The 55,443-nt window shown below is 53.7% G+C and carries 59 protein-coding genes and 4 pseudogenes (1 of these 63 only partly in view); 45 read left to right on the forward strand and 18 right to left on the reverse strand.

Annotated elements, in window-relative coordinates:
- A pseudogene (locus IM284_RS02870) lies at positions 1-222 on the reverse strand (hypothetical protein); the annotation flags it as partial.
- Between the two features lie 202 nt (positions 223-424).
- Here IM284_RS02870 and IM284_RS02875 point away from each other — a divergent pair.
- The 4 genes and pseudogenes from IM284_RS02875 to IM284_RS02890 form a co-directional block, all read left to right on the forward strand.
- Positions 425-856 (forward strand): annotated as a pseudogene (locus IM284_RS02875) (site-specific DNA-methyltransferase); the annotation flags it as partial.
- A 491-nt stretch (positions 857-1,347) separates the two neighbouring features.
- On the forward strand, positions 1,348-1,650 hold the full coding sequence (locus tag IM284_RS02880) for a hypothetical protein (protein WP_193055712.1): 303 nt from the start codon (positions 1,348-1,350) through the stop codon (positions 1,648-1,650).
- Positions 1,650-2,186 carry a lysozyme gene (locus IM284_RS02885; protein ID WP_193055713.1) on the forward strand — a complete coding sequence of 179 codons (537 nt, stop codon included), beginning with the start codon at positions 1,650-1,652 and terminating at the stop codon, positions 2,184-2,186. The genes IM284_RS02880 and IM284_RS02885 overlap by 1 nt, the downstream gene beginning before the upstream one ends.
- Positions 2,183-2,704: a hypothetical protein gene (locus IM284_RS02890; RefSeq protein ID WP_193055714.1), complete on the forward strand. Its 522-nt coding sequence runs from the start codon at positions 2,183-2,185 to the stop codon at positions 2,702-2,704. Before IM284_RS02885 ends, IM284_RS02890 begins: the two co-directional genes overlap by 4 nt.
- Positions 2,705-2,731: 27 nt before the next feature.
- Here IM284_RS02890 and IM284_RS02895 read toward each other — a convergent pair whose 3' ends face one another.
- Positions 2,732-2,944: a KTSC domain-containing protein gene (locus IM284_RS02895; protein WP_182071129.1), complete on the reverse strand. Its 213-nt coding sequence runs from the start codon at positions 2,942-2,944 to the stop codon at positions 2,732-2,734.
- A 187-nt stretch (positions 2,945-3,131) separates the two neighbouring features.
- Here IM284_RS02895 and IM284_RS02900 point away from each other — a divergent pair, with 187 nt between their 5' ends.
- From IM284_RS02900 to IM284_RS03020, 25 genes are all read left to right on the forward strand, one after another.
- Positions 3,132-3,335 carry a hypothetical protein gene (locus IM284_RS02900; protein ID WP_193055715.1) on the forward strand — a complete coding sequence of 68 codons (204 nt, stop codon included), beginning with the start codon at positions 3,132-3,134 and terminating at the stop codon, positions 3,333-3,335.
- A 412-nt stretch (positions 3,336-3,747) separates the two neighbouring features.
- Entirely contained in the window at positions 3,748-4,236 is a 489-nt protein-coding gene (locus IM284_RS02905; RefSeq protein WP_020884621.1) for a DUF1441 family protein, read from the forward strand.
- Entirely contained in the window at positions 4,236-6,338 is a 2,103-nt protein-coding gene (locus IM284_RS02910) for a phage terminase large subunit family protein (RefSeq protein WP_193055716.1), read from the forward strand. Before IM284_RS02905 ends, IM284_RS02910 begins: the two co-directional genes overlap by 1 nt.
- Entirely contained in the window at positions 6,335-6,550 is a 216-nt protein-coding gene (locus IM284_RS02915) for a hypothetical protein (protein WP_193055717.1), read from the forward strand. Before IM284_RS02910 ends, IM284_RS02915 begins: the two co-directional genes overlap by 4 nt.
- A complete protein-coding gene (locus tag IM284_RS02920; RefSeq protein WP_193055718.1) occupies positions 6,547-8,046 on the forward strand; it encodes a phage portal protein in 1,500 nt (499 codons plus the stop codon). Before IM284_RS02915 ends, IM284_RS02920 begins: the two co-directional genes overlap by 4 nt.
- A complete protein-coding gene (locus tag IM284_RS02925) occupies positions 7,973-10,006 on the forward strand; it encodes a ClpP-like prohead protease/major capsid protein fusion protein (RefSeq protein WP_193055719.1) in 2,034 nt (677 codons plus the stop codon). The genes IM284_RS02920 and IM284_RS02925 overlap by 74 nt, the downstream gene beginning before the upstream one ends.
- Positions 10,007-10,088: 82 nt before the next feature.
- Positions 10,089-10,415 carry a DUF2190 family protein gene (locus tag IM284_RS02930; RefSeq protein WP_193055720.1) on the forward strand — a complete coding sequence of 109 codons (327 nt, stop codon included), beginning with the start codon at positions 10,089-10,091 and terminating at the stop codon, positions 10,413-10,415.
- Positions 10,416-10,440: 25 nt separating this feature from the next.
- Positions 10,441-10,683, forward strand: a complete 243-nt coding sequence (locus IM284_RS02935) for a DNA breaking-rejoining protein (RefSeq protein WP_029485040.1) — start codon at positions 10,441-10,443, stop codon at positions 10,681-10,683.
- A gap of 9 nt (positions 10,684-10,692) precedes the next feature.
- Positions 10,693-11,271, forward strand: a complete 579-nt coding sequence (locus IM284_RS02940; protein WP_032623278.1) for a phage tail protein — start codon at positions 10,693-10,695, stop codon at positions 11,269-11,271.
- Positions 11,268-11,669, forward strand: coding sequence for a phage minor tail U family protein (locus IM284_RS02945; protein WP_193055721.1), 402 nt, complete (start codon positions 11,268-11,270; stop codon positions 11,667-11,669). The genes IM284_RS02940 and IM284_RS02945 overlap by 4 nt, the downstream gene beginning before the upstream one ends.
- Positions 11,670-11,678: 9 nt before the next feature.
- Positions 11,679-12,422 carry a phage tail protein gene (locus IM284_RS02950; protein WP_193055722.1) on the forward strand — a complete coding sequence of 248 codons (744 nt, stop codon included), beginning with the start codon at positions 11,679-11,681 and terminating at the stop codon, positions 12,420-12,422.
- 10 nt (positions 12,423-12,432) lie between these two features.
- On the forward strand, positions 12,433-12,864 hold the full coding sequence (gene gpG / locus IM284_RS02955) for a phage tail assembly chaperone G (protein WP_193055723.1): 432 nt from the start codon (positions 12,433-12,435) through the stop codon (positions 12,862-12,864).
- Between the two features lie 50 nt (positions 12,865-12,914).
- Positions 12,915-13,187 carry a phage tail assembly protein T gene (locus tag IM284_RS02960; protein ID WP_255505771.1) on the forward strand — a complete coding sequence of 91 codons (273 nt, stop codon included), beginning with the start codon at positions 12,915-12,917 and terminating at the stop codon, positions 13,185-13,187.
- Complete coding sequence (locus tag IM284_RS02965; RefSeq protein ID WP_193055724.1) at positions 13,171-16,314, forward strand: phage tail tape measure protein; 3,144 nt, start codon at positions 13,171-13,173, stop codon at positions 16,312-16,314. The genes IM284_RS02960 and IM284_RS02965 overlap by 17 nt, the downstream gene beginning before the upstream one ends.
- Positions 16,315-16,317: 3 nt before the next feature.
- Positions 16,318-16,665, forward strand: coding sequence for a phage tail protein (locus tag IM284_RS02970; protein ID WP_023343873.1), 348 nt, complete (start codon positions 16,318-16,320; stop codon positions 16,663-16,665).
- Positions 16,662-17,417 carry a phage minor tail protein L gene (locus IM284_RS02975; RefSeq protein WP_193055725.1) on the forward strand — a complete coding sequence of 252 codons (756 nt, stop codon included), beginning with the start codon at positions 16,662-16,664 and terminating at the stop codon, positions 17,415-17,417. Before IM284_RS02970 ends, IM284_RS02975 begins: the two co-directional genes overlap by 4 nt.
- 1 nt (position 17,418) lies before the next feature.
- The gene (locus IM284_RS02980; protein WP_087822379.1) at positions 17,419-18,135 is read left to right on the forward strand and encodes a C40 family peptidase; all 717 of its coding nucleotides are present in this window, start codon (positions 17,419-17,421) and stop codon (positions 18,133-18,135) included.
- Between the two features lie 83 nt (positions 18,136-18,218).
- Positions 18,219-18,548, forward strand: coding sequence for a YecR family lipoprotein (gene yecR, locus IM284_RS02985; RefSeq protein ID WP_225828840.1), 330 nt, complete (start codon positions 18,219-18,221; stop codon positions 18,546-18,548).
- A gap of 42 nt (positions 18,549-18,590) precedes the next feature.
- Positions 18,591-19,190, forward strand: a complete 600-nt coding sequence (locus IM284_RS02990) for a tail assembly protein (RefSeq protein ID WP_045909687.1) — start codon at positions 18,591-18,593, stop codon at positions 19,188-19,190.
- A 52-nt stretch (positions 19,191-19,242) separates the two neighbouring features.
- Complete coding sequence (locus IM284_RS02995; RefSeq protein ID WP_087822380.1) at positions 19,243-22,461, forward strand: host specificity protein J; 3,219 nt, start codon at positions 19,243-19,245, stop codon at positions 22,459-22,461.
- Complete coding sequence (locus tag IM284_RS03000) at positions 22,461-23,408, forward strand: DUF6453 family protein (RefSeq protein ID WP_087822381.1); 948 nt, start codon at positions 22,461-22,463, stop codon at positions 23,406-23,408. Before IM284_RS02995 ends, IM284_RS03000 begins: the two co-directional genes overlap by 1 nt.
- 63 nt (positions 23,409-23,471) lie before the next feature.
- The gene (locus tag IM284_RS03005; protein WP_087822382.1) at positions 23,472-24,881 is read left to right on the forward strand and encodes a tail fiber domain-containing protein; all 1,410 of its coding nucleotides are present in this window, start codon (positions 23,472-23,474) and stop codon (positions 24,879-24,881) included.
- A gap of 228 nt (positions 24,882-25,109) precedes the next feature.
- Positions 25,110-25,529 carry a translesion error-prone DNA polymerase V autoproteolytic subunit gene (locus IM284_RS03010; protein ID WP_087822383.1) on the forward strand — a complete coding sequence of 140 codons (420 nt, stop codon included), beginning with the start codon at positions 25,110-25,112 and terminating at the stop codon, positions 25,527-25,529.
- Between the two features lie 2 nt (positions 25,530-25,531).
- Positions 25,532-26,800 carry a Y-family DNA polymerase gene (locus IM284_RS03015; protein ID WP_087822384.1) on the forward strand — a complete coding sequence of 423 codons (1,269 nt, stop codon included), beginning with the start codon at positions 25,532-25,534 and terminating at the stop codon, positions 26,798-26,800.
- A gap of 202 nt (positions 26,801-27,002) precedes the next feature.
- On the forward strand, positions 27,003-27,335 hold the full coding sequence (locus tag IM284_RS03020) for a FlxA-like family protein (protein ID WP_040017211.1): 333 nt from the start codon (positions 27,003-27,005) through the stop codon (positions 27,333-27,335).
- Between the two features lie 47 nt (positions 27,336-27,382).
- Here the strand turns inward: IM284_RS03020 and IM284_RS03025 are convergent.
- Positions 27,383-27,583, reverse strand: a pseudogene (locus IM284_RS03025) (SOS response-associated peptidase family protein); the annotation flags it as partial.
- A 222-nt stretch (positions 27,584-27,805) separates the two neighbouring features.
- Between IM284_RS03025 and IM284_RS03030 the strand changes: the two are divergent.
- From IM284_RS03030 to IM284_RS03040, 3 genes and pseudogenes are all read left to right on the forward strand, one after another.
- A pseudogene (locus tag IM284_RS03030) lies at positions 27,806-27,976 on the forward strand (NADP-dependent isocitrate dehydrogenase); the annotation flags it as partial.
- A gap of 77 nt (positions 27,977-28,053) precedes the next feature.
- A complete protein-coding gene (locus IM284_RS03035; protein ID WP_028012754.1) occupies positions 28,054-28,401 on the forward strand; it encodes a DUF1304 domain-containing protein in 348 nt (115 codons plus the stop codon).
- A 69-nt stretch (positions 28,402-28,470) separates the two neighbouring features.
- Positions 28,471-28,716, forward strand: coding sequence for a DUF2543 family protein (locus tag IM284_RS03040; protein ID WP_028012755.1), 246 nt, complete (start codon positions 28,471-28,473; stop codon positions 28,714-28,716).
- A 1-nt stretch (position 28,717) separates the two neighbouring features.
- Here IM284_RS03040 and IM284_RS03045 read toward each other — a convergent pair whose 3' ends face one another.
- Entirely contained in the window at positions 28,718-30,217 is a 1,500-nt protein-coding gene (locus IM284_RS03045) for an EAL domain-containing protein (protein WP_047368313.1), read from the reverse strand.
- A 172-nt stretch (positions 30,218-30,389) separates the two neighbouring features.
- On the opposite strand from IM284_RS03045, the gene IM284_RS03050 reads away from it, so the two are divergent.
- The gene (locus tag IM284_RS03050) at positions 30,390-31,874 is read left to right on the forward strand and encodes a sensor domain-containing diguanylate cyclase (protein WP_223824743.1); all 1,485 of its coding nucleotides are present in this window, start codon (positions 30,390-30,392) and stop codon (positions 31,872-31,874) included.
- Positions 31,875-32,152: 278 nt separating this feature from the next.
- The gene (locus IM284_RS03055; RefSeq protein ID WP_028012758.1) at positions 32,153-32,401 is read left to right on the forward strand and encodes a GlsB/YeaQ/YmgE family stress response membrane protein; all 249 of its coding nucleotides are present in this window, start codon (positions 32,153-32,155) and stop codon (positions 32,399-32,401) included.
- Between the two features lie 126 nt (positions 32,402-32,527).
- On the opposite strand, the gene IM284_RS03060 is transcribed toward IM284_RS03055, so the two are convergent.
- Both IM284_RS03060 and IM284_RS03065 read right to left on the reverse strand, forming a co-directional pair.
- Positions 32,528-32,626, reverse strand: coding sequence for a YoaK family small membrane protein (locus IM284_RS03060; protein ID WP_014883431.1), 99 nt, complete (start codon positions 32,624-32,626; stop codon positions 32,528-32,530).
- A gap of 44 nt (positions 32,627-32,670) precedes the next feature.
- The gene (locus IM284_RS03065) at positions 32,671-33,690 is read right to left on the reverse strand and encodes a sensor domain-containing diguanylate cyclase (RefSeq protein ID WP_047368748.1); all 1,020 of its coding nucleotides are present in this window, start codon (positions 33,688-33,690) and stop codon (positions 32,671-32,673) included.
- Positions 33,691-33,998: 308 nt separating this feature from the next.
- Between IM284_RS03065 and IM284_RS03070 the strand changes: the two genes are divergently transcribed.
- Entirely contained in the window at positions 33,999-34,253 is a 255-nt protein-coding gene (locus IM284_RS03070) for a DUF333 domain-containing protein (RefSeq protein ID WP_047368314.1), read from the forward strand.
- An 80-nt stretch (positions 34,254-34,333) separates the two neighbouring features.
- Entirely contained in the window at positions 34,334-34,639 is a 306-nt protein-coding gene (locus IM284_RS03075; RefSeq protein ID WP_028012761.1) for a hypothetical protein, read from the forward strand.
- Here the strand turns inward: IM284_RS03075 and IM284_RS03080 are convergent, their stop codons facing one another.
- Positions 34,640-34,984 carry a DUF488 domain-containing protein gene (locus tag IM284_RS03080; protein WP_047368315.1) on the reverse strand — a complete coding sequence of 115 codons (345 nt, stop codon included), beginning with the start codon at positions 34,982-34,984 and terminating at the stop codon, positions 34,640-34,642.
- Positions 34,985-35,085: 101 nt separating this feature from the next.
- On the opposite strand from IM284_RS03080, the gene IM284_RS03085 reads away from it, so the two are divergent.
- Positions 35,086-35,793, forward strand: a complete 708-nt coding sequence (locus tag IM284_RS03085; RefSeq protein WP_028012763.1) for a CTP synthase — start codon at positions 35,086-35,088, stop codon at positions 35,791-35,793.
- A gap of 31 nt (positions 35,794-35,824) precedes the next feature.
- On the opposite strand, the gene IM284_RS03090 is transcribed toward IM284_RS03085, so the two are convergent.
- Positions 35,825-37,012, reverse strand: coding sequence for a CynX/NimT family MFS transporter (locus IM284_RS03090; protein ID WP_028012764.1), 1,188 nt, complete (start codon positions 37,010-37,012; stop codon positions 35,825-35,827).
- A gap of 99 nt (positions 37,013-37,111) precedes the next feature.
- On the opposite strand from IM284_RS03090, the gene IM284_RS03095 reads away from it, so the two are divergent.
- On the forward strand, positions 37,112-37,903 hold the full coding sequence (locus IM284_RS03095; protein WP_047368316.1) for a helix-turn-helix transcriptional regulator: 792 nt from the start codon (positions 37,112-37,114) through the stop codon (positions 37,901-37,903).
- On the opposite strand, the gene IM284_RS03100 is transcribed toward IM284_RS03095, so the two are convergent.
- Positions 37,887-38,333 carry a DUF441 domain-containing protein gene (locus IM284_RS03100; RefSeq protein WP_008500737.1) on the reverse strand — a complete coding sequence of 149 codons (447 nt, stop codon included), beginning with the start codon at positions 38,331-38,333 and terminating at the stop codon, positions 37,887-37,889. The genes IM284_RS03095 and IM284_RS03100 overlap by 17 nt on opposite strands.
- A 145-nt stretch (positions 38,334-38,478) precedes the next feature.
- On the opposite strand from IM284_RS03100, the gene yoaI reads away from it, so the two are divergent.
- Entirely contained in the window at positions 38,479-38,583 is a 105-nt protein-coding gene (gene yoaI / locus IM284_RS03105; protein WP_088205013.1) for a small membrane protein YoaI, read from the forward strand.
- Positions 38,584-38,588: 5 nt separating this feature from the next.
- Here the strand turns inward: yoaI and IM284_RS03110 are convergent, their stop codons facing one another.
- The 3 genes from IM284_RS03110 to yeaG form a co-directional block, all read right to left on the reverse strand.
- Positions 38,589-39,095, reverse strand: a complete 507-nt coding sequence (locus IM284_RS03110) for a YbaK/prolyl-tRNA synthetase associated domain-containing protein (protein WP_028012766.1) — start codon at positions 39,093-39,095, stop codon at positions 38,589-38,591.
- A 99-nt stretch (positions 39,096-39,194) separates the two neighbouring features.
- On the reverse strand, positions 39,195-40,478 hold the full coding sequence (locus tag IM284_RS03115) for a YeaH/YhbH family protein (RefSeq protein ID WP_028012767.1): 1,284 nt from the start codon (positions 40,476-40,478) through the stop codon (positions 39,195-39,197).
- Positions 40,479-40,552: 74 nt separating this feature from the next.
- Complete coding sequence (gene yeaG, locus IM284_RS03120; protein ID WP_014883443.1) at positions 40,553-42,487, reverse strand: protein kinase YeaG; 1,935 nt, start codon at positions 42,485-42,487, stop codon at positions 40,553-40,555.
- 430 nt (positions 42,488-42,917) lie between these two features.
- Here yeaG and IM284_RS03125 point away from each other — a divergent pair, with 430 nt between their 5' ends.
- Positions 42,918-43,664 (forward strand): MipA/OmpV family protein, encoded by a 747-nt coding sequence (locus IM284_RS03125; protein WP_041910477.1) that lies wholly within the window; start codon positions 42,918-42,920, stop codon positions 43,662-43,664.
- Positions 43,665-43,742: 78 nt separating this feature from the next.
- Here the strand turns inward: IM284_RS03125 and IM284_RS03130 are convergent, their stop codons facing one another.
- Together IM284_RS03130 and gapA are read right to left on the reverse strand one after the other, a co-directional pair.
- On the reverse strand, positions 43,743-44,627 hold the full coding sequence (locus IM284_RS03130; RefSeq protein ID WP_045261609.1) for a D-hexose-6-phosphate mutarotase: 885 nt from the start codon (positions 44,625-44,627) through the stop codon (positions 43,743-43,745).
- A gap of 75 nt (positions 44,628-44,702) precedes the next feature.
- On the reverse strand, positions 44,703-45,698 hold the full coding sequence (gene gapA / locus IM284_RS03135; RefSeq protein WP_006809136.1) for a glyceraldehyde-3-phosphate dehydrogenase: 996 nt from the start codon (positions 45,696-45,698) through the stop codon (positions 44,703-44,705).
- 341 nt (positions 45,699-46,039) lie between these two features.
- Between gapA and msrB the strand changes: the two genes are divergently transcribed.
- Together msrB and IM284_RS03145 are read left to right on the forward strand one after the other, a co-directional pair.
- On the forward strand, positions 46,040-46,453 hold the full coding sequence (gene msrB / locus IM284_RS03140; protein ID WP_028012770.1) for a peptide-methionine (R)-S-oxide reductase MsrB: 414 nt from the start codon (positions 46,040-46,042) through the stop codon (positions 46,451-46,453).
- A gap of 41 nt (positions 46,454-46,494) precedes the next feature.
- Complete coding sequence (locus IM284_RS03145; RefSeq protein ID WP_028012771.1) at positions 46,495-46,773, forward strand: YeaC family protein; 279 nt, start codon at positions 46,495-46,497, stop codon at positions 46,771-46,773.
- A gap of 58 nt (positions 46,774-46,831) precedes the next feature.
- Here IM284_RS03145 and IM284_RS03150 read toward each other — a convergent pair whose 3' ends face one another.
- From IM284_RS03150 to sppA, 4 genes are all read right to left on the reverse strand, one after another.
- Positions 46,832-48,088: a glycoside hydrolase family 18 protein gene (locus tag IM284_RS03150; RefSeq protein WP_047368336.1), complete on the reverse strand. Its 1,257-nt coding sequence runs from the start codon at positions 48,086-48,088 to the stop codon at positions 46,832-46,834.
- A gap of 172 nt (positions 48,089-48,260) precedes the next feature.
- Entirely contained in the window at positions 48,261-48,902 is a 642-nt protein-coding gene (pncA, locus tag IM284_RS03155; protein ID WP_028012773.1) for a bifunctional nicotinamidase/pyrazinamidase, read from the reverse strand.
- Between the two features lie 9 nt (positions 48,903-48,911).
- Complete coding sequence (gene ansA / locus IM284_RS03160) at positions 48,912-49,928, reverse strand: asparaginase (RefSeq protein WP_028012774.1); 1,017 nt, start codon at positions 49,926-49,928, stop codon at positions 48,912-48,914.
- 63 nt (positions 49,929-49,991) lie between these two features.
- Positions 49,992-51,848 carry a signal peptide peptidase SppA gene (sppA, locus tag IM284_RS03165; RefSeq protein WP_028012775.1) on the reverse strand — a complete coding sequence of 619 codons (1,857 nt, stop codon included), beginning with the start codon at positions 51,846-51,848 and terminating at the stop codon, positions 49,992-49,994.
- Between the two features lie 167 nt (positions 51,849-52,015).
- Between sppA and IM284_RS03170 the strand changes: the two genes are divergently transcribed.
- The 3 genes from IM284_RS03170 to IM284_RS03180 form a co-directional block, all read left to right on the forward strand.
- The gene (locus tag IM284_RS03170; protein ID WP_045261605.1) at positions 52,016-52,567 is read left to right on the forward strand and encodes an NAD(P)H nitroreductase; all 552 of its coding nucleotides are present in this window, start codon (positions 52,016-52,018) and stop codon (positions 52,565-52,567) included.
- Between the two features lie 116 nt (positions 52,568-52,683).
- Positions 52,684-53,727 carry a selenide, water dikinase SelD gene (selD, locus tag IM284_RS03175; protein ID WP_028012777.1) on the forward strand — a complete coding sequence of 348 codons (1,044 nt, stop codon included), beginning with the start codon at positions 52,684-52,686 and terminating at the stop codon, positions 53,725-53,727.
- A gap of 4 nt (positions 53,728-53,731) precedes the next feature.
- Positions 53,732-55,443: the 5' portion of a DNA topoisomerase III gene (locus IM284_RS03180; protein WP_047368337.1), read on the forward strand. The gene runs 196 nt beyond the window's last position; 1,712 of the gene's 1,908 nt are visible here — the first part of the coding sequence; the start codon lies at positions 53,732-53,734; the stop codon falls past the right edge of the window.

The following is a 55,443-nucleotide window of genomic DNA, read 5'->3' on the forward strand; positions in this document are numbered from 1 at the left end:
TTTATTAGAAGGAGATAAAGAATTAATGTTTTTAGTTAATACTTCTAATTTCCATTCAGAATATTTTATTAACCCAATAGCCAGCAGCCAGCTAACCAATCCTACATATAGGCTATAGTTCATCAACCATACAGTTTCCTTGACGAAACCTATAAAAAAAAGCGTAGCGCAAACCGGAGCAATGGAGCTTGCGGTGAGCAGTAATCGCGCTAACTTGTTCATAGCACCACCTCTCTAACTGTATTTATATACAGTACTTTACTCCGAGAAGTTCAAAATTTCTACGGTTGATGATAGATCTCTAAAGCTAACACTAACTTATTGAAAATAGTATTAACGCGTACGCATTTTTCTCATTAATGTGATAAGAGTTGTCATGCAGCTGTTGCTTACATTAGTCATGAGAGCATAATCCAAATCTTTGAAGAAGCAGCAGAAATTGTTCACTCAGGTAGAAATTGAGAAACTCCGCGCTTCTTAACTCAAAGCACCACACCACCAGTTGGTGGCTCTGTGGCATTCGTTGAATCGCAAATATTCAGAGCTGCTCGAAGAGTACAAATCACTTCGGCGGCATTTCTCTGTGACAGCTACCGTGCCATATACGGACGTATGGACCCATAAACCAGTCCAGTTCTATCCAGGTAAACACCCGTGCGAAAAACCCGCTGATATGTTGCGGCAAATCATCAACGCCAGCAGCAGGCCCGGCGATGTAGTAGCAGACTTCTTTATGGGCTCGGGATCAACAGTTAAAGCAGCCTTTGAACTGGGCCGCCAGGCTATCGGTGTTGAACTCGAAGAGGACAGGTTTAATCAGACGATGGAGGAAATACGGGCGTTAGCAGGGGAGTAAACGTGAGGTTGCCCAAGCTTTTGTTCCCCTTATTCTAAGAGGACTAAGGGCAATGATGCATTGATCATATGAATGGATTCATCGTAACGTATTCCTGTGGTGAATCCTTTCTAAGCGAAAGGGCGTTCCAGCCAACTGCTATCTGCAGGTATGCGCGCGACTTTGCTGGCTGGAATAAAGTCACCGGGAGGCACCCGGCACCATGACAACAACAATACGGTTTCAAATTCCTTGAGAGCCTGCCCTAAAAAGCAGGCCTTTTTTTATGTGTTTGCGAACTGCTGCTACGCTTGCAATGTGTGTTGAAGGTAACTGCCTGATGGTTCTCCTGAACCATTGTGAATCAGCCCGATACTGTCTCACTCTGGTCAGTTAGCAAAACTCACGACTACCTACCTTACTTACAAATAGTCAACTCATTAGCCCGCCTTCAAAAGCGGGCTTTTTTTATTTCCTTCACACAGCACCCGCACACAGCGAGGTGAGAGACGATGAAAATGAATGATTCAGGGAACATCTTCACGCAGTTCTTCGCGTGGGTAGCGGCTCTGGCGTCAGCCATTGGATTTACCACTCAGGATCTGGTGTTCATGTTCTTTGGCGCAGCCGGTTTGCTTATCTCGCTTGCCTCCTACGTTAACGGGCGGGTGGACGCACACCGCAGGCGTAGAGAAGACGAGAAGCGAACAAAAATGGTCAATGACTACCTGAAAGGAGTCGGTGATAAACCACTTCACGAACGTCCAGCTGCGGCAAGCGTGGTTGTCGAGGCCTTACGAAAGGAAGGAGATTAATGGGATCCAGAGCAAAATTGAGTGCTGCTGTTCTGGGGTTGGTTCTGGCTGGTGCGCCAGCATCCGTCATTCTCGATCAGTTTCTGGATGAGAAAGAGGGGAACAGCCTCACTGCATACAAAGACGGTGGTGGCATCTGGACGATTTGCAGCGGTGCCACGATGGTTGATGGTAAACCGGTGGTGCAGGGTATGAAGTTGACGCATGAGAAATGTGACCAGGTAAACGCCATCGAACGGGATAAGGCGCTTGCGTGGGTTGACCGCAATATTACGGTACCGCTTACCGAACCGCAGAAAGCCGGGATCGCATCTTTCTGCCCGTACAACATCGGGCCGGGTAAATGCTTCCCGTCCACGTTCTATAAGCGCATCAATGCTGGTGACCGGAAAGGAGCCTGTGAAGCTATCCGCTGGTGGGTTAAAGACGGTGGCCGTGATTGCCGACTAACTAAAGGCCAGAAGAATGGCTGCTATGGTCAGGTTGAACGACGGGACCAGGAAAGCGCGCTGGCGTGCTGGGGGCTGGATCAGTGAAATTTAATCTTGGTCTTATCGCTATAGGCGTTATTGCTGGTCTCTCAATAGCGCTTGTTAAGAGTTGCGCAGATGCAACAAGCCTACAGAGTGATAACGATGTTCTGCGAAGTGACAACGCTTTGCAGGGGCTGGTAATCACCACCCAGGCATTCAACTTCAATCGATTCAATCAGGTTGCAGAACATGCCAATAGGCTTAACTCCCTGATAGACACCAGCACCGAAGAAACCATAATCGAATACCGGGAGATTCTCCGCCGTGAAAAGACCTGTGATCTGCCTGTTCCTGCTGACATTGCTGGTGGGCTGCTCGAGTACGCGTACCGTTTACGTGCCAGCGCCATGCACTCCGATACCGGCAGATCTTATGAAACCAATGATCGTGCCGCTGCCTCCAGCTCAATGACTTTCTGCCAGGCTGTTTTATGGATCAAGCCACTACTTTCCACTATCGAGAAAGCGAATAACCAACTTGCAGGAATTCGCGATATCGAACAACTGCGCCCAACCAAATAAAAAGCGGGGACGAATCCCCGCTTGTGTTTATCCTACTTTACGGTAGGGAAATGAATGCTTAATGCGTGCAGCAAAATACTGACCTTTTGACCCGGCGTTAATCAAAGCCTGATGCACTGCCGAAGGTACGCCTGAGTATTGATAGACTCCACCATTATGAAAGGCGATTTCAAGCACGCTGGAGGATGGATCATAGCCTACTGACTGGAGGTTTGAAGACGAAACAGGTTGACGAATCAATGTAGTTTCCTCGATTGAATGGGAAGAGTCCCGAGGAAATCGTAGATCTGTCCTTACATTACATCTTTGTCGATGATCATGTTATTCATCAAGCAGTGCGACAAATTATAGCTGTTGATGCATTTTAGCTTTACTAAATGGCTTTCAGAATTATCCTAATAGCTCTTTAATAAAAGGAGTTAGGTTAATGAAAATCCTCTGGGCTATTTGTATTGTTTTTGGGGTTATTGGTTTTGTTCAAGGTATTGTTGAGGTTTTCGGCGCTGTGAGCGCGCCTCAGCAAGCAGCAGGAGCAGCAATGGGCGTTGCTTGGGCGGTAATTCCTTACTGCATAGTCCGGGCCATTCAGCAGATGCGACCGCAGGAAGTTGTGATTAAAAAAGAAGATTGATTGCCATTATCCATATCAAATTCAGCCTCGCGTAAGCGGGGCTTTTTTTACGAAGCGAATCTCGCCGTAAGGAGATGGCATTCAGGTCACGAAAGATTGCTCCCCTATGCGTTACCCCATCGCGGAACAGATCTCTTTCATCGATAGCGAGGTGCCTATTAATGATGGCAGAGAAGGCGAGAAGCCTTGGTCGACTAAAAGCCTAAATTCATTAAAACAAGCGCCTTTTGGGAAGTGATAATCATTTTCATATTGGGTCCTCCTGGCTGGGGGGCCTGCCACGGGGCGGCTGGCTCGCGGGAAACGGCTAGTTTTTCGGATCCAGGGTCATCATCATCATATGCGCAGGTCTTTGATTTAATTAGAGGCCATTTTCTCAAGATGTCGAATCGTTTAAAAAGTGTTCACCATCATGGACCAGGAAATTGCCACTTTAAAACTCAATATCAACCAGCTGGCAGGGATAACCGGCGTACACCGTCAGACGGTTGCCGCGAGACTGAAAAATGTTGAACCAGCTCCAGGCAGCAACAGCAAGTTAAAGCTCTATCTGGTGACCGACATTCTGACCGAACTGATGATCCCTACCGTTTCGGCCAACATCGATGATATGCCCCCCTCTGACAGGCTGTCCCACTGGAAAGCAGAGAACGAGAGGCTGAAGTTCGAACAGGATACGGGGCAGTTAATACCCGCAGATGAAGTGGCGCGAGAATTCTCATTGATGGCGAAAGCTGTCGTCATGGTACTTGAAACCCTCCCGGATGTGCTCGAGCGCGACTGTGCTTTAACGCCTGCTGCGGTAGTTCGTGTGCAAAGCGTTATCGATGATCTTCGCGACCAGATGGCGGAGAGGGTGCAGGACGCTGAAAAAGAGGAGGAAGAGCCTGAGGAGGACTGATGGCAAAGCGGGCATCCGCCAGGGACATCCGCCGCGATGTTTCCGGTATTTTACGAGCCCCGCGTCGTATGCCGGTGGCCGATGCGGTCAGTACTCATATGCGCGTGCCGATGGGGGCGGGAAACTCAGTTCCGTGGGATCCGGATCTGGCACCCTATGTGATTGAGCCGATGAACTGCCTGGCATCGCGTGAATACGATGCGGTGGTGTTTGTGGGCCCGGCGCGAACGGGTAAAACCATCGGGCTGATTGACGGCTGGATTGTTTATAACATTGTCTGCGATCCGGCAGATATGCTTGTGATTCAGGTATCTGAGGAAAAAGCGCGCGAGCATTCCAAAAAACGCCTCGACCGCACTTTTCGCTGTAGCCCTGAAGTTAAAACCCGACTAAGCCCAAGACGTAACGATAACAACGTCTACGACCGTACATTCCGCGCCGGTAACTATCTGAAGCTGGGCTGGCCATCCGTCAATATCATGTCGTCCTCGGACTATAAGAGTGTGGCGCTGACGGATTATGACCGCTTTCCGGAAGATATCGACGGGGAGGGGGATGCTTTTTCACTGGCATCTAAACGTACCACGACATTCATGTCCTCCGGGATGACGCTGGTTGAGAGCTCGCCCGGGAGAGATATCAGAGACACAAAATGGCGGCGCTCCACGCCCCATGAAGCCCCTCCGACCACCGGAATTTTATCGCTCTATAACCGTGGTGACCGCCGTCGTCTTTACTGGCCATGCCCACATTGCGGCGAATTTTTCCAGCCGGAAATGGACAATATGACCGGATACCGCGACAGCAGCGATCCTGTGCTTGCCAGCGAAGCGGCGTTTCTTCAGTGCCCTGCCTGTAAAGGCAGGATAACGCCGGACATGAAGCGTGCGCTGAACATGAAATGTGTCTGGCTCCGGGACGGGCAAACCATCGACAGTAAAGGCCAGGTTAGCGGTGATGGCCGTCGTTCCCGTATTGCCTCCTTCTGGATGGAAGGTCCGGCAGCTGCTTACCAGACCTGGGCGCAGCTTATTTATAAGTTCCTGACCGCCGAGCAGGAATATGAATCCACGCGCAGCGAAGAGACCCTCAAGACGGTGATCAACACCGATTTCGGCAGGCCCTATTTGCCGCGGGCCAGCATGGAGCAGCGTAAAAGTGAATTGCTTGAGCAGCGTGCCGAAGAAGTCCCAAAACGTTCGGTACCGGACGGCGTGCAGTTTCTCACTGCGACCGTGGACGTGCAGGCCGGGCGCAACCGGCGCTTTGTTGTGCAGATTACGGGTTATGGAAGTATGGGTGAGCGCTGGATAGTTGACCGTTACAACATCCGGCATTCGCTGCGCTGCGACGGCAACGGGGAAAGTTTACAGGTGGATCCGGCGAGCTACCCGGAGGACTGGGATCTTTTACTCACCGATGTCTTTGATAAAACGTGGCCACTCGCAACTGACCCGTCAAAGGGCATGCGGCTGATGTCGATGGCCGTGGACTCAGGGGGTGAAGATGGCGTGACGGATAATGCCTACAAATTCTGGCGCAGATGTCGTCGTGAAGGGCTGGGTAAACGTATCTACCTCTTCAAGGGGGACAGCGTCAGGCGCAGCAAACTTATCCAGCGAACGTTTCCCGACAACACGGGCAGATCAACGCGTCGCGCACAGGCGACGGGTGATGTGCCTCTTTATCTTCTCCAGACCGATGCCCTTAAAGACCGGGTGAATAATGCGCTGTGGCGTGATTCACCCGGCCCTGGCTATGTGCATTTCCCCGCCTGGCTGGGCAGCTGGTTCTATGACGAACTGACGTATGAGGAACGCTCGAATGAAGGTAAATGGAGTAAGCCCGGCCGGGGCGCAAACGAAGCATTTGACCTACTCGTTTATGCCGACGCGCTCGCCATCCTTAGTGGTTACGAAAAAATCAAATGGCCGTCAGCTCCTGAGTGGGCACGGCGGGAAACGTGGATCGAGGACACGCAGACGGAAGCTGGCGAAATGCCATCCCCGCCGCCTGCGCCGAAATCTAAATCAAAACCAAAACGTGAGAAGCCTGTAACCGAGCAGGCTAATCCGTGGTCTTCGTCAGGAGGTTGGGTGTGAATCCAGCAGATATTCAAAACATGATCGACCGCTACGCTGCAGCCGAGCTGTCTGTTCTGGAGGGGAAATCAATCACTTTCTACGGGCAGCAGATGACGCTCGAAAACCTGTCGGAAATCAGAAAAGGCCGTCAGGAATGGGAGCGACGACTGGCAACGCTCAATAACAAACGCCGCGGGCGACCCGGCTACAGGCTGGCGAGGTTTGGATGAGTTTTTTAGATGATGCGATTGGCCTGTTTTCACCAGGCTGGAAAGCCTCACGCCTGCGTGCCCGCGCGGTTATTAAGGCGTATGAGGCGGTAAAGCAAACGCGTACCCACAAAGCCCAGAAGGAAAATCGTTCAGCCGATCAGCTCAGCCAGATGGGGGCGGTTTCACTGAGGCAGCAGGCGCGCTGGCTGGACAACAACCACGATCTGGTGATTGGCGTTTTCGACAAGCTGGAAGAAAGGGTGGTGGGTGCGAAGGGCATCATAGTTGAACCGCATCCGATGCTGACTAACGGGAAGATAGCTAAAAAGCTGGCCACTGATATCCGCAGAAAGTGGGGCGAATGGTCCGTAAGACCCGATGTTACAACCCAGTTTACCCGCCCCATGCTGGAGCGGCTGATGCTGCGAACGTGGCTCCGGGACGGTGAGGTATTTGCTCAGCTGGTTCGCGGTACCGGAAATGGTCTTCAGCCGGTTGCTGGCGTGCCGTTCTGGCTGGAAGCGCTGGAGCCGGACTTCGTGCCGATGAACAGCGATGCCGCCACCCAGCTCAATCAGGGCGTTTTTGTCGATAACTGGGGGCGGCCGAAAAAATATCAGGTCTATAAAAGCCTGCCAGTATCCGGGCGTCAGTTCGATACCAAAGAGATAGATGCAGAAAACATGCTTCATCTCAAATTCACACGACGCCTGCACCAGACCCGCGGAACGTCTCTTTTGTCAGGTGTTCTGATGCGCCTGAGCGCGCTGAAAGAGTACGAGGACTCGGAGCTTACCGCTGCCAGAATTGCTGCCGCACTCGGCATGTATATCAAAAAAGGCGACGGACAGAGCTTCGAGTCTGATTCCAGCAGCGATGACCGCGAGCTGATGATTCAGCCCGGTATGCTCTATGACGAGCTGCAGGCCGGGGAAGAAATAGGGATGATTAAATCCGATCGCCCGAACCCTAACCTCGAGTCGTTTCGTAACGGACAGCTGCGTGCCGTGTCCGCCGGCAGTCGCCTCAGCTTTTCCAGCACATCCAGAAACTACAACGGAACGTACAGTGCCCAGCGGCAGGAGCTTGTCGAGTCAACCGACGGATATCTGATTCTTCAGGACTGGTTCATCGGTTCAGTGACCCGGCCCATGTACCGGGCCTGGCTGAAGATGGCTATTGCTGCCGGAGAAATCAAGCTGCCGAGAGGCATCGATATGGACTCGCTTTATAACGCGGTTTATTCGGGGCCCGTTATGCCGTGGATTGATCCCGTTAAAGAAGCGAATGCCTGGAAAACGCAGATCCGCGGCGGTGCTGCTACTGAATCCGACTGGATACGTGCCAGCGGTCGCAACCCGGATGATGTTAAGTCACGCCGTAAAGCGGAGGTTGACGAGAACCGTGAACAGGGCCTGGTGTTTGACACCGACCCCGCCAATGATAAAGGAGGCACCAGTGCCGAAGTCAAAGAACCGGGCGCGCCACCGTCCGAAAGCCAGCGCAAAAAGTAATTCGTGGTTCCGCATGCAGGCCAGCAATAACAGCGAAGCCGACATTTTTATTTATGACGAAATCGGGTACTGGGGCGTAACGGCGAAACAGTTCGTCAATGATCTCCGGGCACTTGGGGACGTCACCCACATCAACCTTTATATCAACTCCCCCGGTGGTGATGTCTTCGACGGTATTGCTATTTATAACGCGCTAAAGCATCACGGCGCGGCGATTACCGTGCATATCGACGGTCTGGCGGCCTCCATGGCCTCGGTGATTGCGATGGTAGGCAATCCGGTCATCATGCCTGAAAACACGATGATGATGATCCATAAGCCCTGGGGGTTTGCTGGTGGTGACGCGAGCGATATGCGCGACTATGCGGATCTTCTCGACAAGGTTGAATCCGTTCTTATCCCGGCTTATGCGCAGAAAACCGGAAAATCCACCGAAGAAATTGCGGCAATGCTGGAGGACGAAACCTGGATGAACGGCAGCGAGTGCCTTGAACTGGGTTTTGCCGACCAGGTGACACCATCCCTTCAGGCTATGGCCTGTATTCATTCAAAACGTATTGAGGAATTTGAAAAAATGCCAAAAAGCATTCGCAACATGATCACCCCGCCGCGCAACACTACCCAGCGTGACCCGGTTATTACCCAGCCTCAGGCACCGCAGGCAAAAACAGACCCGGCGCCGGATGAAAATGTGATCCGCGCGCAGGTGTTAGCTGAGCAGAAAGCCCGTGTTAACGCTATCGGCGATCTCTTTGCCATGTTCGGCAATAAGCACATGGAACTGCAGAATCAGTGTGTGGCCGACCCTGATTGTTCCGTCGATAAGGCGAAAGATTTGCTGCTGGCAGAACTCGGTAAAACGGCCACGCCGTCCAATAAAACCACCCAGCCGCATATTCATGCGGGCAATGGTAACTTCGTCGCGGATGGTATTCGCCAGGCACTGATGGCGCGTGCGGGGTTCGAAGGTCAGGAGCGGGATAACGTTTATAACGGTATGACGCTGCGCGAGTATGCGCGTATGGCCCTGACTGAAAAAGGTATCGGCGTGGCCAGCTACAACCCGATGCAGATGGTTGGCCTGGCACTGACCCACAGCACCTCTGACTTTGGCAACATTCTGCTTGATGTTGCGAACAAAGCGCTGATTCAGGGCTGGGACGAGGCGCAGGAAACCTTCGAGCAGTGGACCAAAAAAGGCCAGCTGTCGGACTTCAAAACGGCGCATCGTGTCGGTATGGGTGGTTTCCCTTCGCTGCGAAAAGTTCGCGAAGGGGCTGAGTACAAGTACATTACTACCAGTGATAAAGGCGAAACAATCGCGCTTGCCACGTATGGTGAAATCTTCTCAGTAACCCGCCAGGCGATCATCAACGACGATCTGAACCAGCTTACCGACGTACCGATGAAGATGGGGCGCGCGGCGAAAGCAACGATTGGCGATCTGGTTTACGCCATTTTGACTAAAAACCCGAAACTCTCAGACGGAAAGGCGCTGTTCCATGCCGATCACAAGAACCTGAGCGCGGGCGCAATTTCTGTGGCCAGCCTGGACGAATCGCGCAAGCTGATGCGTCTGCAGAAGGAGGGGGAGCGAACCCTGAATATCCGTCCGGCCTACATGCTGGTGCCCGTCGCCCTGGAAACTCTGGCAAATCAGACCATCAAGTCGGCCAGTGTTAAAGGTGCAGACATCAATGCCGGGATCGTTAACCCTATCCAGAACTTTGCAGAAGTCATTGCCGAACCACGCCTGGATGAAGCTGATGCGAAAGCCTGGTATCTGGCTGCCGCGAAGGGCACCGACACCATCGAGGTCGCTTATCTCAACGGCGTCGACACGCCATACATCGATCAGCAGGAAGGCTTCACCACTGATGGTATCGCCACGAAAGTGCGTATTGATGCAGGTGTGGCGCCGCTGGACTATCGCGGCATGACCAAATCCTCTGGTCAGTAAAAAACAGTCCTGACAAACAGACGCCCGTAAGGGCTTTTTTTATACCTGAAACCAGCCCCGCAAGGGGCTGAATGGAGAAGTTATGGCTAAGAACTATGCGCAGGACGGGAAAACGATCCCTCTGGTAAGCGGCGGTGCAACCGATGTTCACAGCGGCGACCCGGTTGTTGTTGGAAAACTTATCGCGGTGGCAATTACCGATATCCCGGCTGGCGATACCGGGGACGGTTTTACCGAGGGTGTTTTCCTTCTGCCAAAAGTATCCGCAGATGCGGTTACTGCCGGGGCGCAGGTGTATCTGAAGGACGGCAAAATCACGATCGAAGAAACGGACGCCGTTGCCGCGGGCATTGCCTGGGAAGATGCAGGGGCAAACACCACCGTTGTTGAAGTTAAGATCAATGCCTAACCCCTTTGACCGGATGGCGGCGCGCATGGACGCGGCCACCATAAAAAAGATGGGAAAGACAGCGATCATCAATGGCAGCAGCTATGACGTTGTTCCAGCCGATCAACTCGAGGAAATGGGACCATTGTCGGGAACAGGTACTTCGCTGGTGGTTTTCTCTGAGCTTTACCAGCCACGCCGAAACGACAGTGTCGACTACGACGGTAAGAACCTGACAGTTACCCGCTATGACATGTTCAACGGAAAACCCCGCATCCATCTCGAATGAGGAGGCGCTATGTCTGTGAAAGGACTGGAAAGGGCTATTCAGAACCTGAACAGCCTCAGCCGGTTAATCGTTCCTGAGGCAACCGCAAAAGCACTAAACCGGGTGGCCAGCAGAACGATAAGCCAGGGGAGCAAAGCTGTAGCGAAAGAAGCAACAGTTGATGATAACCGGAAAAAGGGGCTTCCGGTTCGTCTGGTCCGCCAGCGTTCCCGTCTGCGCAAGGCCCGTCACGATCGCCCGGTCGCGTCGATAAAAATCAACCGCGGTAATCTTCCTGCGATAAAGCTCGGCACGGCGCGCGTCCGGCTCTCGCGTAAAAAAGGGGCCAGAAACGGAGCGGGCAGCGTCCTTAAAATCGGGCCCTATACCTTTCGTAATGCTTTTATCCAACAGCTCTCGAACGGGCGCTGGCAGGTCATGCGGCGCGTAGGTCAGGCCCGTTATCCGATTGATGTGGTCAAAGTTCCTCTTGAGACACCGCTCACCGTGGCCTTCACCGCTATTTCAAAGCGCCTTATTGAAAGCGATATGCCCAAAGAACTTTCCGCAGCCCTGAAAAACCAACTGAGGATCCACCTGAAGCGATGAACAGACACAGCGCAATTCGTGCAGCCATTCTGGCAAAACTGAAAGCCGAGATCACCGACACGGTCACCTGGTTTGACGGGCGCCCTGTTTTTCTTGAAGAGCAGGATCTCCCTGCCGTGGCTGTATACCTTTCTGACGCGGAGTACACCGGCGATTCGCTTGACGAAGATTCGTGGCAGGCGGTTGTTCACATCGAGGTATTTCTTAAAGCCTCCAGCCCCGACAGCGCGCTTGATTCCTGGATGGAAGAGAAAGTGTATCCGGCAATGTCCTTCATCCCGGATCTGACCGAACTGGTCGAGACGTTCACCCCGCAGAGTTATGACTATCAGCGGGATGATGAAATGGCCACCTGGGGTTCAGTCGATTTCACGTACTTAATCACCTATTCAATTTAAGAGGTACTTATGCCTACTCCAAACCCGCTGGCCCCCGTGAAAGGTGCCGGTACCACCCTCTGGCTTTACACCGGAACGGGCAACGCTTTCGCTAACCCACTCTCGGATATCGACTGGAACCGCCTGGCGAAAATTAAAGAGCTGACGCCGGGCGAAATGACCGCCGAATCGTATGACGACACTTACCTTGACGACGAGGATGCCGACTGGAACGCCACCGCCCAGGGGGCAAAATCTGCTGGCGATACCTCGTTCACCCTCGCCTGGAAACCGGGCGAAGAAGGGCAAAAAGACCTGGTCGCATGGTTTATTGATGGCTCAGTGCGCTATTACAAAATCAAATACCCGAACGGTACCGTCGACGTTTTCCGCGGCTGGTGCAGCAGCCTGGGTAAAGCCATTCCGGCAAAAGAGGTCATTACCCGTACAGCGAAAATCACCAATACCGGCAAGCCGGAGCTGGCTGAAGAAAGCGGGACCCCGAATATCCCCGTGACCGGCGTTACGCTCGATAAAGCCACGGCAAGCGTGGCCGTCGGCGCAACCACAACGCTTAATGTGACGGTTAACCCTGCCAGCGCGTCAGATACCTCGTTCCGCGTGGCAACCTCTGACGGGGCAAAAGCAACGGTCACCGTTAGCGGCAATGCGATCACCGTCACCGGCGTGGCGGCGGGCACCGCTGACATTATTGTTATGACCAGTGACGGTAATTTCGTTGCGGTCTGCAAAGTCACCGTAACAGCAGCGTAAGGAAGGCCGCATGTTTCTGAAAAAAGAGAAGTTCACCTGGCAAAAAGAGTCCCTGACCATCTTTGAGCTGTCGGCGCTGCAGCGTATTGAGCTCCTTACGTTTATGGCCGCAGAGGAAAAGGCCGTCAGCGCTGAGAGCGACGGCATCAGCGATCAGGAAATGACGGCCAGGCTGATTGGCTCAAATATTCGCTGCGGTGCGCGGGTGATCGCAATGTCTTTGTGGCATAACGATCCGGCTGGCACTGATGTGGAAACGTTATATCAGCAGGTCCTGAATGGCTGGCCGCCGGAGGCGATCGGTAAAGCCGAAATGGAGATAAAGCTGCTCTCCGGCATGCTCGTTCCGGTTGAGGATGACAATCCTGCCGATCCGGATGCCTCCGCGGAGGCCGAGAGCGCAGAACCCGTTACGGCGGAAAAGCCCTTGCCAGCGAGCTGACGTTTGTCCTGAATCTGGCGCGCGAGTTTGGGCGACCCGACTGGCGCGCCATGCTGGCTGGAATGACTTCCAGTGAGCTGGGCGACTGGCACCAGTTCTATCGGGAGCATTATTTTCAGGACGCGCAGCTCGATGCACATTTCTCAGAGCTGCTTTATTCCATCTCCACTCTTTTCTTCCGCGACCCGGAACTTACCCCCGCACATTTCAGCCTGCTTTCTCCTTCCGGTATCGTCATCAGCGATGATGAGCCGGATGATGATGCGCTGATGACCGCCGCTGAGGGGATCACAGGAGGTATCCGATATGGCCCAGCAAATTAGCGACCTGGTTATTAAGCTGGATGTTGACCGCGCAACCTTCAGCGAGCAGGTCGCCCGAATCAAAGGGCAACTGACAGGAATGGCGGATGAGTCTGATAAAGTTCAGGCGCGAATGCAGCGTGCTGCGGACCGTCAGAGCGCTGCACTAAAGAGTGTGGGCGACGCTGGCGCGGCGGCGGCCGAAGACATGAAAGCCCGTCAGTCGGCCGCAACGGAAGGGCTGACCAAAGACTGGCAGAGTGTTTCCAGGTCCGTTGATGAAACTCACCGCCGCGTGACCGAGCTTAATCAGCGCATGCGTGAGAATGACGGGCAGGCCGCAGCGCTTGCCCGTCGACAGGATGAACTGGCGGCATCATTTTTCCGCCAGATTGACGGCGTTCGCCAGCTCAATGGTGAGACACAGTCGCTTGCGAACGTGCAGGCGCGCTTTCGCGCAGCGAGGGCACAGGGCAACATCACCCAGCAGGATTATCTCGCCCTTATTTCCCGCACCACGGCCCGGCAAAAAGAACTACAGATCGTGGAGGAAAAATCGGCCGCAGCGCGCACGCGATTCCTCAGCCAGCTGAAGCAACAGGTTGCAGAGCAAAAGCTCTCCGGTACCGAGCTGCTGCGCATGAAGGCGGCGCAGGTCGGTGCCAGCGATGCGGCTGAGGTCTATATCCGCAAGCTTGAAGCTGCCAAAGTGGCCACGCACGGTCTGGGGCTGCAAAGTGCTGCTGCCCGGCAGGAGCTGGGGGTACTTATCGGCGAGGTCATGCGCGGTAACTTCGGTGCGCTGCGCGGCTCCGGGATCACGCTGGCGAACCGGGCAGGATGGATAGACCAGCTGCTGTCGCTGCGCGGACTGGGGATCGCCGGCCTGGTTGGTGGGATTGCCGCGGCGGTATTCGGGCTGGGTAAGGCCTGGTATGACGGCAGCAAAGAGTCTGAGGAATTTAACAGGCAGCTGATCCTGACCGGGAACTACGCGGGGAAAACGTCAGGGCAGCTTCAGGCGCTGGCGCGCTCGCTGGCCGGTAATGGCATCACGCAGCATGCCGCTGCAGGCGTGCTGGCGCAGGTCGTTGGAAGCGGCGTGTTCAGCGGGAATGACGTCAGCATGGTCAGCAATGTTGCCGCCAGGCTGCAGCAGGCTACCGGGCAGGCCGTCGACGAAACCATAAATCAGTTTAAACGCCTGAAGGATGATCCGGTTAACGCGGTCGCGACGCTCAACGATTCCCTTCACTTTCTGACGGCCACCCAGTATGAACAGATAGCTTCTGCTCAGGCGCTGGGGGATTCGCAGAAAGCTGCCGAGCTGGCAATGCGGGCATATTCCGACGCGGTCATTCAGCGCGCCGGTGCGGTCGAGGATAATCTCGGAACCCTCGAAAAAGCCTGGAACTGGGTGAAGAATGCCGCCTCCGGTGCATGGGATGCGATGCTTGGCATAGGGCGTAATCCTGACACCGCGATGAAGCGCCAGGACTCTTTTGCTGAATGGCAGGCAGCAGAGAAAGAGTACCGCGCGCTGTCCAGCAATCTTAAGGTCGACCCGGATTATGCCGGTAACAACGTTCTGCAAAAAGCGGATGCGGACAGGCTGAGAAACGCGCGCCAGCAGGTGGAGCTGAAAAAGCAGGCTTACGATCTTGCCGATCAGCAATACGCCCAGGAAGGTCTGGCAGCCGCGCGGGAAAAAATGCGGACGGACCAGCAGGCTCAGGCAATCCGGAACCAGCAGCAGTTTAACCAGCTGGTGGAGTCCGGCGCGACGGCGGCAGAAAAGCGGGCTTCAGCAGAGAAAAAGCTCAGTCAGCTTATTGAGAAAAACCGCCAGGATGCGAAAGACGGTGTCGCCACGCTGTGGACTGAAAAGGACATTGCCGCGGCCCGCGCCGGGATTGAAAAGCAGTGGAAAGATCCAAAAACGCCGAAAGGCAAAAGCTACTCAACGCCCGCCGGCGACAAGGCCGAGGAAAAGGCCCAGGCCGAACTCCGCACCCTTCAGGCCCAGCTTAAAACGCTTGAGCAGCACACCAGCGTGAACGACGTCATAAGTAAACAGCGTCAGGATCTCTGGCAGACTGAAAATCAGTTCACCGTTCTGCAGGAGGCCGCGGGGCGTCGTCAGCTTACGGCGCAGGAAAAATCCCTGCTGGCGCACAAGGAAGAAACGCTCGAGTACAAGCGGCAGCTGGCCGACCTGGGCGATAAGGTTGCCAGCCAGCAAAAGCTCAACCAGCTGGCCGATCAGGCCGTGAAGTTTGAGCAGCAGCAAAAAGCCGCCAGGGCGGGCCTGCAGGCTCAGTCTGAGGGGGTATCCACCCGGGAAGCCGGGCGACAAACTACGCTGCAGCGTCTCAGCGAAAGCTATTCGTACAACCCTCAGGCGCAGCAAAAGGTTCTGGAAGAGCAAAGGGCGACGTTCGAGGCTGAAGATGCCCTGCGTGCAAACTGGCTGGCCGGTGCGAAACAGGGCTGGGCCGAATATCAGGATTCAGCGACAAACGTTTTCAGCTCTGTTCAGCAGATTTCGCAGGCTACGTTCAGCGGGCTGGCGGGCCAGCTTACCAGCCTGACGACAACCGGGAAGGCGAGCTTCAGGGACTTCACCAGCTCGATCCTTAAAATGATTGTTTCCGTTATCAACCAGCTTCTGGTGGCTTACGCAATCCAGAGTGCAATGGGCTGGATAAGTAGCGGAACTAATACGGCCTCTGCAGGCCAGTCATTTTCGGTACCGTCTTTCCGCCCTACGGGCTTTGACGCAGGCGGCTTTACCGGGCACGGCGGCAAGTATGAGCCAGCCGGTATCGTTCACCGCGGGGAGTTCGTCTTCACCAAAGAGTCAACCAGCCGCATCGGCGTGGCCAATCTTTATCGGCTGATGCGCGGGTATGCCTCCGGTGGTCTGGTCGGCGGGGGGAGCGCAGCAGCTTCTGGTATCGGTGGGATTAGCGTTTACGCACCCGTTTCAGTGACTACAGCGCAGTCTAACAATACGAAGCAGCAACAGAGTGGCGATGGTGCACTTGCTCAGGCTTATCAGAAAGTGGTTGATCGTTCGGTCCGCGAAGGCATCGCGCGCGAAACAAGGCCTGGAGGAATCATCTGGAATGCCACTAAACAGAGGTAAATGATGGCCATAGAGCATTTTGCATGGAAGATTCAGGCAGCAAGCCAGCCCACTCTGAGCAGCAAAGATACAGTCAGAACGGCGCAGTTCGGTGATGGGTACAAGCAGGTAAGTGGTTCTGGCCTGAACGATGAAGTTCTAAATTATGCCTTTTCTTTTACTGGCGATCCGGTAATAGCCAGAGAGATTCATTCATTTCTGCGGAGGCATAAAACAAAGTCTTTCACATTCACTCCACCTGGTGGTGATTTAGCCCTCTGGCGTGTTGAGGCTGACAGCCTTCAGCGAGTCACCCTGAATAAAAAAGTGGAAACCGTAACCGCAACGTTTGAACAGGCATTTGCACCATGAGCCTTAATGCTGATTATCAAAAACTCGAGCCGGGCAATGAAGTCCGGCTTTTTTCTGTCGATGGTACGGCCTTCGGCATGTCAGATGTGCTTTTCTTCCATGCGCATAATATCGCGCATACACCAGAAGAGATTGATGCTGCTGGTGGGGATGAAAGCAAACTGCCTGCGAAATCCATCTGGTGGCAGGAGCAGGAATATAAAGCGTGGCCCTGCCAGATTGAGGGGATTGAGGTTTCCACCAGTGGGAGCAGCGCGCAGCCTAAATTATCGGTTGCTAACCTCGACAGCTCTATAACTGCGCTCTGTCTTGCCTATGATGACCTGCTGCAGGCGAAGGTCACGATCCATGATACGTTGGCCAGCTACCTTGATGCCCGAAATTTTCCAGGCGGGAACCCCACTGCAGACCCTACGCAGGAAAAGGTGAAAGTATTTTACATCGATGCCAAAAGCGCAGAGACAAACGAGGCCGTGGAATTCTCACTTTCAAGTCCGATGGACCTGCAGGGACTGATGATTCCGACGCGTCAGCTGCATTCGCTCTGTACCTGGTGCATCCGGAACAAGTATCGCACCGGCGACGGCTGCGACTATGCCGGGACCAACTATTTCGACAAAAACAATAACCCGGTCAGCGATCCGTCCCTGGATGAATGCAGCGGCACTCTGACGGCCTGTAAGCTCCGGCATGGAGACGGCAACGAACTGCCGTTCGGTGGGTTCCCTGGGACGTCTTTGATCAGGAGCTGATATGCGTCAGAAAACCATCGATGCGATTATGGCTCATGCTGCAGCTGAGTATCCTCGCGAGTGTTGCGGCGTGGTGGCGCAGAAAAGCCGTGTTGAACGTTATTTCCCGTGCCGTAATCTTGCAGCGGCGCCAGAGGACAATTTTGTCCTTTGTCCGGAAGATTACGCATCAGCTGAAGACTGGGGAACTGTGATCGCCATCGTTCACAGTCACCCTGATGCCACGACGCAACCAAGCGAACTGGATAAAGCGCAATGCGATGCAACGCTTTTACCCTGGCACATCGTGAGCTGGCCGGAGGGGGATTTACGTACCATCCAGCCGCGCGGAGAGCTGCCGCTGCTGGAGCGTCCGTTTGTGCTTGGACACTATGACTGCTGGGGGCTGGTCATGAGTTATTTCAGGCAAACGCATGGTATTGAGCTCAACGACTATCGGGTGGACTATCCCTGGTGGGAAAACAATTATCCGGACAACTTCTATCAGGATTGCTGGTACGAGTGCGGTTTCAGAGAGTTCGACGGCCCGCCGAGGCCAGGCGATATGGTGATCATGCAGGTCCAGGCCGATAAGTGGAATCACGCGGGAATTTTGCTGGAGGGCAATATGCTGTTGCATCACCTGTACGGACACATAAGCCAGCGTGTGCCGTACGGCGGCTACTGGCAGGAACGAACAGTTAAGTTATTGCGCTATAAAGATTTATTTGTATATTAAATTATGTCATCAAAAAATAATTCTTATATTGCAGCCAGATTGAATGGTGTTAAGATATTTCCGATTGTAATTAAGGGAAATAAATGATGAAGAAAATAGTCCTGATAGTTTTAACTACCATGATTTTATCTGGTTGCGCGGTTCGAAAGGAGATGGTCCCTATGGGGGGAAGCAAGGCCGATGGTACTGTGAGAATGGGTTATACAGTCGGTCAATTTGAAAAGCCTGTTGTTGACCTTAATCAAGCCGCATCTTTAGCCGCCCAAAAATGTAAAACCTGGGGATATGAAGGTGCAGAACCTTTTGGCGGACAAACTAGCCAGTGTGGACAGATGGATGGTTTTGGGAGTTGTATTATGTCCAACGTATCTGTCGAATATCAGTGTACCGGCGGTAAAGCTGCACAAAATTGATATTTAAACCGCTTCGGCGGTTTTTTTATGTGTGGAAATTGTATGAAAGAGGTTATGAGTCGAATTGAACTTGGCGGAGTTCTTGGTAAAACATTTGGAAAAGTTCACCATCGCCTGATTTCCCGTGTGAGCGAGGCTGGTGTTGCACTCGCGAAGACCATTCCTGGATTTGAGCAGTTTATGATTTCAAGCCAGCGTCGCGGGCTCACATATTCTGTGTTTAAGGGTAAAAGAAACATTGGTGAGGATGATCTTGGTTTTCCGGTAACCGGTGACGTTATCCGTATTGTTCCAGTAATTATTGGCAGTAAAAAAGCGGGGATATTGCAAACAATCCTTGGTGCAGTGCTGGTCGTTGTCGGGGTGGCTGTTGGCTATTTTTCAGCAGGTACGTTATCTGCAGCCGGGTATGGTGTCGCACAATTTGGTGCGGCAATGATGGTCGGCGGGGTTGTGCAAATGCTTTCTCCTCAGCCAACCGGACTGGCCAGTAAACAAAGCGCAGATAACCGCGCCTCATACGCATTCGGTGGAGTAACAAACACTGCTGCTCAGGGCTACCCGGTACCGCTTCTTTATGGCCGTCGGCGAATCGGCGGAGCGATTATCTCAGCCGGAATTTATGTCGAAGATCAGCAGTAGATAACAAACTTTTTTTCAGGCCACCTTCGGGTGGCTTTTTTATGGGCGCAATATGGCTACAGAAAAAGTTTTAAAGGGCCGCAAGGGCGGCAGCTCCAGTTCCCGAACCCCTACTGAGCAGCCAGATGATCTGCAATCTGTAGCGAAGGCTAAAATCCTCGTTGCGCTTGGGGAAGGGGAATTTGCAGGGCAGCTAACCGGCAAAGATATCTACCTGGACGGAACGGCGCTTGAGAACGCCGACGGCTCCCAAAACTTCAGCGGTGTGACGTGGGAGTTTCGTGCGGGGTCGCAGGCGCAAAATTACATTCAGGGCATTCCCGGTACCGAAAATGAAATCAGCGTGGGTACAGAAGTATCAAGCGCTACAGCATGGACACGCACGTTCACCAATACGCAGCTATCAGCGGTTCGTCTGCGTCTGAAATGGCCCTCACTTTTCAAGCAGGAGGACGACGGGGATTTGGTCGGCTATTCGATCAACTATGCGATTGACCTGCAGACTGACGGCGGAACATGGCTGACGGTACTCAATACCAGCGTGACCGGGAAAACAACCTCTGGTTACGAGCGTAGCCACCGAATTGATTTACCTCAGGCTGGCAGTACCTGGACCATAAGACTGCGTAAAATTACCGCCGATGCCAACAGCGCGAAGATCGGCGATACGATGACCCTGCAGAGCTTCACTGAGGTGATTGACGCCAAGTTACGTTATCCAAACACAGCGCTACTCTACATCGAATTCGACTCCAGCCAGTTTAACGGCTCTATCCCTCAGATCTCCTGCGAGCCCCGCGGCCGCGTAATCCGCGTGCCAGATACTTACGACCCAGAAACCCGTACCTACAGCGGCACATGGACCGGTGTGTTTAAATGGGCATGGACGGACAATCCCGCGTGGATTTTTTACGATCTGGTTGTTTCTGATCGGTTCGGCCTCGGCCACCGCTTAACAGCTGCTAACATCGATAAATGGACGCTTTATCAGGTTGCCCAGTATTGTGATCAGATGGTACCTGACGGCAAAGGGGGTAACGGTACCGAACCGCGTTATACCTGCAACGTGTACATTCAGGACCGGAATGATGCTTACACAGTCCTCCGCGATTTTGCTGCCATCTTCCGTGGCATGACCTACTGGGGCGGGGATCAGATTGTGGCCCTGGCAGACATGCCGCGCGATGTAGATTACAGCTATACGCGCGCTAACGTTATTGAAGGGCGTTTTACCTATTCGAGCAGTACCACGAAAACCCGCTATACCACGGCGCTGGTGTCATGGTCCGATCCGGGCAACGCCTACGCCGATGCTATGGAGCCCGTATTTGAGCAGGCGCTGGTTGCGCGGTACGGTTTTAACCAACTGGAAATGACCGCCATCGGCTGCACCAGACAGTCAGAGGCGAACCGAAAGGGGCGCTGGGGCATTCTCACCAACAACAAGGATCGTGTTGTTTCGTTTGATGTCGGTCTGGACGGAAACATACCACAGCCGGGGTACATCATTGCCGTGGCAGACGAGCTGCTGTCCGGAAAGGTTATGGGCGGCCGCATCAGTGCCGTAAACGGTCGCGTTATCAAACTTGACCGCGTTGCTGATGCAGAAGCTGGTGATCGCCTGATTCTCAACCTTCCCTCAGGAGCGTCACAGAGCAGGACCATTCAGGCTGTGAACGGCCAATCAGTCACAGTCACTACTGCATACAGTGAGACCCCACAGACCGAAGCTGTTTGGGTGGTTGAATCTGACGAGCTTTACGCGCAGCAGTATCGTGTTGTCAGCGTTTCTGATAACGATAATGGCACTTTCTCGATTACCGCCGCATGGCACGACCCGGATAAATATGACCGTATTGATACCGGAGCCATCATTGACCAGCGGCCGGTGAGTGTGATCCCGCCGGGTAACCAGTCGCCGCCTTCGAACATCGTGATCAGCTCGTTTTCCGTGGTGCAGCAAAATATCAGCGTTGAGACCATGCGCGTGAGCTGGGACCAGGCGCAGAACGCTATCGCCTATGAAGCGCAATGGCGCCGCAATGACGGGAACTGGGTTAACGTGCCGCGCAGCTCCACCACGTCATTCGACGTCCCGGGGATTTACGCCGGACGCTATCTGGTGCGCGTGCGTGCTATCAATGCCGCTGAAATTTCCTCAGGATGGGGATATTCGGAAGAGAAGACACTGACGGGCAAAGTAGGAAACCCACCTAAGCCAGTAGGATTCACGGCCACGGGTATTAACTGGGGCATTCGTCTTAACTGGGGCTTCCCGGCAAACACTGGCGATACGCTAAAAACGGAAATTCAGTATACCGCCAACAGTGACTTTTCGGATCCACTCCTGCTCTCAGACGTGCCTTATCCATCTGCGGAATACACCCAGCTCGGCCTTAAAGCCGGGCAGGAATTCTGGTACCGCGCGCAGCTGGTCGACAGAACAGGTAACGAGTCCGGATATACCGACTGGGTAAGGGGTATGTCAAACGATAACGCCGATGATTATCTGGGGGATATCGCAGACGATTTTCTTACCTCTGCTGATGGGGAGCGCCTCACTGGAGACATCGATACCAACATTGAGGGAATTCTGCAGAACGCCCTCGCGAACCACGGAACAGTTGAGCATCAGTGGGCACAATACGGGGAAGTGCGTGCCGATATTCTGGTTGTAAAAACGACTATTGCTGAAGTTGATAAGGCAATGGCTGAAATGTCCACCCAGGTGCAGGCGCAGTTTAACGATGTGACGGCAGCTCTTGAAGACAAGCTGACTGCAGTCGTTGACGCCACCGGCGCATCAGCCATTTATACGCTGAAAACGGGGGTCAGGATTAATGGCGTAATGTACAACGCAGGGATGTCGATTGCCGTTCTGGCGGAGGCAGGGAAACCGGTAATAACCAGGGTTGGCTTTAACGCTAATCAGTTCGTTCTGATGAGCGGCAGCGGTGACAGTCAGTATTCACCCTTCGCGGTGGTTAATGGTCAGGTCTTTATCAGCTCAGGTTTTATTCAGGATGGCACGATCACGAATGCCAAGATTGGCAATGTCATTCAGTCGAATAATTACGGTGCGGGCACAGCAGGCTGGACTATCAACAAGAATGGTTCTGCTGAATTCAATAATGTGACGGTTCGTGGCGGGGTTTATGCCCAAAATGGTCAGTTTGGATTTACCAACTCAACTGGAGGCGTCACGATCAATAACAACGGTGTCACTGTCAGTTTGTCGAACGGCGGACGCATTGTTCTGGGGGAATTTTGATGGCCAGGGGGCTTTATATTGATTTGAATGACGGGCGTCCCGCAATGACCATCACTGCCGGAATGAAATGTCCGTCGTATGGCGGGGAGGCGGTAGAGGCATGGGGCCAGCAGACCATGACTGTTCAGGGCTTTGTTGCCGGGGCGACCCCATTTTTCATTCCATCAAACTCGGTTGTGAATGTGACTCGCTCGCCGAATCTGATCACAACGATTATGGTTCTTGACGGGATAACCAATAACGGCAACGGAACCCTGACTCAGAGAGTCTGGTCATCAGATGGTTGGGGAAAAGATAAAACATTTCCCGGCACAGTTTGGCAGATTTTACCGGCAGGGCAGAGTGGAAACCGTGGTTTGCTCATTGAGGACTCGACAGACTTTATTGCGATCACTGATGTCAGCCGCGTTGCTTCCTGTGTTTTCAGTGGGACGGTCAATGTAAATGGTACTTACACGCTTCCGGCCAAAGGGCTCGTTTTTGCTCGCTGGAATGACAGCGCAGCTACGCTTGAATGTGATGGCAATAATATTTACTCCCGGCAGGATTATACGGGCTATGACGATATTGCCCGTTCTGTAAATGTCGATATTGCAATTTTTGCGGTTCAGGCACCTGTACCGGGGAGAGGATTAAATTTCATCAACGCCGCTGGTCAGTGCACCTTCTCCACCACTCGCCGTCCATTTATATTCCGCAATCAGTTTTATTCACCGGGCAATAGCTGGGTCGATATTGGCAACAGCATGATTGCGCTTGGCTGCTATGGTTTCAACTCGTCAACAGCCAGCGGGTGGTGCAACATGCGCTCCAAGGGACTGGTGATGAGTGGGAACTCGGTAAAATGTGGGAATGGCCGTGTCCGTTCCCGTTGGACCGACAAGTATTCTGTGACCGGCGAGAGATTTACGGGAATGAGTATTCCCATTATCCCCGCAATGTATTGATACAACCCCACCCAAAAGCCCCGCTTTGGCGGGGCTTTTATTATCTGAATTAAGGAGTCCTATATGTCGGCAGGAACAATAACTCTGACAAATGGTTCCGCTATTGTTGGCGGTTCCGGAACCTCTTTTACTACCGAACTTGCCGCAGGTGACTTCATTGTCTCAACTGTGGGCGGTGTGCCCTATACGCTGCCAGTGAAAACGGTAGACAGTGGCACGCAGCTCACGCTTGTCAGTAACTTCACCGGGCCAACGCAATCCGGTGCAGCCTGGTCAGCAGTCCCGCGTGTGGCCTTGAATATGGTCACAGCAGTGCTGGTTGCTCAGAGTGCAGAAGCGCTGCGTGGACTGAATTACGACAAACAGAACTGGCAGCAGGTTTTCAGTGCAGCCGGAAACATCACAGTGAAGCTTCCAGATGGAACAACTTTTAAAGGTCCATCGTGGTCATCCGTAATAAGCCAGACAAGCACGTTAAATGGAAAAACGGGTGGAAATGTAACTGGTACTTTGATGGTAACTCAGGGTAGCAGCATTGGCGTATCTACTCAGGAAGGTGGTGATAAGACCGTTAAGCTATACAACATCACAGGGGATGGGAGTGTAGGAGGTTATGTAAACGCTGTGGGAGGGGCGTGGTATAACGGAAATTGGTCTCTTGGCGGTGTTCGGGGGAGCGGAACTAATTTAGACAGAGCGCAGTTAAATGTTAATAGCGGAACTGGTACGGCAGGTTCATTTTTGTTTTACCCCGATGAGAGATTCAAATCATCTTCGTGTGGAGCAAATGGAGCTGGATATGGTGGCTCCTGGTCAGACATTAATACATGGCAAAGAAATATCTCTTTTTTTAGGGGTAATGTTGCAGTTAATAATGATGCTGGTTTCATTCCCTTTGCCCGCTGGCATAGTCAATGCAGTGGCGGATATTCTTCAACGGTAGGGCTTGGTTCTATAGCTACCGGGCCTAGTTCGTGGGCGGATGTGGCAATAACAACACTTGGGGATGGTGGCTCTGCCGGTCAGCGTATATTTCAATTCACGACAGCAAACGGTGATATATATGCCAACGCTGGTGGGAATCTTTCCGGGAACTATATTTTCCAGAAGCAGCCTAACTGTGACATTACGCTGAAGCACGATATTAAATATGATGATGGTTATCAGTCATACGAGAATATAAAGAAATTCCTGCCAGCAACTTACGTCTACAATGATGACCCTCGTGAGAGAGTTCGCCGGGGCGTAATTGCTCAGGATGTAATGAAAATTGACAGTGAGTATGTAAAGCTGGTCCCTGCAGCACCGAAATTTGATGATGAAGGCAACAGGATTGATGCTGATGATACGTTGGCACTGGATAACAACGTTATCATGCTTGATACCTTGCTGGCACTGAACTACGTCATTAAACAGCTAGAGACAACACAGAAAGAGATCCTGGAGCTTAAGCAAAAAATAGCGGAATCATGAAGCCTAGTTTTCAGCCGCAGCCCGTGCCAGCATTCAACGGGCTTTGTCCCCCTCAGATCTGCTTACATAGCGCCATTATGGAAAAATTTACAAAAGCCATAATTCGAAGCTGCATAGAAACTTAGAAACGAAACGGCGAAGCTTCAAGCAGTGACGGTACGGCCTGCATCTTGCGGACACTTACAAATAAAACTACTGTATATAAAAACAGTATTTGAGGTATGTGTCATGGAATTCATCAGGCCAACAGAACTGAGAGAAATTATTGCTCTCCCGCTTTTCAGTGACTTAGTACAGTGTGGTTTCCCGAGCCCCGCGGCTGATTACGTTGAACAGCGCATCGACCTCAATGAGTTACTTGTTGCTCACCCGAGCTCAACATACTTCGTCAAAGCAGCGGGTGATTCAATGATCGAAGCCGGGATCAGCGACGGTGATTTGCTGGTGGTGGACAGTTCGCGCACGGCTGAGCACGGTGACATTGTCATTGCCGCGGTGGAAGGGGAATTTACTGTTAAACGCCTGCAGCTACGTCCAACTGTCCAACTCATCCCAATGAATAGCGCCTACAGTCCGATTGTTGTAGGCAGCGAAGATACGCTGGACGTTTTTGGCGTTGTTACTTTCATCGTGAAATCGGTGAGCTGAACATGTTTGCGCTCTGTGATGTGAATTCGTTCTATGCATCATGCGAGACGGTGTTTCGGCCCGACTTAAAAGGGCGGCCAGTGGTTGTTCTCTCGAATAACGATGGCTGTGTAATCGCACGCAGTGCCGAGGCCAAGGTCGCTGGAATTACAATGGGAGAGCCGTTCTTCAAGCAAAAAGAGCTTTTCCGGCGAGCTGGCGTTGTTTGTTTCAGCAGCAACTATGAGCTGTATGCTGATATGTCTAACCGGGTAATGACAACGATTGAGGAAATGAGCCCCCGCGTCGAAATTTACAGTATCGATGAAGCTTTTTGTGACCTGACGGGCGTTCGCAACTGCCGGGACCTGACTGACTTCGGGAAAGAGATCCGCGCTACAGTTCTGAAGCGTACGCACCTGACGGTCGGTGTTGGCATCGCGCAGACGAAAACACTCGCTAAGCTGGCAAATCACGCCGCCAAGAAATGGCAGAGGCAGACGGGTGGAGTTGTTGATTTGTCCAATATCGACCGCCGGCGCCGATTGCTCGCTATCGTGCCGGTAGAGGACGTATGGGGCGTCGGCAGGCGAATCAGCAAGAAGCTGAATGCCATGGGCATCAAAACGGCTCTGGACCTCTCTGAGCAGAGTACATGGATTATTCGCAAACACTTCAATGTCGTCCTGGAGCGAACTGTCCGGGAGCTGCGCGGCGAACCATGTCTGGATCTGGAGGAGTTTGCACCAGATAAACAGGAAATCGTCTGCAGCCGGTCATTCGGCGAACGCGTTACTGAGTATGAACAGATGCGCCAGGCTATCTGCAGCTATGCTGCCCGTGGTGCTGAAAAACTGCGGGGTGAACATCAGTACTGCCGCTTTATCTCTGCGTTCGTGAAAACCTCTCCCTTTGCGCTTAACGAGCCGTATTATGGTAACAGTGCGTCCATGAAGCTTCTTACCCCCACTCAGGATTCACGCGACATCATTAACGCCGCGGTAAAGTGCCTGGACAAAATCTGGAAGGATGGCCACCGGTACCAGAAGGCAGGGATCATGCTTGGGGATTTTTTCAGCCAAGGCGTGGCCCAGCTCAACCTGTTCGATGAGAACGCGCCGCGTGCTGGTAGCGAGAGGTTGATGGAAGTTCTGGATTATCTGAACGGGAAAGATGGAAAGGGAACGCTTTATTTTGCCGGGCAGGGCATACAGCAGCAGTGGCAAATGAAGCGAGAAATGTTGTCGCCTCGATATACGACGAGATATTCAGACCTGCTTAGGGTCCGATAAATTTTCCTGATGTCTTGGGCCGCGTCAGGAGGAAAATTATTGCCGAACGTCTAGCCCTTCTGCCTCCTGTCAACAAGCTTAGCTTTCTGAGATACGCCAGGCGCAAGGAAATCAATATTAACATCAAACGATTAATGCAACAAAAATACGATTAAAGATATTTTATTGCGTGCCGATAGTGCTTTTTTAAAAGGAGAAATCTATGTCTGTCACAATTCAGGGGAATGCCTCAACTGCCATTTTAAACAACTCCGCCCCGGAAGGAACATCAAAAATAGCCAAAATCATGAGACAAATTCAAGTGCTGACTGAAAAGCTTGGGAAAATCTCATCGGAAGAGGGGATGACGCCAGAGCAGAAAAAAGAAATGGCTGCACTAGTACAGAAGCAAATTGAAAGCCTCAGAGTTCAACTTGAACAGTTGTTACGGCAGCAGGCAGAGAAACAGAATAAGGATGCGAAAGTTCAGCCTGATAACAAAGTAGAGAGAAAGGACGATACAAATACTGCCGGCACCATTGATATTTACGTCTGAGTGGTTGCCGTCTCGACACGCGCATTAATCAGTGGCGTATTATCTCACCATTCGGGCGCGTAAGACCACAGGACTGGATCAAGATGCAGCTGCTCGTTGCGTTTGCTCAGGAGCAGCACCTTGGTACCGGGCGAGACGTTGTTCCTGCCTATAGGTTCCGGGTCGTATGGAATGTCGCGATCGACTTCATCGGCCAGATAGGTCAGATATTCTTCACGCGTTTGAGCTTGTGCAAAACGTCCGCACATAGAAACCTCCAGCCAAGTCTCAAACTCAAAGTATAGAGCAGGGAGAGAAAGAGGAGCGTAGCGAACCCATTAAGAGATTAATCAATAAAACCAAAAAGTGGTTATCAAAACCCAAAAATCATCGTAACTAATCAATAGGTTAGCTTGTGGTCAAAAAAGTGTGATGAACGCGCCAATTATGAGTTTTTGATTGAAAAATCAATGCATCATGATTGATTTAATGAAATACTGCTGCGTCATATGGAATGGTTCGAAGCCGCAGACCTGATCGTGAAGGGTATGGAAGGCGCAATCAACGCGAAAACCGTAACGTACGATTTCGAACGTCTGATGGAAGGCGCTAAGCTGCTGAAATGCTCAGAGTTTGGCGACGCGATTATCGCGAACATGTAATCCAGATTCTGGGTTAAACAAGAGCGGGGGCCTGAGGGTTCCCGTTTTTTTTGCCTCTGCCTGCGGGAAATAACACGATGCTCGCTACTGTTCTTATCGCTGTCGTTGCATTCATCCATATCTACATTCTTGTGCTGGAAATGTTCCTGTGGAACACCAGAACAGGGCACAAGGCCTTTAATCTGCGTCCCGATTTTGCGCGCGACACCCGCGTGCTGGCCGCGAATCAGGGGCTGTATAATGGTTTTCTGGCTGCGGGTCTGCTCTGGAGCCTCTGGCTTGGTGAAAAGGGTATATCTGTGGCCATCTTCTTCCTGACCTGCGTGTTGATTGCCGGACTCTTTGGCGCAGCGACCGCCAGCCGAAAGATACTGTACGTTCAGGCCATACCTGCTCTTGCAGCCCTGCTTGCCCTGCTTATCTGACGCAACGCGTTGGTTAACCGTACGTCGTCGGATATACTTGTGGCTTCACCCTCAAAGGTTAACGCTGTTATGAATAACGAAATCCCACTGAAGTATTATGACATCGTCGAAGAGTACGCGACGGAAGCCACAAAGCCCGTGAGTGAGTCAGAGCAGGACTCGTTGGCGCATTATTTCCAGCTGCTTCTCACGCGTTTGTCGAATAATGAGGAGATCGATGAGGAAGCTCAGCAGGAGATGGCGCGTGAAGCCGGGGTTCGTGCCGAACGTATTGATGATATTGCGAACTTTCTCAATCAGTGGGGAAACGAGTAACCTACCGCGCGATCCCAGCGAGTCGCTTCGCAAGCTCGCTTCGGGTGACGGATTTTGAGAAATACCATCCCTGAATCAGCGCCTCGGGGTATCTTTCAGCAATAAAGCGATACTGTATTTCGCTCTCTACGCCTTCGAAAACAAGCGTTTTATTCAGTTTTGCGAGGGCGTCGCTAAAGATGACAAAAATGTTCTGCTTGTAATGTTCACTGATGCCATCGACCAGCGACTTGTCGATTTTGATCTCATCATATTCAAGCAGCGAAAGCCTTGCCAGGTTTGAGTTTTGCACCCCGAAGTCATCAATGGATATTCTCACGTCAAGGTTTTTTAAATCCTTGCAGAAATCTTCCAGAATATTCCCCGTTGAAATGGCTTTTTCAGAAAGCTCGATTTTGATCAGAGAGAGTGGAATGTTATTAGCTAAACAGCTACGGCGCAAAATGCTGATAAACTGTCCGTCTTCAATTTCCGTTCGGCCAACATTGAGCGAAACAACCAGATGATATTTAATAATAAGTGGCGCGATATCCGAAAGGGATTTTTGGAGAATATTAATATAGTAATTTTTATACAGGCCAATTTTTTTGATTAATGGAATAAACAGTTCCGGGGAGACGTCACCGTATCTTGCGTCACGCCATCTCGACAAGACCTCCACACCTACAATTTTTTTATCCTCAATCCGAACAATGGGCTGGTAATGAACGCCGATAGTATTAGTGATAACAGCTTTGACCAGCGTCCGCTCCAGGGAGAACCGGTCCTCGTTGAGTCGAAAGAAAAAGAGCGTTATCGCAATCCAGATAAAACATAAAATGACCGCGAGAACGATAAATACAACGGGAGATAACGAGGCCAGTCCCGCGTTGTGATGCTTCACAATGACGCACAAATCCCACGTGGTGCTGCACCGGGTGAGGGTCAGGGTAAACAAGGAGGAATTCAGTTCGCTCTGTTGGTTTAATTCAGGCGTAGCCGAAAAAAACGTTCTGCTTAAGTCCCTGGTGGTGGTGCTCAGAGAATAGCTCTCCGTAACCGGGGTGAATTTATCGTAAGCATAGCGGGAGGTGAAGATAATGTGATTATTATAGATGGCCGCATTGCCGGTAAAAAAATCTTTTCTCGAAAATTGCGCGAGGAGAAATCCTCTGGGCGTTTCATGGAGCTCTTCAGGAAGCGGGACAGGATTAACGAGTTTACCCCAAAAAGCGGTACAGACTATTTTTCCCTTTTCAATAAAACCGACGTCAGCGACATAGCGGCTTTCGAGCTTGACCTGCCGGTAGCGATCGAGGCTGTCTCTGTCGCATCCCTGTGTGGTCAGGTTTTTGAGCGTCTGCGCCATGCTCTGGGTCAGACCTTCTGAATGCTGTAAAAGGGTTCGGGAAATCTCAAGCTGTTTGCTTTTCTGCTGGCTCCCGATAACTGCATTAACCGCAAAAAGAGACAGGAAGACCAGAAACGCTGAAACGATAGTAACGGCAATGATCTTTTTCATTTTCCAGATACCCTGTCCGCTCCCTCATCTCTCAAATCTTATCACAGGCAGTGCAAGCTACAAGCCTGATAATAACGGCAGCCGTTATGCTTAAGTGCAATTTGTTTTCCTCTTAACCTGAGCTTTGTTACAGTGACAAGAGTTGTCAGCCAGGGATGCCAGGCGTGATAAGGTGGAAAAGCTCGTGCATGTGAAAAATACTTTTTACACAACAACCATTACCGTCATCATTGTCTCATTGATTGTTTCATTGTCGCTTGCCGTCCAGATTGCCACGTCCCGACAGCAGTCAATCCAGCAAATCAATACCAGCGTTGCCAACCTTAGCCATACCCTTAACGTCTACACGGAAGGGATCATTCGCCAAAGTGAAATGTTGATTACCACCGTTTCCGACACAATCGAAATTTATGGTATGACCCCGCAACAGGCGATCAATATTCAGCGAATGATAAGCAATCAGGATAATCTTCTTACTCAGATTAATAATGTGGTTGTCTATGATGCGCATGGGGATATCTTCACTGCATTGCACAAAAATTTTGCGGGCCCCCATAATGGCGCGGACAGGGCATTTTTTGTTTATCACAAGGAAAATAAAAGTCAGCAGATTTATATTGGTGAGCCGGTGATAAGCAGAACCAATGGTAAATGGGTTATTACTCTTAGCCGACGCCTTGAAACCCACACCGGTGCATTTAACGGTGTTGTGGTGGTGACGCTGGGTATCGAAAATTTTCTGGCACTTTATGGACAGATTAATATTGGTCACGCGGGCGTTATTGGTTTAACGACGCAAGCAGGCGTTTTACTGATTCGTTATCCCTTTAAAAATAACTATATCGGTACGATTTTTTCTGACTCACCTCTCTTCAGAAAATACCTCAAGGTACAAAATACAGGGATAGCCAGCTCTGTCTCCAGGTTTGATAAAATCGAACGCATTTATGCCTATGAGAAAAACAGGCGCTACGGACTGGTTACGACGGTAGCGGTAAGCATTGATGAAGCCCTTTCACCGTGGCGCAAGCAGGCGATTCAGCTTGCCGCACTTATTTTGGTGTTTACCGCGACGCTCATCGTGGCGTCCTGTTTCCTCTATTCCGACTTATCCAGAAAAGCACGGGATAACAAAGCGCTAAAGATTATTGCCTCGGAGGATGCGCTGACAGGGCTTTATAACAGGCGCATCTTTGATGAAAAAATCGTCTCGGAAATTGCGGCGTGTGCGGCAAAGGACGCGCCGGTTTCGCTGCTCCTTGTGGATGTGGATTACTTCAAAAAGTACAACGATAACTACGGTCATCCGGAAGGGGACAGATGCCTGGCGTTGCTGGGGAACTGCCTCAGGGAAAGTCTCACCCGCGACAACCAGATTGTGGCGCGCTATGGCGGGGAGGAGTTTGCGCTGATTTTGCCTGAAACGGATATCCAGGAGGCGCTCCGCCTTGCGCAGACGATTATTCGCTATGTTTTCTCTCAGCAAATTGAACACGCGTTTAGCCCCTTCGGGCGGGTCACGGTAAGCGTAGGGGTCTCCAGTGCGCGTGCTGTCAACATCGCGGGTAGCCAGCAGAATATTATTAATGCTGCCGACCAGGCGCTCTATCAGGCAAAACGCGGCGGGCGCAACCGGCACGCTTTCGTTGGGGCTTGATCAAAAAAAAGCCCACTCATGAGTGGGCAAGAAATACTGGAAGCAATGTGAGCAATGTCGTACTGAATACCTGAGTGTTTATCTCAACTATTCAGTGTTGAGAAAGATAATCTTTCTCAATAAAAGATGCAACCCCACAGTTCTTGTGGAAGGGCATGTTGATGAAGAAATGCGCAGACTCTCTCTGTGAGGCTTATCACAAATTTCCTTTCTCAGATCCTGTGCTATCCTTTTTGTGTCGTTGATTTAATGACAAAAACCATACAGAGAGGAAAGTTATGGGAATTTTATCCTGGATTATCTTTGGGCTTATTGCGGGTATTCTGGCGAAGTGGATCATGCCGGGCAAAGATGGCGGTGGGTTTATCGTCACCATAATACTGGGTATTGTCGGCGCGGTAGTCGGCGGTTGGATCAGTACGCTGTTCGGTTTTGGTAAAGTCGATGGCTTTAACTTCGGCAGTTTCGCGGTCGCGGTGATCGGCGCGCTGGTTGTGCTGTTTATCTACAGAAAGATCAAAAGCTAATACTGAAGCGTTAAAAAGGCTGCCATATGGCGGCCTTTTTACGTAACGGGTTTACCACCAGCCAAACTGCGTGCCGGCAAACGCCACGACGGCAACGATCAACATAATGAGGGTGGTTTTTCTCATTTATGCCCCCGGAGCAGCGTAACCACCGACAAAAAACCACGCCAGAAATACCACCGCCGTTATAAAAATAACGACCGGGAAGAGGATCCCTATTCTCATATCATCACCTGTTTCGGTTTTATAACGCCGTAGAGTGTACGGGGTTAATCCATCGCGAGAAAGCCTGTTTTGCTTTTTCCTTTCTTATCCTGATACATCGCGATATCTGCGGCACGTAACGCACTGTCCGGATCGGTTACGCCGGGATCCACTTCGATAACGCCGAGGCTGGCGCCAGGATAAATGATGCTGATGCTACCCAGCCAGTATTCCCCCGCAATTCGGGCGCTGAGGCGCGTTCTGAGAAGGTGAATTTGCTCCTCATTCTCGACGTTGCTCAGACTGGCCACCAGGAACTCATCGCCGCCCAGCCGGCCGATGATATCGTCCTGCTGTTTTTCTGCGGTCAAACGCTTGCCCACTTCAATCAGGAACTGGTCGCCTGCTTCATGCCCGTATCGATCGTTAATCAGTTTAAAATCATCCAGATCGATAAAGGCAATGATGGCGTTACGTTTCAGATGCCGTGCCAGCGAAAACAGGGTGCTCAGATCCTCAAAAATGGCGCGACGGTTGGGTAACCCTGTAAGAGCATCTGTGTAGGAGTGGGCGATAAGCGCCGCGTTGGCTTCACGGAGCTGGGTCACCAGAGACTCTTTCTGAATGTACTGACTAATCAACCCGGCGAAGAGTTTTAGCATCTGCTCGCCGCGCGCGCTGAGCGGTTTTTTTGCCGTGCTGGTGGCGCAGAGCGTACCGTAAAGTGAGCCATCGGCAAGATGAACGGGGATGCTCATATATGTGGTGATGCCGAGAGCTTTCGCCGCTTCACACTCCGGCCAACGCTCGGGGACATCGTTACTGAATAATGTGTCGCTATCCAGCGCGCGCTTACACAGCGTTTCATCCCATGGCACGCTTAACCCTTCCGGGATAGTCATCTGCTTGCTGTTTCGGGCATAGAGGATATGCTGCAGCCGGGCTGTTATATCCACCTTCGTCAGATACGTCGACTCCATGTCGGTGACGATTTCCAGCATCTCCAGCAACTGACGAACGAGGCTTTCAAGGGATTGCTCGGTGGCAAGGGTTTCTGAAACGCGAGCGAGGATAAGATCCGACATGACGTAGAATGACTCCCAGGCAGAAGACGTCTGCATCTGCATGTTATGCTGAATTTTTAGGCTTCCGGCATAGTAAAACATGAATATAGAAAATTTAATATATGCAGAGGTAGGCAGCAGGCGGGAAAAAAAGCCCCGTTGTTGAGAACGGGGCAAAGACATCTTGATTACGGAATGATGTTCTCTGGTCAAAGTGAGAACATGCCAGACTGTAGCGTTGAAAAGTGCAGTTAGAATGGAGAAATCATGGAGAAAGCGGCGACAAGCCGTTACCCTTAGCCAATGATGATGTCAAAAGGATCAACAAGATGAGATTTCTGCTACTGGCGCTGGCGCTCCCCCTGGTTGCCTGCACCACAAAAACAACCCCACCCGACGCCCCGAAACCGCCGCACGCCGTGGGCATGGCGAACCCGGCTTCCGTTTACTGCCTGGAAAAGGGCGGGGAACAGGTCCCAATTCAAAGCCCGCAGGGGGTCCGCACCGAGTGCAAGCTGCCCGGTGGCGAAGTGATCGACGAATGGACGCTCTATCGTCGCGATCATCCGCAACCTGCCAGGTGACAGAGGGACAGTAGCTGCGATACACTTCTCTTTAGGATTATTCTTAGCCAATTTCTGGCTACCGTTACCGCGAGAGAAGTATGTTTCAGCTTAAACCGGGCAGCGTGGCGATGATCGTCGGTGCCCGCACGGCGTCAGGCCGTCGCAATATTGGTAAATCTGTGGAGCTATTTGGTCTCTGCCAACCCGGCCAGCGTTTCGTTAACCCGGTCAATGGCGTGATGACGCAGTTACCCGCAAGCGCGGACCGCGCGCTCTGGCTGGTGACGGGAGACGTCTACGCCTTTGACAATCAGCACGGCTTTGCGTTTGTTCGCGCCGAACACCTGATGCCGCTCACCCCGGACGAAGCTCCGCAAATTCAGGATGAGCTGACGGTCGGCTGATCATAGATGGCGCAGCCAGTCGGCTAAGACCAGAGCGTGATTCTGCTTCGTGTCCTTCGCGCCGTAGAGCAGGGTTACGGTCTGCTTTTTCGCCAGCGCCGCCAGACGTTCTCCTTCGTCCTTATGCTGCGCCAGCTCTTCCTTGTAGGCTTTAGCGAAGGCCGCGAAATCAATCGCTTCGCTATGAAAGTCCTTGCGTAACGCGCTGGACGGTGTGAGCGTTTTACACCATTCGTCATACGCGAGGTCCGTTTTTTTCACCCCGCGGGGCCAGAGCCTGTCCACCAGAACCCGATAGCCATCGCCCGGGCTCGCCTGTTCATAGACGCGTTTGCACTGAATCATGATTCCACCCTCCCAATTTAAGGTATTGTGATAATTGCAGAAGATCGGTAGTCTGAGGTTCCTTATGTTATCTGATAATACTCTGGCATAAGGAACCTTTCATGGAACACCTCCCGGTTAAAACGACGCTGCGCATTGCGCTGGTTGGCGATTACAATCCTGATGTTATTGCACACAAGGCGATCCCGCTGGCCATTGACGACGCCGCCGCGGTCCTTGACCTCACCGCCGATTACGACTGGCTTGCCACCACGGAATTAACCAGTTCTGAGGATCTGGTGGGCTACGATGCCATCTGGCTGGTTCCCGCAAGCCCCTATAAAAATACCGAGGCGGCCTTTATTGCCGCACGCTACGCGCGTGAAAACAGCATTCCGTTCCTGGGCACCTGCGGTGGGTTCCAGCATGCGTTAATCGAGTATGCCCGTAACGTGCTGGGCTGGAGCGACGCGGCACATGCTGAGACGGATACCGAAGGCACGATGGTGATTGCGCCGCTGACCTGCTCGCTGGTGGAAAAAACCGATGCCATTGAGCTGCGCAATAATACGCTGATCGCGAAGGCCTACGGAAAGCCGGAAATCGTAGAGGGTTATCACTGTAACTATGGCGTATCGGCGGCGTTTGCTCAGGAACTGGAGAGCGGTGATATGCGCGTGACGGGCTGGGACGAGCAGGGGGAAATTCGCGCTGCGGAGCTGGTGACCCATCCGTTCTTTGTGATCACCTTATTCCAGCACGAGCGTGCTGCGCTGGAAGGGCGTCCGGTGGTGCTGGTGCAGGCAATGCTGCGCGCCGCGCGCGGGTAAAAAAGGCAGACCCGATGGTCTGCCACCGTGTTTATCGGGGCGCGATTTCCCGGTCGCGCCCGGCAAGTACGCCGCAGATGGCCATGACGACAGCGGCCAGCGCGCAGGCGAGAAGCGGGATCCGCCAGTCTCCAGCCGAATCGTGAATTTTACCCATCAGCGGCGGACCGCAGGCGGCGAGCAGATAACCAATAGACTGTGCCATACCGGACAACGCTGCCGCCTGGTGTGCGGAGCTGGCGCGCAGGCCGATGAACGTCAGGCCGAGGATCATCGTTGCCCCGGTACCAAAGCCAAACACCAGCGTCCACATCACCGCCATCTCAGGCATAAACCACAAACCCGCCGCGCTAACCGCGCACATCAGCCCAACCGCTCCGGCGATGGTTCGCTGATCCTTCAGGCGCTGGAGGACGAGCGGAACGGCAAGCCCCGGCACGGCCGTGGCAAGCTGTAAAAGACCGTGCACCGAGCCGGCCTGCGCTTCGCTAAAGCCATGGCTGAGTAATATGGCCGGCAGCCAGCCGATGATGACGTAATAAATCAGCGAGTTAATCCCCAGAAAGAGCGTCACCTGCCAGGCGAGTGCCGAGCGCCAGATCGCTCGGTTATGCAGCGCGCCTGCGCCCGTTACCGTTGCGACGTGTTTTTGACGCCACTGCGGCAGCCAGAGCAACAGCGCGATCAGCGGAAACGCCATCAGCATCAGCAGCGCGCCATGCCAGCCCGCATCACCCTGCGCCAGGGGAACAATCAGCGCCGAGCCTAACGCGGCAGAGACACCCATCGTCAGGGAATAGGCGCCGGTGAGTTTTGCCACCTGACCCGGGAAGTCACGCTTAATTAAGCCGGGCAGCAGCACATTCCCCAGCGCGATCCCGCAACCAATCACCGCCGTTCCGATGAAAAGCAGGGTAGCGGAGGGCAGGGAGCGAACCGCAATCCCGATGCAAATCAGCATCAGGGCGATAAACAGGCTGCGCTCCATGCCGATACGCCGGGCAACGCCCGCCGCGAGCGGGGAGACAAGAGCAAAGGCCAGCAGGGGCAGGGTGGTCAGCAGACCGGTTTGCGCCGTGCTTAAGCCATAATCAAGGCGAATAGTGTCGAGCAGCGGCGCTGCGCCGGTAAAGGTGACGCGAAGCGTGGTGGCAATCATCAGGATGCCTGCGATCAACAGCGCGCCCTGTTTTCCTGAGGTGCGAAGAGCAGTAGTCATTGTGTTCTCATACGTTCAAGCGAGCGCACACAATACCGATTTTCTCAGCGGTTGAAATCAGGCTAAAATGACAGTTTATCGCTAATATCGGACAACCTGATGATTGGTCTGGGACTGGACGGCTACGATCCTGATAGTCAGCACGATGCGGCCGTCGCGTTTCGCATCCGCGTGGTGACGGAAGAACAATATATTCCGCAGCATCAACACCGTAAGGGGCAGCTGATTCTGGCCCTTGGCGGCGCGATCACCTGCGAAGTGGAAAATGCGATGCTGATGGTACCGCCCCAGTATGCCGTCTGGATCCCAGGCCAAATGCCGCACAGCAACAGGGCCACGCCGGGGGCGCAGCTCTGCTTTTTGTTTATTGAGCCTGGTGCCGCCAGCCTGCCCGACCGCTGCTGCACCCTGAAAATCTCTCCTCTGGTGCGGGAGCTGATTTTATACCTGGCGGAGAAATCACGTGAACAGCTGCATCTTGCGGCCACATCGCGTCTGGTGGACGTCCTGTTTGACGAGCTGCCGCTCCAGCGCCAGGAGCATCTGCAGCTGCCCGTCTCTCCCCATCCTAAAATCCGGCTGATGAGCGAGAAGATGGCGGAAGAGCCCGCCGCCTGGCAGACGCTGGCGCAGTGGGCGAGCCATTTCGCGATGAGTGAACGCAACCTGGCGCGGCTGGTGGTCAAAGAGACCGGTTTAAGCTTTCGCCGCTGGCGTCACCAGCTTCAGCTGATCGTGGCGTTACAGCATTTGATTAGCGGGAAATCGGTGCAGCAGGTGGCACAGTCTCTGGGCTATGACTCTACCACCGCGTTTATCACCATGTTCAAAAAGGGGCTGGGCCAGACGCCGGCGCGTTACATGGCCAGCCTGACTATGACTTCCCGATAAACAGGGACACCAGCCCTGCCGCAATCAGCGGGCCTACCGGCACGCCGCGGAAGAGCGCCACGCCGAGTACCGTGCCCACCAGCAGGCCCGCCACCAGCGAGGGCTGGCTGCTCATCAGCGTCACGCCGCGTCCGCCCAGCCACGAAACAAAAATCCCTACCGCGATCGCCACCAGTGATTTCCAGTTCACAAACGAGTGCAGCAGCGTTGAGGCGGGAAGGGTGCCGCTGGCGATGGGAGCCATCACCCCGATGGTTAAAATGATGATCCCGATGGTGAGGCCTTGTTTTTCTATCCACGGGAAAAAGGTATTTAACGGGGTCACGCGCACAATAATCAGCACCAGAATCGAGATGGCGACGGTGGTGTTATGGCTGATAAAGCCGAGCGCGGCGAGCGCCAGAAGAATGAGCAGAGTCGGGTCAAACATGGGGGGATCCTTGCCAGAATAATTATCCTGCTTACTGTACGCGCAAACGCGGCGGAGGACAGCGTTTAAAAGATTTTATCGCTGTCATTACCCTGTCATTTACGCGGATTAAAACAAAGGCAGGTATCGCAAAGGGATCGCCATCATGAACGATCACATGTTTGTTGAAACGCTCATTATCTCCTCATCGTTTTTCGCTATTGCCGTGATTCTCGTCGCCTCCGTGCTGTTTCTGGAAAGAAGAGGCTAGCGCCGTCACGACGACGCCTTATGGAAGTTTACAAGCTCAGGACGGGCGATGCGCAGGTAATCCTGGGTGTCCATGATCACGGATTTCTCCAGTAAACCGGCGTTAAAGGCAATTTCGTCGAAACGCTCGAACAGCAGCGGGTCGGCCACCAGCGCCAAATCAGGATGGAAGCTAAAGGGCGGGATCGCGCCAAAAACGCAGGCGGTAAGGGTATCGACCTCGGCCGGGCTGGCGAGGGAGGCTTTAAGCCCGCCAAAATGGCTGGCAAGCTGGCTCAGATCGGCCTGCAGGTCGGCGGCCAGAATCGCCAGTACGTGTTTTTTAACGCCGTTGCCCTTCACCTTGCAGACCAGGGCTTTTGCCCCCTGGCGAAGATCGGTCCCGCGAATTTCACTCACCGCTTCGCATTTCCCCACCGCCTCGTGCTCCATGACGCGAAAACGCGCGCCCTGCTCGGTGAGTAAGGTAATCAGCTGATGGTGGGTACTTGTCCCCATAACGTCGTCAGTCATCATAGTTTTCCCGGTGATAATCCAGTATTCAGCTTGCTACATTAGCACGGGATAAACGGGGTCGAAAGAAAACAGCCAGCGGATTCGCTGGCTGTTGGGTTATGCGTTGCTGGTAGCGGATTGCTTATGGAACAGCTCCCTGAATACAGGATAAATATCATCCTGATCGCGGATATGCTGCATGGCAAAGTTATCGAACATGGACTGCAGATGTTCATATTCCCGCCACAGGGTCTGGTGGGCACGACGGGTGATTTCGATATAGCTGTAGTAACGCACCACCGGCAGAATTTTCTTCGCCAGGATCTCGTGACACAGCGGTGAGTCGTCGGCCCAGTTGTCGCCATCCGACGCTTGCGCGGCATAAATGTTCCACTGCGCCGGGTCGTAACGCTCTTTCACTACTTCATCCATCAGCTTCAGGGCGCTTGATACGATGGTCCCCCCGGTCTCCTGGGAGTAGAAGAACTCATGTTCATCCACCTCTTTGGCCTGGGTGTGATGGCGGATATAAACCACTTCCACGTTCTTATAGGTTCTGCTCAGGAACAGGTAGAGCAGGATATAGAAACGCTTCGCCATATCCTTGGTGGCCTGGTCCATCGAGCCGGAGACGTCCATCAGACAGAACATCACCGCCTGGCTGGAGGGTTCAGGACGTTTTTCGTAGTTCTTGTAGCGCAGGTCGAAGGTATCGATAAACGGCACGCGGTCGATCTTCGCTCTTAGCTCGGCAATCTCTTTACGCAGGCGCTCCTCTTCCAGCAGCTGCGCCGGCTCCGTGTTTTCCACGACCTTCAGGCTGCTCTCCAGCTCGCGCAGTTCGCGACGTTTGCCCGCTGTCATGGCCGTGCGGCGCGCCAGAGAATTCTGCAACGAACGCACAACGCTGATATTGGCGGGCACGCCGTTAGCGGTATAGCCCGCGCGATGGGTTTTATACTCGTTAAGCTGACGATGCTGATTCTTTTTCAGATTCGGCAGCGCAAGGTCCTCAAACAGCAGGTCGAGATATTCATCTTTCGAAATCTGGAAAACGAACTCATCCTGGCCTTCACCGTCCTGGCTGGCCTGCCCCTGACCGCTTCCTGAACCGCCGCCGCCGCCCTGAGGGCGCTCAATTCTGTCGTTCTGAACGAAGTGGTCGTTACCTGGATGAACGCGATGGCGCAGGCCGCCGCGCCCCTGATGAAACATCGGTTCGCTGATGTCATCGGTAGGGATGGAGACAGACTCGCCGCTGTCGACGTCGGTCACCGAGCGTTTGTTGATGGCCTCGGAGATCGACTGTTTAATTTGCGCTTTATAACGGCGCAAGAAGCGCTGGCGGTTCACCGTGCTCTTGTTTTTGCCGTTAAGACGCCGGTCAATAAACCAGGTCATATACCCCCCGTACTGCATTTGCCAACTTGCGTTTTTGTTGGCCCGGCAGGCGCAGGCGCTACCGGGCACTTGTTTTAGGACGATTTACGCACGCGCAGATACCATTCGCAGAGCAGGCGAACCTGTTTGCGGGTGTAGCCTTTTTCCATCATACGGTCGACAAAATCGTCGTGTTTCTTCTGCTCGTCGGTTGAGGTTTTGGTGTTAAACGAGATCACCGGCAGCAGCTCTTCGGTATTGGAGAACATTTTCTTCTCAATAACCGTGCGCAGCTTCTCGTAGCTGGTCCAGTTCGGATTGCGCCCGTTATTATGCGCTCTGGCGCGCAGAACGAAGTTCACAATCTCATTACGGAAGTCTTTCGGGTTGCTGATCCCGGCAGGCTTCTCGATTTTTTCCAGCTCCGCGTTCAGGGATTCACGATCAAACAGCTGGCCGGTATCCGGGTCGCGGTACTCCTGATCCTGGATCCAGAAGTCAGCATAGGTGACATAGCGGTCAAAAATGTTCTGCCCGTATTCTGAATAGGATTCCAGATAGGCCGTCTGGATCTCTTTGCCAATGAACTCGGCGTATTTCGGGATCAGGTAGCCTTTCAGGAACTCAAGGTAGCGTTCAGCCTGCTCCTGCGGGAACTGCTCGCGCTCGATTTGCTGCTCCAGGACGTAGAACAGATGAACCGGGTTGGCCGCCACTTCCGCGTGGTCGAAGTTAAAGACCCGGGAGAGGATCTTAAACGCGAAACGCGTGGAGAGGCCGTTCATCCCTTCATCAACCCCGGCGTAATCGCGGTATTCCTGGTACGATTTCGCTTTCGGGTCGGTATCTTTCAGGCTTTCACCGTCGTAGACGCGCATTTTCGAATAGATGCTGGAGTTTTCCGGCTCTTTCAGACGCGACAGGATGGAGAAGCGCGAGAGCGTTTCCAGCGTGCCCGGAGCGCATGGCGCATGCACCAGCTCACTGTGGTTAAGCAGTTTTTCGTAAATTTTGATCTCTTCGGAGATCCGCAGGCAATAAGGCACCTTGACGATGTACACGCGGTCAAGGAAGGCCTCATTGTTTTTGTTATTACGGAAGGTTACCCATTCCGATTCGTTCGAGTGGGCGAGAATAATCCCGTTAAACGGCAGGGCGGAGATACCTTCCGTCCCGTTGTAGTTCCCTTCCTGGGTCGCTGTCAGCAGAGGATGCAGCACTTTGATCGGTGCTTTAAACATCTCGACGAATTCCATAATCCCCTGGTTGGCGCGGCACAGCGCACCGGAATAGCCATAGGCATCCGGGTCGTTTTGTGCGAAGTTTTCCAGCTTACGGATATCGACTTTACCCACCAGCGCCGAGATATCCTGGTTGTTCTCATCACCCGGTTCCGTTTTGGCGATAGCGATCTGCTCCAGTATGGATGGCCACACTTTCACGACGCGGAATTTGGTGATATCACCGCCAAATTCGTGCAGGCGTTTTGCCGCCCACGGCGACATAATGGTGCCGAGGTAGCGACGCGGGATGCCAAACTCTTTATCCAGAATTTGCGCATCTTCCTGCGGGTTAAACAGGCACAGCGGATGGTCGTTCACCGGGCTGCGTTCGCCGTTGGCGCTCAGCACGTAAATCGGTACGCGCTGCATCAGCGACTTCAGGCGTTCAGCCAGCGAGGATTTACCGCCGCCGACGGGGCCGAGTAAATAGAGGATCTGTTTCTTCTCTTCCAGACCCTGGGCGGCATGCTTCAGATAGGAGACAATCTGTTCAATGGCATCTTCCATACCATAGAACTCTTCGAACGCCGGATATCGGGCGACCACCCGATTCGAAAATAGACGGGAAAGCCGTGGCTCCAGGGCAGTATCAACCATGTTTGGCTCACCGATAGCCATCAATAGCCGTTCTGCCGCATTGGCATAGGCACTGCGATCTTGCCGACAAATGGTAAGAAACTCCTGCAGTGTGAACTCTTCGTCCTTGGCAGCTTCGTAGCGCTGGCGATAGTGATCGAATATATTCATGGCATGCCGTCCTTTCGTTTTTTAGCACAGGATAAGAGCCGTTCGTATGAGTAGTGGAGGCTCCCGGAAGAGAATCTCTCGCACCCCACTGCCAGAGCAGCAACCTGTGTGCCAGGTCAGACGCTAAGAACCGCAGGTGTTCAGGAAAACTCTTCTTAAATTTAAGCGTAGATGGCATTTGCCAAACTTGCATGCTGAGAAAAACTAATTTCAATGACATATCAATAACTCATCCAAAAATTTCCACCCTGGTTATAAGGCTTAAGCACGTTTTTCATGCATCGGTCATATAAATGAAAGCGGGTTGTCATCTGAAAAGTTAAAAATAATGGGTTAATCAGACTGATTAGCAGGCAAAAAATTTTGGGATGTACGGGAATGGCGGTTACACTTCACCCGCTGATTATTTGACTACAGGAAAGAATGGATTGTGACCAAACTCAAACTTCTGGCATTGGGCATCCTTGCCGCGACCGCAGTTAGCACCGCTCAGGCGGAAAGTCAGTGGACGGTGGGTGCGGGCGTTGGCGTCATTAACAGCCCATACAAACAGTATGACCGCGATGTTTATCCTGTACCCGTTATCACCTATGAAGGCGATAACTTCTGGTTCCGCGGTCTCGGCGGCGGCTACTATCTGTGGAACGATACGGCCGATAAGCTCTCTATCATGGCCTACTACGATCCAACGCACTTCAAGCCAGGCGACAGCGACAGCCACGCGCTTCGCCAGCTCGACAAGCGCAAAAGCTCCATGATGGCCGGGCTTTCATACGTGCATAACACCCAGTATGGCTTCCTCCGTACGGCCCTGGCGGGTGATACGCTGGATAACAGCAACGGCTTTATCTGGGATCTGGCGTGGTTGTATCGCTATACCAATGGTGGGCTCACCCTGACGCCGGGTATCGGCGTGCAGTACAACAGTGAAAACTACAACGACTATTACTACGGCGTCTCTAAAAACGAGTCCCGTCGCAGTGGGCTGAAAAGCTACAGCGCCGATGATGGCTGGGATCCTTACCTGGAGCTGACCGCGAGCTATAACTTCCTTGGCGACTGGAACGTCTACGGTACCGGCCGTTACGAGCGTCTGAGCGACGAAGTGAAGGATAGCCCGATGGTTGATAAGTCCTGGGCTGGCATCTTCTCGGTGGGTGTGACCTACAAGTTCTGATTGTGCATTATAGTGGTGCAATCATTGCATCAAAACGGGGCGCGTGCGCCCCGTTTGCTTTGGTGTGGTGCAGCGACCTTATCGCTTAACGATGCGAATTGTCTGCCCTAAACGAGACGGCTTTTCCTCGCTCGCTTTCTGCGGGGTGGTTACGCAGGCCGTTTCCACGCAGACGAACGTTTTGTAACCGTCATCAGGGATGTCGGCCATGCTGATGGAGAGTGCAGGCCCCGGGTTCCAGCCCACCACGTTGCTGTGATGGTGATGAACCACCTCAATGCCGCGGTTCAGAGCACCGTCGTGGATCACGCTGCACGCTTCCGGATGCAGATAGACGCGGTCAGTACGGTCAGGGAACGCCTGAACGCCGTCGCTCAGCTTACCTTCCTTCGCGTTATCAACTTTGTCGATAAAGGTATCGCCCAGGCCGCTCACCTTCACTGCATTGATGTCACCCACGTTGAAGTAGGTATGCAGGGCAGAGGTGGTCTCGAACTCGCCGTGGGCTTCCAGCTCAATCTCGCAGCTCTGACCCAGTTTGAAGCGGGCATACAGGGTGAAATCATGCGGCCACAGGGCGCGGGTTTCATCATTAGCCTGCAGCTCAAAGGTCAGCACTGCGCCGTTGTCATCTTCGTTATGCGCTTTCAGCGTCCACTGCTGGTTACGGGCGAAACCGTGAGAAGGCAAACCCGGCTGTACGGACGGGCCAAACCACGGCCAGCAGATCGGTACGCCGCCGCGAATCGCATCCCCTTTTTTGAACGAGGTGGCGTCACTCAGCCACAGCGCTTCCGCTTCGCCTTCCGGTTTCCAGGAGAGCAGGTGTGCGCCGTTCAGCGCCACGGAGGCTTTAACGCGCGGGTGGTCAACGACGATAACGTCGGCACCGTCAATCTGACGGCGGGAGAGCACAGGGGTAAGTTGTTCGACTACCGGAAGTGCAAAAATTTTATTTATCATTAAGCAATCCTCTGTCTAAAAAACAATAAAAAAGGCGACCGAAGTCGCCTTTTTGGATCAATCACTCATCTCAACTTATTTGGAGATGTGAGCGATCAGGTCCAGTACTTTGTTAGAGTAGCCGGTTTCGTTGTCGTACCAGGAAACCAGTTTCACGAAGTTGTCGTTCAGTGCGATACCTGCTTTAGCATCGAACACGGAAGTGCACACTTCGCCGTTGAAATCGGTAGATACAACGTCGTCTTCGGTGTAACCCAGAACGCCTTTCATTGGGCCTTCGGAAGCAGCTTTGATTGCTTTCTTAATTTCTTCATAAGAAGCAGCTTTTTCCAGACGAACGGTCAGGTCAACAACGGATACGTTAGGAGTTGGAACGCGGAACGCCATACCAGTCAGTTTGCCATTCAGTTCTGGCAGTACTTTACCTACAGCTTTAGCAGCACCGGTAGAGGATGGGATGATGTTCTGAGCCGCGCCACGGCCGCCGCGCCAGTCTTTGTGAGACGGGCCGTCAACGGTTTTCTGAGTAGCGGTGGTCGCGTGAACGGTAGTCATCAGACCTTCGATGATGCCGAAGTTGTCGTTGATTACTTTAGCCAGCGGTGCCAGGCAGTTGGTGGTGCAGGATGCGTTAGAAACGATGTCCTGGCCAGCGTAAGTTTCGAAGTTTGCACCGCGAACGAACATTGGGGTGTTGTCTTTGGAAGGACCAGTCAGAACAACTTTCTTCGCACCCGCAGTGATGTGTTTACGTGCAGTTTCGTCGGTCAGGAAGATACCGGTTGCTTCAGCAACAACGTCAACACCGATTTCGTTCCATTTCAGGTTAGCTGGGTCTTTCTCAGCAGTAACGCGGATGGTTTTGCCGTTAACAACCAGGTGGCCGTCTTTCACTTCAACGGTGCCGTCGAAACGACCGTGAGTTGAGTCGTACTTCAGCATGTACGCCATGTATTCAGCGTCCAGGAGATCGTTGATACCAACGATTTCGATGTCAGAACGTTTCTGAGCAGCACGGAAAACAATACGGCCGATACGGCCAAAACCGTTGATACCTACTTTGATAGTCATATATTCCACCAGCTATTTGTTAGTGAATAAAAGGTTGCCTGTAAAATTACAAAAACCTTACGCAGCGTCAAGCGGAATCGTGTCAATCATTGCGACAAATCAATCCTGTGACTAACGTTTGTGCGACTGACTCGCCTCACTTTCCCTTTGAGCTTGCAACCACATGGGGGCTGCGCCCGGAATTTTAAAGTCCTCGCAGGATAAAAATGTGAACGTGATCACAATTGCCTGACCGCCTTTTCGCGACACATAAGTTTAGAACAAAAGTGCACGCAAGGGTGTTAATGTTTTGTTAGAATCCGGGTTAAAAGATGTCTGTTTCTACAGCGAGATGTAAGCATATGTCGAACCAACATAACCCTGACGATCTGAAAAAAAACCTCACCGAAATGCAGTTTTACGTGACCCAGAATCACGGCACGGAGCCGCCATTTACCGGGCGATTACTGCACAACAAGCGAGACGGTGTCTATCACTGTCTGGTCTGCGATGCCCCGCTGTTCAATTCACAAACGAAATACGACTCCGGCTGCGGCTGGCCGAGCTTTTACGAGCCGGTGAGCGATGACGCAATTCGCTATCTGACCGACTCGTCGCACGGTATGGTGCGCACGGAAATTCGCTGCGGTAACTGCGACGCGCACCTGGGGCACGTCTTCCCGGACGGTCCTCAGCCAACGGGTGAGCGTTTCTGCGTGAATTCAGCCTCAATGAGCTTCACCGATGATGAAAACGGCGACCAGATTAAGGGTTGAAAAAACGATTCAGCAAATTATTCCTTTGAAAGGGAGAGATCGTGAATATTGAGGACATGATTAACGGGATGACCCCGGAAGTTTATCAACGCCTGGTGACCGCCGTTGAGCTGGGAAAATGGCCGGACGGTGTGGCGCTCACGCCTGAGCAAAAAGAGAACAGTTTGCAGCTGGTGATGCTTTGGCAGGCGCGCAATAACACCGATGCGCAACACATGACAATCGACACTAACGGTCAGATGGTGATGAAGAGCAAGCGCGAGCTGAAGGAAGATTTTGGCATCACGCCGAAGCCGATTGCGACGATCAAAATGCAATAACTGTGCGGGTTGATGCCCTCACCAGGCCCTCTCTCTGTGGGAGAGGGCCTGTGTCTTACTACTTATGCGGGATCCCTAGCGACTCCGCCAGCTGTTTCGCTAACTGATTATTGTCGTCTGCACCGTACTCCCAGAACATCGCCCCGGCGAGACCCTTCTCTTTGATGTAGTCCGCCTTGATCGCGACAGAACGCGGATTCTCATACGAAATCGCAAACAGCGCGTTGCCATCGGCACCCTTTACCGAGAGCCACGGTACCTTCGCCTGGTCGTCCCAGTGTTCGGTAAAACGCTTCTGCGGATCGTTCAGCAGCTTCTTCACGATATCGTTGTACTTCACGTAGGTATCTTTAGTCAGGTCATAGCCGAGCGACTTAAACAGGGCGATCTCCTGCGGTCCAAAGTAGGGCTGTGTGACCGGATTTTTTTGCGCGTCCGGCTTGCTCCAGTCAATGCCCGGTTCAACCGCACGTTTCGGTACGCGGCCGTAAAAACCGATCCCGAGGTTCATCTGCTTCGGCTTAAGTCCGGCGGCCAGATAGTTGTTCACCACAAAATCGACGCTGTATTTGTCGGCGGCAGCCACCGTTGGCCAGGCGCTGGAGTCATACAGGTTCGCGTTGAAGTACTGTGTCCCGTACGCCATGTCGTAGGTCATCAGGTTGATGTAGTCGAGGAGCGGGGCGATGGCTTTGACATCCACCCAGCTTTTCGGACTTTCCGCATTCGCGCCCACCGCAATGGTCACCAGCTTTTTCTGCCCGAACGCGTCGCGCATCTCTTTCAGCAGGGCGGTGAAGTTATCCCTGTCGGCGGGCTGGCTTGCAACCAGCCCCCACGCGCCGTTGACCGGATATTCCCAGTCGAGATCGATCCCGTCCAGACCGTATTTCTCAACAATTTCCTTCGCAGAGCGGATAAACACCGCGCGACTCTCATGGGTTGCCGCTGCGCCAGAGAAACCGCGCGCCCCCCAGCCGCCAACGGAGAGCAGGACTTTCAGGTTCGGGTTTTGTTTACGCAGGGTCGGGATAAGGGCCAGATCGGATGCCACTTTTGGCGACAGCCAGATTTGATGCAGCTTCGCCGGATCTTTCAGCGCAGGGTTGGTCTCATCTTTCTCGTTGTTATAAACAAGACCAAACGAGTAGTTCAGATGGGTGATCTGACGAACGTCCAGTTTATTGATATCGCCACCCGGTCCGGCGGTGACGTCGCCACCCCCGTTAAAGTAGCCCACGGACATCAGAGGTGCGGCGGAAGCAAGCGACGCGCAAAGCAAGGGTAATGCTGCCAGCAGGGGCAAACGTTTCATACAAGTTCCTCTTTGACTTAATAAAAATAACCACGCCACAGAAAAGGCGTGGCGAAAAAACAGCCTGAAGAGAATAGCATTGCCGCTTCGCTGAGGATGCGAGGGAGTTCACTTTATGGGGATTGGTGAGGGGTTTTGCCGGGTAAGCATCAGCGCCACCCGGCCTAAAAGGCTACGCCTGCGTTTCCTGCCAGTCTGCCAGCGTATACAGCGTGGCACCTTCGGCGGCCATATCCATAAATGCCTGAGCGCTGTCCTGTGGTTGGATGTTCACCCCACGACAGCCGTCGGTGATGACGCTAACGGTATAACCCAGCTGGAGCGCGTCCAGCACGGTAAATTTCACGCAGTAATCCGTCGCCAGACCCAGCACGATCAGCTCCGTGATTTCATGGTGACGTAACCACGCGTCCAGCGCCGTCTTCTGGCGATGCCCGTTATCGAAAAACGCGCTGTAGCTGTCGATAGCCGGGTTTTCACCTTTATGGAACACCGCGTCGATGGCCTTCTGATTCAGGAGCGGGTGCAGCTCCGCTCCTTCGGTCTGCTGCACGCAGTGATCCGGCCAGAAGGTTTGCGCCAGACCGTCGAGTTCACCCTGGGTGAAAGGCTCAACGTTGTGCTGGCTGGCAAAGCTGCCGTGGTTCGCCGGGTGCCAGTCCTGGCTGGCGACAACCGCTTCACCGCGGGCTTTGCACCAGTCAATCAGGGTATTTGCCACGTCAACGGTGCTGTCACCTTCGGCGACGGCCAGCGCGCCGCCCGCGCAGAAATCATTTTGCAAATCGACCAGTAGCAGGGCGCGTTGCTTCATGAGAGCTCCTTATTCGTCCGGGGTCAGCTCGCCGCGAAGGTTTTGCATCATTGCGCGGCGAATGGACTGAATGTCCAGATCCTGACTCAGTAAATAGTGAAGTTTAGTCAGCGTCGCCTCAACGGTCATATCGAAGCCGCTGATCACCCCCGCGTGCGCCAGCGCGTTGCCGGTGGCATAGCCGCCCATATTGACCTTGCCAGACATGCACTGGGTCAGGTTTACCACCACAATTCCGCGCTCGCTGGCTTCCTGAAGCTCCTTCAGAAATTCGCCGTTCTGCGGAGCGTTGCCGACGCCATAGGAACGGAGGATCAGCGCTTTCACCGGCTGGCGCAGGAAGTTGCGCACCACGTCCGCGGAGATGCCCGGATAAATGGTGACCACGCCAATCGGCTGCGGGGTAATCGGATGCACAATCAGCTCGCCGGCGGTGTTCGGTGCCGGAGGCGTTCCCAGACGACGGATATGAATACCCGCTTCCAGCAGCGGCTGCAGGTTAGGGGAGGCAAAGGCATCAAAACCGTCGGCATGGGCTTTGGTGGTGCGGTTGCCGCGATACAGGCGATTGTTAAAGAACAGCGACACTTCGTTGATCGGGTAATTCGCCGCCACGTACAGGGAGTTCAGCAGGTTGATCTGCCCGTCCGAGCGCAGCTCCGCCAACGGTATTTGCGACCCGGTGACGATCACCGGCTTGCTCAGGTTCTCCAGCATGAAGGAGAGCGCCGAAGCGGTGAACGCCATGGTGTCGGTGCCGTGCAGGATCACGAAGCCGTCGTACTGGTCGTAATGGGCTTTAATGTCATCCGCGATGTGCTGCCAGTCTTCCGGCGTCATGTCGGAGGAGTCCATCAGCGGCTCGTATTCATGGATGGTGAAGTCAGGCATTTCCGGACGGTGGAATTCAGGCATCAGCGCAAGCTGACGCTGCAGATGGCCGGAGACGGGGATATAGCCATTTTCAGAGCGCTGCATACCGATGGTACCGCCAGTGTAGGCTACATAAATCGATTTCTTCTGCATGGTAGTGAGTTCTTGTTCTTCAAAAGAAAAAAATCCCCTCTTCACGGGAAGAGGGGACGGTTTTTAACGGACGTTCGCGCAGGTCAGGCAAAACGCGTAACGACTTTGTGGATCGTTAAAGGCCGCAAGCTTATCGCTTTCCGCCTTCATCGCTTTCGCAGCCGTGGTCACCGGGGCCGGCAGGTACGCCTGCAGCGCCTCCGGCAGCATGGCGCGTACGGAAACGGACATACTGTCCATCACCATATCGAAGAACGACGGTTCGTCCTGATAATACTCAACGTGCCACTGCTTGAGCTTCGCCAGTTCGGCGGCTTTCTTCACCGCGTCGTCGAAGTCGCCCAGGCTGTCGACCAGACCGTTACTCTTCGCATCCTGTCCGGTCCAGACGTGGCCCTGAGCAATCTGGTCGATCTGTTCCGGCGTCTTCTTACGCGAGTCGGCAACCAGCGTGATAAAGCGTTTATAGCCGTTCTCAATGCTCAGCTGCATCATCTCTGAAACTTCCGGCGGCAGAGATTTGGTCATCGACACATCCGCCAGCGGCGACGTGGAAACACCATCGGTATGCACGCCCAGATAATCCAGGCTGTTTTCCACGGTGTTAATCACCCCGAAGATGCCAATCGAGCCGGTCAGCGTGCTTGGGTTCGCCACAATATAGTTGGCAGGCGTGGAGATCCAGTACCCGCCAGACGCGGCCATGCCGCCCATGGATACGACGATCGGCTTGCCAGCGGCACGCGCTGCGGCCAGCTCGGCGCGGATCACTTCGGAAGCGCTAACGCTGCCGCCAGGGCTGTTCACCCGCAGGACAATCGCTTTCACTTTCGGGTCAAGGCGTGCATCGCGGATTTGCGACGCGGTAGTATCACCCCCGACGTTCCCCGGGGTTTCCTGACCGTCCATGATAGCGCCGTTAGCAAACACCACGGCTACGCTGTCGCCGCTGTCGTCCGGCTTTTTCGCAGCATAGTCATACATGCTGATGGCGCTGTAGTTTTTGTCCTCTTTGCTCCAGCCAAACTGTTTGGTCAGGGCTTTTTCGATATCTGCACTGGTGCCCAGCGCGTCAACCAGCTTGTTGTCGAGGGCATATTTCGCGGTATCACCGTCGACCTTGCGCAGTCCATCCAGCACGCCGCGAGCGCCAGGGAACACCTGCTCAGCGGTAATTTGACGGTTAGCGGCAACGGTACCCAGATAGTTCTGCCACAGCTCGCCAATCCAGCGGCTGTCCGCTTCACGGGCGGCAGGGGACATATCGTCGCGGATAAACGGCTCCACGGCAGATTTATAGGTGCCGACGCGGAAGACGTGGGTGGTGACCTTCAGCTTGTCGAGCAGCGATTTGTAGTACAGGCCGTTGGTGGCAAAACCGTGCAGATCGACCGTTCCCTGTGGCGAAAGCCAGATCTTATTGGCGAAGCTTGCCAGATAATATTGTCCCTGGCTGTAGCTGTCGCCCACGGCAATCACCGGCTTGCCGCTGTCGCGGAACTCGCGCAGCGCTTTACCGATGTACTGCATAGAAGGCTGGTCGCCGCCGGCAAAATCTTTCAGATCCAGCACGATCCCGGTGATGTTTCGGTCGTCTTTGGCCTGACGGATAGTATCGACGATATCGAACAGGGAGTTCTCCTGCAGGCGGTCTGACGTCGCGCCAAACAGCTGGCGGCCGATCACCCCCAGACGATTGCTGGTGGACGGTTTATCAACGATCACGCCGGTGATATCGAGTAACAGGGCCCCACGAGTCGAATGCTGCGCCTGATTCGCGTTGCTGATATGCATCCAGATGCCCGCGCAAACCAGAACCAGCAGGATGAAGAAGATGTTCATCACCAGGTTGCGGACGAAGTTGAGCAGTCGCCACGTCCATTTAAAGAAACCGGCAAAGATTCGCCAAAGGGTTCGCATGTATTCTCCCTAACCAGAAAATGACTGTTTCCGTCGCCACTGGACGGTAATGTTGGGTTATCGTAATGACCCAACCGCCACTTGTCAGCAGGAATCGCCTGCCAGGCTGTAACAAAATCTGCCGTCGTGTTAATTTTGTGAGTAAATTTCAAGAAAGGAGTTAACCAATGGATGCACTCGAACTGCTTGTTAACCGTCGTAGCGCGTCTCGTCTGGCCGAACCCGCCCCTGCTGGCGAGCAACTGGAAAACATTCTGCGTGCCGGCATGCGTGCGCCGGATCATGGCACGCTGCAGCCGTGGCACTTCTTTGTGATTGAAGGCGAAGGCCGCGATCGCTTCAGTCAGCTGCTGGAGCAGGGGGCAGTTGCCGCCGGGCAGGATGAGAAAGGTATCGACAAGGCGCGTAACGCGCCGTTCCGCGCCCCGATGATTATCGCTGTCGTGGCGAAATGCCAGGCCGACCATAAGGTGCCGGTCTGGGAGCAGGAAATGTCTGCCGGCTGTGCGGTGATGGCGATGCAGATGGCCGCCGTTGCGCAGGGTTTTAACGGTATCTGGCGCACCGGGCCGCTGACCGAGAGCGCCGCAGTGCGGGCAGGATTCTCCTGCGGTGAGCACGATAAAATTGTCGGTTTCCTTTACCTCGGCACCCCGCAGCTTAAAGCCTCCAGCACCATTAGCGTGCCGGACACCACGCCTTTCGTCAGCCGTTTTTAATTACACGCGCTAAACTGTCTGGATTCTGAGCATCCGCCGCAGAATTCAGACAGTCATACTTACCTCTTTATGGAATGAGCGCTACCATAGCGCGATTGAGATGACAGGAGACGTCCATGAGCGAGCAAACCATTCGTTTAACGCAGTACAGCCACGGAGCCGGTTGCGGTTGTAAAATTTCCCCGAAAGTGCTGGAGACCATTCTGCACAGTGAACAGGCGAAGTTTGTCGACCCGAACCTGCTTGTCGGCAACGAAACGCGTGACGATGCGGCGGTTTATGACTTAGGTAACGGCACCAGCATTATCAGCACCACTGACTTCTTTATGCCGATTGTTGATAACCCGTTCGACTTCGGGCGCATCGCGGCCACCAACGCCATCAGCGATATCTTCGCCATGGGCGGTAAGCCGATCATGGCCATCGCCATTCTGGGCTGGCCGATCAACACCATTCCACCGGAAATCGCCCGCGAGGTGATTGATGGCGGGCGTTTCGCCTGCCAGCAGGCGGGGATTGCCCTGGCTGGGGGCCACTCGATTGATGCGCCAGAGCCGATCTTCGGCCTGGCCGTTACCGGCGTGGTGCCGACCGAGCGCGTGAAGCGCAACAGCACCGCGCAGGCGGGCTGCAAGCTGTTCCTCACCAAGCCGCTGGGCATTGGCGTGCTCACCACCGCTGAGAAAAAATCCCTGCTCAAACCGGAGCACAAAGGGCTGGCGACGGAGGTCATGTGCCAGATGAACCTCGCCGGCGCGGCGTTCGCCAATATCGACGGCGTAAAGGCGATGACCGACGTCACCGGTTTTGGCCTGCTGGGGCACCTCTCTGAAGTCTGTCAGGGGGCGGGCGTGCAGGCGCAGGTCTGGTATCAGGATGTGCCGAAGCTGCCTGGCGTGGAAGAGTACATTGCCCAGGGCGCGGTTCCGGGCGGTACCCAGCGCAACTTCGCCAGCTACGGTCACCTGATGGGCGAAATGCCTGAGGCGTGGCGCAACCTGCTATGTGATCCGCAAACCTCCGGAGGCCTGCTGCTGGCCGTCACGCCGGAATCCGAAGCCGAGGTTCAGGCAACCGCCGCCGAGTTTGGCATCACCCTGACGGCGATCGGCGAACTGGTGACCGCCCGCGGCGGCCGACCGATGATTGAGATCCGTTAATTCGATGCGGTTGTTTATTGCCGAAAAGCCGAGCCTGGCCCGTGCCATCGCCGACGTGTTGCCTAAACCGCATCGTAAAGGCGACGGCTTTATCGAATGCGGTAACGGGCAGGTGGTCACCTGGTGTATCGGCCACCTGCTTGAACAGGCGCAGCCGGACGTCTACGACAGCCGCTACGCCCGCTGGAACCTCAACGACCTGCCCATCGTGCCGGAAAAGTGGCGTCTTCAGCCTCGTCCGTCCGTCACCAAACAGCTTAACGTCATCAAGCGCTTCCTGCATGAGGCGACGGAAGTGGTCCACGCAGGTGACCCGGACAGAGAAGGGCAGCTGCTGGTGGACGAAGTGCTGGACTATCTTGAGCTGGCGCGGGAAAAGCGCCAGCAGGTGCAGCGCTGCCTGATCAACGACCTCAACCCGCAGGCCGTTGAGCGGGCGATCTCGCGCCTGCGTTCCAACAGCGAGTTTATTCCGCTGTGCGTCTCTGCTTTAGCGCGCGCCCGCGCCGACTGGCTGTACGGCATCAACATGACCCGCGCCTACACTATCCTCGGGCGTAACGCGGGCTATCAGGGCGTACTCTCCGTGGGCCGCGTGCAGACGCCGGTGCTGGGGCTGGTGGTGCGTCGCGACGAAGAGATCGAGAACTTCGTCGCCAAAGATTTCTTTGAAGTGAAAGCGCATATCGTCACGCCTAAAGACGAGCGCTTTACCGCCGTCTGGCAGCCGAGCGACGCTTGCGAGTCGTACCAGGATGAAGAGGGGCGCCTGCTGCACCGTCCGCTGGCGGAGCATGTGGTTAATCGTATTACCGGCCAGCCGGCCATCGTTACCAGCTATAACGATAAACGGGAATCAGAACCCGCGCCGCTGCCGTTCTCCCTTTCTGCTCTGCAGATTGAGGCCGCGAAGCGCTTTGGCCTCAGCGCGCAGAACGTGCTGGATATCTGCCAGAAACTCTACGAAACTCACAAGCTGATCACCTATCCGCGTTCGGACAGCCGCTATCTGCCGGAAGAGCACTTTGCCGGACGTCATTCGGTGATGAACGCCATTAGCGTGCACGCGCCGGATTTGCTGCCGCAGCCGGTGGTGAACCCAGATACCCATAACCGCTGCTGGGATGATAAAAAGGTGGACGCCCACCACGCGATTATCCCGACGGCGCGCGCCAGCAGCGTCAACCTGACCGACAACGAAGCGAAGGTCTATAACCTGATCGCCCGTCAGTACCTGATGCAGTTCTGCCCGGACGCGGTGTTCCGCAAGTGCGTCATCGAGCTGGAAATTGCCAAAGGCAAGTTTATCGCTAAAGCGCGTTTCCTCGCGGAAGCGGGCTGGCGCACGCTCCTCGGTAACAAAGAGCGCGATGAGGAGAACGACGGCACGCCGCTGCCGGTGGTCGCTAAAGACGACGAACTGCTGTGCGAGAAGGGCGAAGTGGTTGAACGTCAGACCCAGCCGCCGCGCCACTTCACCGATGCGACGCTGCTGTCAGCCATGACCGGGATCGCCCGCTTTGTGCAGGATAAAGATCTGAAGAAGATCCTGCGCGCCACCGATGGACTGGGTACGGAAGCAACCCGCGCGGGGATCATCGAGCTGCTCTTTAAGCGAGGTTTTCTTGAGAAAAAGGGGCGCTACATCCACTCAACGGAACCGGGCCGGGCGCTCATACACTCCCTGCCGGAGCTGGCCGCAAGGCCGGACATGAC

This window comes from Enterobacter cloacae complex sp. P12RS (assembly GCF_014895875.1).
In the GTDB taxonomy this organism is placed as follows: Bacteria; Pseudomonadota; Gammaproteobacteria; order Enterobacterales; family Enterobacteriaceae; genus Enterobacter; species Enterobacter bugandensis.

What these genes read in the sequence shown, in the direction of transcription:
- IM284_RS02910 (WP_193055716.1), top strand. Translation starts at nt 4,236, where the DNA reads ATGGCAAAGCGGGCATCCGCCAGGGACATCCGCCGCGATGTTTCCGGT.
- IM284_RS03055 (WP_028012758.1), top strand. Translation starts at nt 32,153, where the DNA reads ATGGGAATTTTATCCTGGATTATCTTTGGGCTTATTGCGGGTATTCTG.
- IM284_RS03090 (WP_028012764.1), bottom strand. Translation starts at nt 37,012, where the DNA reads ATGACTACTGCTCTTCGCACCTCAGGAAAACAGGGCGCGCTGTTGATC.
- IM284_RS03040 (WP_028012755.1), top strand. Translation starts at nt 28,471, where the DNA reads ATGAATAACGAAATCCCACTGAAGTATTATGACATCGTCGAAGAGTAC.
- msrB (WP_028012770.1), top strand. Translation starts at nt 46,040, where the DNA reads ATGTCGAACCAACATAACCCTGACGATCTGAAAAAAAACCTCACCGAA.
- IM284_RS03115 (WP_028012767.1), bottom strand. Translation starts at nt 40,478, where the DNA reads ATGACCTGGTTTATTGACCGGCGTCTTAACGGCAAAAACAAGAGCACG.
- IM284_RS02960 (WP_255505771.1), top strand. Translation starts at nt 12,915, where the DNA reads ATGCTGGCTGGAATGACTTCCAGTGAGCTGGGCGACTGGCACCAGTTC.
- IM284_RS03065 (WP_047368748.1), bottom strand. Translation starts at nt 33,690, where the DNA reads ATGTCGGATCTTATCCTCGCTCGCGTTTCAGAAACCCTTGCCACCGAG.
- IM284_RS02940 (WP_032623278.1), top strand. Translation starts at nt 10,693, where the DNA reads ATGTCTGTGAAAGGACTGGAAAGGGCTATTCAGAACCTGAACAGCCTC.
- IM284_RS02885 (WP_193055713.1), top strand. Translation starts at nt 1,650, where the DNA reads ATGGGATCCAGAGCAAAATTGAGTGCTGCTGTTCTGGGGTTGGTTCTG.
- IM284_RS03095 (WP_047368316.1), top strand. Translation starts at nt 37,112, where the DNA reads ATGATTGGTCTGGGACTGGACGGCTACGATCCTGATAGTCAGCACGAT.
- IM284_RS02975 (WP_193055725.1), top strand. Translation starts at nt 16,662, where the DNA reads ATGAGCCTTAATGCTGATTATCAAAAACTCGAGCCGGGCAATGAAGTC.
- pncA (WP_028012773.1), bottom strand. Translation starts at nt 48,902, where the DNA reads ATGAAGCAACGCGCCCTGCTACTGGTCGATTTGCAAAATGATTTCTGC.
- IM284_RS02905 (WP_020884621.1), top strand. Translation starts at nt 3,748, where the DNA reads ATGGACCAGGAAATTGCCACTTTAAAACTCAATATCAACCAGCTGGCA.
- sppA (WP_028012775.1), bottom strand. Translation starts at nt 51,848, where the DNA reads ATGCGAACCCTTTGGCGAATCTTTGCCGGTTTCTTTAAATGGACGTGG.
- IM284_RS02945 (WP_193055721.1), top strand. Translation starts at nt 11,268, where the DNA reads ATGAACAGACACAGCGCAATTCGTGCAGCCATTCTGGCAAAACTGAAA.
- IM284_RS02980 (WP_087822379.1), top strand. Translation starts at nt 17,419, where the DNA reads ATGCGTCAGAAAACCATCGATGCGATTATGGCTCATGCTGCAGCTGAG.
- IM284_RS03130 (WP_045261609.1), bottom strand. Translation starts at nt 44,627, where the DNA reads ATGATAAATAAAATTTTTGCACTTCCGGTAGTCGAACAACTTACCCCT.
- IM284_RS03150 (WP_047368336.1), bottom strand. Translation starts at nt 48,088, where the DNA reads ATGAAACGTTTGCCCCTGCTGGCAGCATTACCCTTGCTTTGCGCGTCG.
- yoaI (WP_088205013.1), top strand. Translation starts at nt 38,479, where the DNA reads ATGAACGATCACATGTTTGTTGAAACGCTCATTATCTCCTCATCGTTT.
- selD (WP_028012777.1), top strand. Translation starts at nt 52,684, where the DNA reads ATGAGCGAGCAAACCATTCGTTTAACGCAGTACAGCCACGGAGCCGGT.
- IM284_RS03170 (WP_045261605.1), top strand. Translation starts at nt 52,016, where the DNA reads ATGGATGCACTCGAACTGCTTGTTAACCGTCGTAGCGCGTCTCGTCTG.
- IM284_RS03015 (WP_087822384.1), top strand. Translation starts at nt 25,532, where the DNA reads ATGTTTGCGCTCTGTGATGTGAATTCGTTCTATGCATCATGCGAGACG.
- IM284_RS02995 (WP_087822380.1), top strand. Translation starts at nt 19,243, where the DNA reads ATGGCTACAGAAAAAGTTTTAAAGGGCCGCAAGGGCGGCAGCTCCAGT.
- IM284_RS03000 (WP_087822381.1), top strand. Translation starts at nt 22,461, where the DNA reads ATGGCCAGGGGGCTTTATATTGATTTGAATGACGGGCGTCCCGCAATG.
- IM284_RS03045 (WP_047368313.1), bottom strand. Translation starts at nt 30,217, where the DNA reads ATGAAAAAGATCATTGCCGTTACTATCGTTTCAGCGTTTCTGGTCTTC.
- gpG (WP_193055723.1), top strand. Translation starts at nt 12,433, where the DNA reads ATGTTTCTGAAAAAAGAGAAGTTCACCTGGCAAAAAGAGTCCCTGACC.
- gapA (WP_006809136.1), bottom strand. Translation starts at nt 45,698, where the DNA reads ATGACTATCAAAGTAGGTATCAACGGTTTTGGCCGTATCGGCCGTATT.
- IM284_RS02965 (WP_193055724.1), top strand. Translation starts at nt 13,171, where the DNA reads ATGGCCCAGCAAATTAGCGACCTGGTTATTAAGCTGGATGTTGACCGC.
- IM284_RS03060 (WP_014883431.1), bottom strand. Translation starts at nt 32,626, where the DNA reads ATGAGAATAGGGATCCTCTTCCCGGTCGTTATTTTTATAACGGCGGTG.
- yeaG (WP_014883443.1), bottom strand. Translation starts at nt 42,487, where the DNA reads ATGAATATATTCGATCACTATCGCCAGCGCTACGAAGCTGCCAAGGAC.
- IM284_RS02900 (WP_193055715.1), top strand. Translation starts at nt 3,132, where the DNA reads ATGAAAATCCTCTGGGCTATTTGTATTGTTTTTGGGGTTATTGGTTTT.
- IM284_RS03020 (WP_040017211.1), top strand. Translation starts at nt 27,003, where the DNA reads ATGTCTGTCACAATTCAGGGGAATGCCTCAACTGCCATTTTAAACAAC.
- IM284_RS02930 (WP_193055720.1), top strand. Translation starts at nt 10,089, where the DNA reads ATGGCTAAGAACTATGCGCAGGACGGGAAAACGATCCCTCTGGTAAGC.
- IM284_RS03035 (WP_028012754.1), top strand. Translation starts at nt 28,054, where the DNA reads ATGCTCGCTACTGTTCTTATCGCTGTCGTTGCATTCATCCATATCTAC.
- IM284_RS03080 (WP_047368315.1), bottom strand. Translation starts at nt 34,984, where the DNA reads ATGATTCAGTGCAAACGCGTCTATGAACAGGCGAGCCCGGGCGATGGC.
- IM284_RS03110 (WP_028012766.1), bottom strand. Translation starts at nt 39,095, where the DNA reads ATGACTGACGACGTTATGGGGACAAGTACCCACCATCAGCTGATTACC.
- IM284_RS02935 (WP_029485040.1), top strand. Translation starts at nt 10,441, where the DNA reads ATGGACGCGGCCACCATAAAAAAGATGGGAAAGACAGCGATCATCAAT.
- IM284_RS03005 (WP_087822382.1), top strand. Translation starts at nt 23,472, where the DNA reads ATGTCGGCAGGAACAATAACTCTGACAAATGGTTCCGCTATTGTTGGC.
- IM284_RS03100 (WP_008500737.1), bottom strand. Translation starts at nt 38,333, where the DNA reads ATGTTTGACCCGACTCTGCTCATTCTTCTGGCGCTCGCCGCGCTCGGC.
- IM284_RS02970 (WP_023343873.1), top strand. Translation starts at nt 16,318, where the DNA reads ATGGCCATAGAGCATTTTGCATGGAAGATTCAGGCAGCAAGCCAGCCC.
- IM284_RS02920 (WP_193055718.1), top strand. Translation starts at nt 6,547, where the DNA reads ATGAGTTTTTTAGATGATGCGATTGGCCTGTTTTCACCAGGCTGGAAA.
- IM284_RS02925 (WP_193055719.1), top strand. Translation starts at nt 7,973, where the DNA reads ATGATAAAGGAGGCACCAGTGCCGAAGTCAAAGAACCGGGCGCGCCAC.
- IM284_RS03010 (WP_087822383.1), top strand. Translation starts at nt 25,110, where the DNA reads ATGGAATTCATCAGGCCAACAGAACTGAGAGAAATTATTGCTCTCCCG.
- IM284_RS02950 (WP_193055722.1), top strand. Translation starts at nt 11,679, where the DNA reads ATGCCTACTCCAAACCCGCTGGCCCCCGTGAAAGGTGCCGGTACCACC.
- IM284_RS02990 (WP_045909687.1), top strand. Translation starts at nt 18,591, where the DNA reads ATGAAAGAGGTTATGAGTCGAATTGAACTTGGCGGAGTTCTTGGTAAA.
- IM284_RS02880 (WP_193055712.1), top strand. Translation starts at nt 1,348, where the DNA reads ATGAAAATGAATGATTCAGGGAACATCTTCACGCAGTTCTTCGCGTGG.
- IM284_RS03075 (WP_028012761.1), top strand. Translation starts at nt 34,334, where the DNA reads ATGTTTCAGCTTAAACCGGGCAGCGTGGCGATGATCGTCGGTGCCCGC.
- yecR (WP_225828840.1), top strand. Translation starts at nt 18,219, where the DNA reads ATGATGAAGAAAATAGTCCTGATAGTTTTAACTACCATGATTTTATCT.
- IM284_RS03070 (WP_047368314.1), top strand. Translation starts at nt 33,999, where the DNA reads ATGAGATTTCTGCTACTGGCGCTGGCGCTCCCCCTGGTTGCCTGCACC.
- ansA (WP_028012774.1), bottom strand. Translation starts at nt 49,928, where the DNA reads ATGCAGAAGAAATCGATTTATGTAGCCTACACTGGCGGTACCATCGGT.
- IM284_RS03085 (WP_028012763.1), top strand. Translation starts at nt 35,086, where the DNA reads ATGGAACACCTCCCGGTTAAAACGACGCTGCGCATTGCGCTGGTTGGC.